Here is a 57,671-nt window from a genome sequence, read left to right as displayed (position 1 = left end):
CACGGTGGAAACCTCAAGGTTGCGTCCAGTTAATTGGGTAGTGTTTGGGCAGTAAACTGCGCCAATGTCAGGTGCAAAGGAGAAATATTGTTTCCTTGTGCAACAAATGCTGTTGTATTTTCAGGGAGTTGTCTTAATATGGTTTCCGCTTCATGTTGAGTATCAAACTCAGCAAAAACGCAAGATCCTGTCCCCGTCAATCTTGACGGCGCGTATTGTAACAGCCATGAAAGTTGCTTATCAACCTCTGGGTACAGTAAACGCACTATTTTTTCGCAATCGTTTTCGTAAGGACTGCTATCTAGTTCATTCCAGCCACGTTTTTTGGTGTCTCGCGTTAAATCTGGATGAGTAAAAATATCTACCGTGGCGATGCTCACGTCCGGTCTTACCACTAAATACCACTTTTCAGCAGGGGTCACAGGGGTCAAATTCTCCCCGACACCCTCTGCAAAGGCGGCGAAGCCTTGCACAAATACAGGAACATCAGCCCCTAAGCTTAATCCAATATCTGCTAATTGTGGCAGAGGAACGTTCAGATCCCATAGAAAGTTAAGAGCAACTAAAGTCGTTGCCGCATTCGAAGAGCCGCCACCGATGCCGCCTCCCATAGGAAGGACTTTCTTTATATGAATATCAGCGCCGAATTTGCATTGCGCGTGCGCTTGTAAGGCGGTCGCGGCTTTCCAGATAAGATTTTGCTCAAGTGGCACACCCGTAAGCTCAGGGGTAACGGTAATCTTTCCGCTATTGTTAGCGGTAATGGTGAGTTCATCGCCAAAGTTAATGAACTGGAACAAGGTTTGCAGTTCGTGGTAGCCATTTGCACGACGACCCGTAATGTAGAGAAAAAGATTAAGTTTGGCAGGAGAAGGCCAAGTAGTAGCTGTGGTTATCATTGGATCTCCCACTTGCTAACAGCAATGTTTAACTTAATTGGCTCGCGAGAGAGGGTCATTCTATTAGGAAGAATAACATCTTCGTTTTCTTGATAGCCTTTGTAGTCCATCAACCAAGTTTGCTCACCACGAGTTTGCTGAAGCGAAAGCAATGTACCGTTGCCGGCCACCTGGAAGTTATCAGCCGCAGTAGGCTGCCCTTTAATCCAGTCTTGCATATAAACGATAGGTAGGCGCATGCCTGTCAATTGATAGAAAAGCAGGTCGGCATCTTTATCAAAGTAGCGATTGCCATCAATGTCGGTCACCTTTGCCCCTTCATCATCAATCACAAGGTTCAATACCGTCTTACCTAAAAAGGTAGATAGGCGCAGTTCACTCTTTTCAGGAGATTGTTTCCAGTGAAAATTTAGGCTTTGGCGCTGGGTTGGATCTATATAGCCAAGCTTTCCAGTGATGCGAAAGTGAGTCAGAGCGGACAGTTTTTGCTGGTGATCTTGATACTCGACACTGTGCGTAGGCATGTGCTGTGTGGTTTCACAGCCAAACAGAAGCAAGACCAAAACAATTGGCGTAAACCTAACCAACCATTTAGAAAAAAGGGATATTTGAGTCATTTGCATGGCAAGAATGAGAGTTCTGATTCAAGGTTTGTGCCAATGATACAATAAAGCCTCTTTTATTGCTGTAGTGGTTCAAGTAAAATTGCGGTTTTGTTTTGTCCATGTCTAAGTAGTCCATGTCTCTATTGACCATAGGAATCAATCACAATACCGCCTCGGTGGAACTGAGAGAAAAAGTCGCGTTTTCTCCAGATAAGATGAGCGATGCCTTGCAGCAGTTGCAATCAATGCCTGTGGTCAGCGGCAGTGTGATCTTATCTACGTGTAACCGCACAGAGCTCTATGTGGATGTTGATGCGCAAGCAAGCAGCGATATTGTTGATTGGTTGATTGACTTCCATCAGGTTGATGATGGTGATTTAAAGCCAAGCCTCTACACGCATAGGGATGAACAGGCTATCCAGCATTTAATGCGAGTTTCGTGTGGACTGGACTCTCTCGTTTTGGGCGAGCCTCAAATCTTGGGGCAAGTAAAGCAAGCCTACGCTGATGCGAAAGAGCACGAAGCGGTGCAGGGTAACCTTGATAAGCTATTTCAAAAGGCTTTCTCTGTTGCTAAACGCGTTCGCACAGAAACTGACATTGGTGGTAATGCCGTATCCGTCGCCTATGCCGCGTGTACTCTAGCAAAGCACATCTTTGAGTCCTTAGACCGCTCGCGTGTGCTGCTCGTGGGCGCCGGTGAAACTATTGAATTAGTTGCCAAGCATCTATCTGATAATGGATGCACGCAAATGACGGTAGCCAATCGAACCAAGGAGCGAGCAGCAGGCTTAGCATCTCAGTTCGATGCGCAAGTCGTGAGCTTAAGTGAGATTCCAACTGCGCTGGCACAAGCCGATATCGTGATCAGCTCAACAGCAAGTCCTCTGCCCATTATTGGTAAGGGAATGGTAGAAAGCGCGCTTAAGTCTCGCAGGCATAAGCCGATATTGTTTATCGATATTGCTGTCCCTCGTGATATTGAATCTGAGGTATCAGAGTTAAGCGATGCGTATCTGTATACTGTCGATGACCTGCAGTCCATCATTGACCAGAATATTGAACAGCGCAGAGCAGAAGCGGTTCAGGCAGAAAAAATCATTGGCATTGAGAGCAAAGAGTTTCAAAGCTGGTTGCGCTCTCGAAAAGCCGTAGAAAGTATTAGAGATTACCGTCGTGCATCCCACACGATAAGACAAGATTTGCTCGCTAAGAGCTTGCAAGCTTTGAGCACTGGTGGTGATCCAGAAAAAGTATTACTAGAGTTAAGCAACAAATTAACCAATAAGCTTATCCATGCCCCAACTAAGGCGCTTCAAGAGGCGGCTGAGAAGGGAGAGTTGGATGATTTGGCTGTATTGAGAAAAAGCCTAGGTCTCGAAGACCTTTAACTAATTTAAGAAGAATATGAAAGCATCGATTTTAGTGAAGTTAGAAACGCTGGTTGAGCGTTACGAAGAAGTGCAGCACCTGCTTGGTGATCCCGATGTTATTGGCGATCAAAACAAGTTCCGCGCGCTATCAAAAGAGTATTCTCAGCTAGAGGAAGTCACTAAGTGCTTCCAAGCCTATCAGCAAGCTCAAGAAGACCTTGAAGCGGCGCAAGAGATGGCTAACGAAGATGATCCTGAGATGAAAGAAATGGCTCAGGAAGAAATCAAAGATGCAAAAGCAAACATCGAGTCTTTGACCGATGAGCTACAAATCTTACTTCTACCTAAAGATCCAAACGATGAGCGTAACTGTTTCCTTGAGATCCGCGCGGGTGCTGGTGGTGATGAAGCGGGTATTTTCGCAGGTAACCTTTTCCGCATGTACTCTAAGTTTGCAGAGAAGAAAGGCTGGCGCGTTGAAGTCATGAGCGCTAACGAGTCAGAGCAAGGCGGTTATAAAGAAGTGATCGCTAAGGTTTCTGGTGACGGCGTTTACGGCACCATGAAGTTTGAATCTGGTGGCCACCGTGTACAGCGTGTGCCAGAGACTGAATCTCAAGGCCGTGTTCATACATCAGCATGTACTGTTGCGATCATGCCTGAGATCCCTGAAGCGGATCTGCCAGAGATTAAAGCAAACGATCTTAAAATTGATACCTTCCGTGCATCTGGCGCGGGTGGTCAGCACGTTAACACCACTGACTCTGCTATTCGTATTACTCACTTGCCAACAGGTACAGTAGTAGAATGTCAGGACGAGCGTTCACAGCATAAGAACAAAGCGAAGGCGATGTCTGTGCTAGCGGCTCGCATTATTCAAGCCGAAGAAGCTAAGCGCGCGGCTGCGGTTTCTGATACTCGCCGTAACCTATTGGGTTCTGGTGACCGTAGTGACCGTATTCGTACCTACAACTATCCACAAGGCCGAGTGTCTGATCACCGTATCAACCTAACTCTGTACCGTCTAAACGAGGTATTGGAAGGCGATATGCACGCGCTTATCGATCCTGTGATGACTGAACACCAAGCTGATCAGCTAGCAGCGCTTTCTGAGCACGGCTAATTCGTGTCTTTGCCTAGTATTCAAGAGTCGCTCGTTGCAGCGACTCTCTTGTTGACGGAGTCTGGCGCTGATTCAGCCAAGCTGGATGCCTCTGTGTTGCTTTGCCATGTGTTGCAAAAGCCGCGCAGCTACCTGCTCACTTGGCCAGAAAAAGCCCTCACCGAAGAGCAGAACCAAGATTTTAACGCCTTGATAGTGCGCCGTGTTAGTGGCGAGCCTGTTGCTTATATCACAGGTGAGCGCGAGTTTTGGTCACTGCCACTAAAGGTTTCCCCAACTACCTTGATTCCGCGTCCAGACACCGAGCGTTTGGTCGAACTGGCACTTGAGAAAATTGGCTCAGAGCTAGGTAAAGGATTAGATCTTGGCACGGGCACTGGCGCGATAGCGTTAGCCTTGGCATCAGAATGTCCGCACTTTGAATTTATTGGTGTTGATATTCAGGCGGATGCTCAGGTTTTGGCGACAGACAATGCACGTCAATTGGACATCCGTAATGCTCGCTTTTTACAAGGCAGCTGGTTTGAACCTGTTGTTAATGAAGGGCCATTCCAGATCATTGTATCCAACCCTCCTTATATTGATGAGCAAGACCCACATTTAGCGGTGGGAGACGTTCGATTTGAACCTGATTCTGCACTAGTGGCTAAGGAGAATGGTTTAGCGGATCTTCGGCACATTGCATTGCATGCTACAGAATACCTTGCCGAGAATGGCTGGCTACTCATGGAGCACGGTTATGATCAAGGGGAAGCAACACGACAAATTCTTACAGAGATGGGCTATGACTCCGTCTCTACTGAACAAGACTATGCCGGTCAAGATAGAGTGACCTTAGGCCAATTTAAAGGAAGAAGTTAATGTACGTTGCATTAAAGCACACCCATCTAATGTTGATTGCATTGAGCGCAGGATTATTTCTGACTCAGTATATCTTGATGGTGACTAAGTCACCGCTGCAAAACAAGACATTCATTAAAGTGGCACCACATGCCGTCAATGGCTTGCTGATCTTATCTGGCGTCATGTTGCTGTTTGTGACGGGTTGGGTTCCGTTTGCGCCTGGCTCTGAATGGTTATCTGAGAAATTTACCGCATTACTAGCCTACATTGCGCTTGGTGTGTTTGCACTACGCATGGGTAAAAACCAATTGTTACGTGGCTTTGCGTTCTTAGGTGCCATGGGTTGGTTATTGATGGCATTCAAAATTGGCATGACGAAAATGCCAATGTTTATGGGGTAAACAATGTCAGATCTGTGGTTTAACGGTCTTGATGATTTAGAATTGGTCGAAGGCGCATTGCGTCTTTGCTCCCAGGTCGACCCTAGCATTAATGCTACTTGGGTTGAACTGCAATTAGAAAAGATGCTTGATGAAGCTGAACAGGTTTTATCGAGAGAAACGAACGAGAAGGCACGCTTTGATGCCTTAATACGCATGTTCTATCAGGAGTGGGGCTTTCAGGGTGACTATGAAAGCTACTTTTCTTCTGAGAACGCCTTTGTCGAAAAGGTTCTGCAACGTAAGAAGGGCATCCCTGTCAGCCTTGGTTCACTGCTGTTGTATTTAGGTCGTAAACTTGGTTTTCCTATAGAGGGTGTCAGTTTTCCCACTCAGTTCCTGCTAGTGATTAAATGGCCAGATATGAAGCCTGATTATGTGAACCCGTTTAATGGCGAGTATGTGGCTAAGCACACGTTGCAGTCTTGGCTTAAAGGCGCCGAGGGTAATGCAGCTATGCTTAAGCCAGAGCATTTGTCGATTGCCGATACCTCTACCATTATCGGACGCTGGCTAGGCGTGCTGAAGGGCGCTCTTATGCGCGAAGAGCGCTATACTCAAGCCTTGGCGTGTAGCAATCTTGCGTTGAGCCTAGTGCCTGAAGACCCATATGAGATTCGCGACAGGGGCTTCATCTATCAGCAGCTAAATTGCTTCCAGGTTGCACGTAAAGATTATGAGTTTTTCATTGAAAAATGCCCTCATGATCCCGCGGCAGACATGCTCAAGTTGCAATTAAAATCAATTAACGACGAGCCAGTGGTCTTACACTAGCTTCAATAAAAAGAGAGATACACATGGAACAAAAAGTAGTTCAGGTTGGTGATATTTCAGTCGCCAATGATAAGCCTTTCACTCTATTTGGTGGGATTAATGTTCTTGAATCACGCGATCTCGCAATGCGTGCATGTGAACACTACGTTGAAGTGACGGATCGCCTAGGCATTCCTTACGTGTTTAAAGCCTCGTTTGATAAAGCAAACCGCAGCTCAGTTCACTCTTACCGTGGTCCTGGCCTTGAAGAAGGAATGAAGATCTTTGAAGAGCTGAAATCTACGTTTGGCGTAAAAATCATTACTGATGTGCACACTGAAGCGCAAGCTCAGCCTGTTTCAGAAGTGGTTGATGTTATTCAGCTTCCTGCTTTCTTGGCTCGTCAAACTGACCTTGTTGAGGCAATGGCAAAAACGGGCGCTGTGATCAATGTGAAGAAGCCTCAGTTCATGAGTCCAAATCAGGTAGGTAACATCGTTGATAAGTTTGCTGAGTGTGGCAACGATAAGATTATCTTGTGTGAGCGCGGCGCATGCATGGGCTACGACAATCTAGTTGTAGATATGCTGGGCTTTGGCGTAATGAAAAAGGTGTCAAACGGCAGTCCTATCATCTTTGATGTGACTCACTCACTACAGATGCGCGATCCAAGTGGTGCAGCATCTGGTGGTCGCCGTGAGCAGACAGTAGAACTGGCGAAAGCAGGTCTTGCTACAGGTATCGCAGGCTTGTTTATTGAAGCGCATCCAGACCCAGAGAAAGCGCGCTGTGATGGCCCTTCAGCTCTGCCTTTGGACAAGCTAGAACCATTCTTGGCACAAATGAAATCACTGGATGATTTGATTAAGAGCTTTGCTCAAATCGATATCAAATAGGGTTTAACACTCTAACTCTGTGATAGTAATAGTAAAAACGGGCATTGCATTCGCATGCCCGTTTTTTTGTTGCTATTTTTTGTGCGAATACATTTCATTGGAAAGAAATACATGGAACGGTTAAAAATGAAATCACTGGTCTTGGCTGTAGCGTTTGGCACGCTCGCGGTAGGCTGTGCATCGGATAATGTTGTTGAAACCAACGGCGTTCAAAAGCTGACAATCTTACATACCAACGACCATCACGGTCGCTTCTGGCCAAATAAATATGGCGAGTTAGGTATGGCGGCGAGAAAGACGCTCATCGATCAAATTAGAGAGGAAGTTGAGTCTGAAGGTGGCGCCGTATTGCTGCTTTCCGGTGGTGACATTAATACCGGTGTTCCTGAATCCGATCTTCTCGATGCAGAACCTGACTTCAAAGGCATGACGCTACTCGGCTATGACGCAATGGCACTGGGTAACCACGAATTTGATAATCCATTATCGGTTCTCGAAAAGCAGCAAGAGTGGGCTGAGTTCCCTATGTTGTCTGCCAATATCTATGACAAAGAGAGCCAAACACGTAAATTTCAGCCTTATCAGATGTTTGAAAAAGAAGGTCTGAAGATAGCGGTCATCGGCTTAACCACAGAAGACACAGCAAAGATTGGTAACCCTGAATTTATTCAATCTCTCGATTTCAGAGATCCAAAGCCAGAAGCGAAGCAGTTGCTCGCAGAGATTGAGCAATCCGAACAGCCAGATATCACTATTGCTGTGACTCACATGGGTCACTACCAAGATGGCAATAACGGTGGTAATGCTCCAGGTGACGTGGCGTTAGCTCGTTATCTTCCTGCAGGCGCTTTAGATATGGTGATTGGTGGTCACTCACAAGAGCCTGTTTGTATGGAAGGGCCTAATCTGGTGAAGAAACAGTTCAAGCCTGGTGATGAGTGTCAACCTGACCAACAAAACGGCACTTGGATCATGCAAGCCTTTGAGTGGGGCAAATACGTTGGTCGTGCGGATTACGAATATGAAAACGGTGAATTAAACCTTGTTCATTACGAACTTGTGCCTATCAACCTAACCAAAAAGGTAGAGGTTGATGGTAAGAAAGAGCGCGTCATCGTGGGTGAAGAAATTGAGCAAGATTCAGATGTCGAAGATTTCTTAGCGCCGTATCAAGAGCAAGGCCAAGAAAAATTGAATGTGAAGATCGCAGAGTCTAATGGCAAGCTGGAAGGCGATCGTAATAAAGTTAGATTTGAACAAACCAATCTAGGACGCTTGATTGCTACCGCGCACATGACTCGTGCAAAAGCTGACTTTGGCGTAATGAACTCAGGTGGCGTGCGTGATTCTATTGCACAGGGTAATATCACCTATAAAGATGTGTTAACGGTTCAACCGTTTGGCAATATCGTTACCTATGTGGACATGACGGGCGTTGAGGTATTGGATTACCTGAATGTTGTTGCATTGAAACCAACGGACTCGGGCGCTTATGCTCAGTTTGCGGGTATTTCTATGACAGTGACGAGCAAGGGTGTTACTGATGTGATGATTGGCGGCAAAGCGATTGATCCAAACGGTAAGTATCGCTTTAGTATCCCTAGCTTCAATGCCGCGGGTGGTGATGGTTATCCTGCGATTACCGCTCATCCTGGTTATGTGGATACTGGTTTCGTTGATGCTGAGGTTCTGAAAGAGTATCTTGAGAGCCATAGTCCACTAGACGTAACTCTATACGCGCCAAATGGCGAAGTTCGTTACCCGTAAAATAAGAGAGAACCATGACACCTGCTGTACGTTTATTGAAAAAGAACAAGGTACCCTTTGAACTTCATCAATATAAGCATGACCCAAACCATGAAAGCTTCGGTTTAGAAGCTGTTGAGGCGACGGGCCAACCTGCGGAGCAGGTGTTTAAAACTCTACTTTTCTCAGTGGACGGCAGTGCTCAAGGTCTAGGAGTTGCTGTTGTCCCTGTTAACAAAAAATTGAATCTTAAGCTTGCCGCTAAGGCGAACAAGCTTAAAAAGGCCACTATGGCCGACCCTGCATTGGCACAAAAAATCACAGGCTATTTGCTTGGAGGGATAAGCCCTTTAGCTCAGAAAAAACGCCTGCCAACCTTCATTGATCAAAGTGCTGAGCATCAAGCTACCATCTGTATTAGTGGTGGAAAGCGAGGGCTGGAAATTGAAATCAACCCACAGTTGCTGGTTGAGCAAGTACAGGGCTGCTTTGCTCCTCTAAGTGAGTAAAACTAAAGCATTGCAACAGCCGATAACAGCAATAGAGAAGCCATCCCTACATTGAAGCTTTTGATTCGAATGGAGGTAGTGAGCCAGCGCTGCAGTTGCGTGCCTGCTAATGTCCACAGTGTGACCGATGGTATATTGGCTAAGGTAAAAATCCCTGAAATCACCAGCAAATCCCACCACGAACCGGTTGCGCTAAACAAAGCGATAGCGGTTAAAGCCATCGACCACCCCTTTGGATTGACCCATTGAAAGCTTGCCGCACCTAAAAAGCTCATTGGTGTGAATGAGCCTTTCTCCTTCACCTTACCGCTGGTGGCAATCTTAACGGCCAAGTAGAGCAAATACCCAAGGCTTACATACTTAAGTATGGTGTGACTTTGAGGATAAGCATTAAACACGCCAATCAACCCAACTCCTACCAAGATCAGCATTACGGCAAAACCTATCGTAATCCCCAGCATGTGAGGGATGGTTTTCCTAAAACCTACATTAGCACCCGAGCTCATCAACATTATATTGTTTGGTCCCGGAGTCGCTGTGGAGACAAAAGCAAACAAGAGTAACGCGCCTAAATGATGCAGTTCCATGACTAAAACCTTCTATCGTAAATGGATAGAACAATTTTAATTGGAGCACTGAGCAATTATTTGCTTATATTGATAGTAATAGACCCAATTGAACAATCTGAGTGCGCTATGGATAAGTTTGACGAAAGAATATTGCAAGAATTAAAGCGAAGCGGAAAAATAGCCAATGTTGAACTGGCAGAGAAGGTAGGTTTGTCGGCTTCGGCGACATTGCGGAGAGTGCAGGATCTCGAGCGTAAAGGCGTCATTAAGGGTTATCGGGTACTTCTTGATAGTGTGCAGCTTGGCGTGGGTTTCGTGGCTTATGTGTCGATAGGGCTCTCGTCGCACAGCAAGAAGGCCCAACATGCCTTTGAAGAGCATGTTCGCTTTGTCGATGAGGTGGTGGAGTGCCACAACATTACTGGCGCTAATGAGTACTTGTTGCGAATTGAGACTCAAGACCTGGCCTCGTATAAGCGTATTCATGCCGATGTGCTGGGAGAGTGTGAGTACGTCAAATCGATTACAACTATGGTGGTGATGGATTCGCCTAAGGATGAAAGGCTTTGATCAGCTGCAAGCTTTAAGCTGTCAGCTTTCAGATTAGAACCTGATTAAATCACCGTCATTAAGACATGGTGAAATCACCGTCATTCCCGCATGTTGTTAGCGGGAATCTGATTGCGTGAGGAAATAGATCCTCGATAAAAGCACTCGAGGATGACCAGTATCAAGAAAGTGCTTTTGGCTGAAGGCTTTTAGAAGTCAGCTTTCAGGGCACATTCAACCATGACAACAACTGCGTCATTCCCGCATGTTGTTAGCGGGAATCTGATTGTGTGAGGGAATAGATCCCCGATAGAAGCGCTCGGGGATGACCAGTTTCAAGAAAGTGCTTTTGGCTGAAGGCTTATAGCTGTCAGCTGACAGCTACAAATAAGTCTTACTTCTTCAGGCTGAGCTTGCCTTTCACTCGAGGCTTGTTGGCTTCGCTTGGTTTTGTAGGGTTGGCTTTTGGTTTAGCGTAACTCTTATTGCCAGATGGCTTTCCAGTTGACGAATTGCCCTTTGGTCTGTGTCTGCTAGGGGTAAACTTGCCATCAAATACCTGCTTTTGCTCATCGCGGTTGCGACGGGCTCTAGAGGCTTGGTTTTCTTCACGGCTATCGTAAAGCTTAGCGTCAGTGGCTTTTCTTATACGTCGGCCTTGAGCATCCTTTACGGAGGCTTCTTCTGTTCCTACAGAATCGCCGCTGATTTCAAGCAAGGTTTTTACCTCATCATCACTTAAGTAGCGCCATTTACCGTTGGGAATGCCATCGATAGTGATATTCATAATACGCACTCGGCGCAGTTTGAATACACGGTAATCTAACGCTTCACACATGCGTCGAATCTGACGGTTCAACCCTTGGGTTAAGACGATGCGAAAACTGTACTCGGACTCTTTAGTGATCTCGCATGGCAAGGTTACCGTGTCCAGAATTGGCACACCGCTGGCCATCTTCTTCAAAAACTCTGGTGTGATAGGTCTATCAACACGAACCACATACTCTTTTTCGTGGTTGTTCCCAGCGCGAAGGATCTTATTGACGATATCACCATCGTTGGTCAAAAAGATTAGGCCATCTGATGGCTTATCTAATCTACCAATCGGGAAAATACGTTCTTTGTGTCCAATAAAGTCGACAATGTTTCCAGGGATATCGCGCTCTGTGGTACAGGTGACCCCTGTAGGCTTGTTCAGTGCTATGTAGAGGGCTTTGCGCTTTTCTCTTAGCGGTTTGCCATCAACAAGAACCTCGTCCTCTGAAGAGACCTTAGTGCCCATCTCTGGGATTTTACCATTAATGGTCACTCGGCCTTGTTCGATCAGTCTGTCCGCCTCTCTGCGAGAGCAGAAGCCAGTTTCACTGATGAATTTATTTAGTCGCTTTGCGTTATCAGACATAGTTCTCTCTGTTTTGAGTTAACCTTGACGTTTTTGGTGACGTTCTCGGTTCTCTAGTTTCTTCTCTTCGTTCTTCTTCAGCATTACATAGATTGCGCCACTTCCACCGTGAAAGGCTTGAGCTGAATGAACACAAAGTACTTCATTAATTTGTTGTAGCCAAAAAGCAACGTAGCTTTTCATTAGCGCAGGTGGGTTTGAGTTATGACCCTTACCATGCACGATAATGATAGTTCTTGCTTCGAGCCTTAAGCATTGCTTAAGAAAGTGTACTACTTCATCTCGCGCTTGCGTTAGGGTTCTGCGATGCAGATCTAACTTGGCCTGAATTGGGTACTTGCCCAGCCTTAGCTTTCGGTAAACGCCATTTTGTACACCGCTACGTTTAAACTCGATAATATCGTCAGGCTTTAGCATGGGCGCATTATCAAGCGTTAAATATTCAGGTAGTTCTTCTTCAATACTTACCGCCGCTAGTTGTCTCAGTAGATGGTTATCATCGGTGGTATGAGACTTCTTATGGACGGCAGTGTCTTGATGGAGAGGTTTAACATCTCCCATCATCTCATGAAAGGAAAAATCATTTTCAAATTCTTCAGACATAAAAATCAAGAAATAGGTTGGAATAGGGAGATTATAATTGGAAATCGACGAACGTCACTTAAAAAAGAAAAACCGAGGCAATTCAGATTGCCTCGGCGCAACAATTGGCTGCTAACTGATCTAGTGAGGAGATTCATCACCCATTACTGAATGATGTAACCATAGTAATTTGTGACTTGAAAGTAGAGATGATCTGGATCAATTGTTGCCCGTATGTAACTTTAAGTTTGCTATTAATGGCTGGTGGCTCTCATTTTTGGTGAGGTAGTGTGATTTGTCGCCACATAGATAGTTCAAACGCATTTTTATAGAGATAGGTATTGCGCAGTGAGAAAAAATCCGTAATATACGCGGTCTCAGCAGGAAATACTCCTCGTTGAGAGCTCGGTGAATAGCGCAGCTTGGTAGCGCATCTGGTTTGGGACCAGAGGGTCGGGGGTTCGAATCCCTCTTCACCGACCACATTAAGAAAGCCCGTCAGAAATGACGGGCTTTTTGCGTTTCAGAAGATTCAATTTGTATTGAGAGCCTAGTCGGGTGCGGAAGCCCGCCGCGCCGGAAGCCCGGTCGCATCAAGTCCCTCTTCACCGACCATATTAAGAAAGCCCGTCAGAAATGACGGGCTTTTTGCGTTTCAGAAGATTCAATTTGTATTGAGAGCCTGGTCGGGTGCGGAAGCCCGCCCCGCCGGAAGCCCGGTCGCATCAAATCCCTCTTCATCGACCATATATAAAAACCCCGCACAATGTGCGGGGTTTCGTCGTTTTAGAGACAGACAAATCAGTCGGGTACGGAGCCCGCCGCGCAGGAACGCAGTCCGCAGGAAGCCCGGTTGCACGCAATTCCGCAATATGATTTTAGAACACAAGTCACAACTGGTAATACTTTGTGTTTTCCTTATGGACTTTTGTTCTCTTGAGAGATTAATGGGTTAGGTTTTTGGAGGTTGTTTTTTGAACTAAATATTTGCGATATGCGCAAAATTGTCTAAAAATTAAACACTCCAAATACGAAGGATCTCGTGATGTTGGACAAATCGATTGTCTGGTGTGGCACCGTTTTATTGTGCATGAGCCAAGGTATCCATGCAGAAGAAAATAACGATGTCACTCTTACAGTGGGTGACGTTATTGATAAACCTGGTGTTCTATCCCCCAAAGGAACTTGGTCCTTAGAAGGATCCCTTAGTTTCACTCAAAACTCTTCAAATCGTGTGTCTGTGGTTGGTTATACAGTGCTTCCTACGCTCATTATTGGGCGGATTGAGGTTAGTGATGCCGATTTTGTAACGACCACTTTCGGGCTTACAGCGCGTTTGGGATTAACCAATGCGACCGAGTTTGAGTTGAGACTGCCTTATGTTTACCGTAATGACCAAATAACAGTGAGACCAATACAAGATGGTTCGCCCGACGTGATTAATCGTTCTAATAGCGGTGGGGCTATGGGGGATCTAGAAATTGGTCTACGTCATCAGTTTAATTTTGATAGCACACCATACTGGATAGGGGGGCTTAGATTAAAAACCAGAACGGGCCGCTCTCCTTATGAAATCGATATTGATGAAAGTACCAATACTTTGGAAGATGTCTCTACAGGTTCAGGATTTTGGAGTATTGAACCTAGCTTGACCATGCTCTACCCCACAGATCCCGCAGTGTTGTACGCTAATATAGGCTACATATACAATATTGAAGACAAAGTCGAAGTGGGTAGTGATAGTCAAAAGATAGACTTAGGAGATACGATATCAATTGGCGGAGGCATGGGGTTTGCTGTAAATCCAGATCTATCCTTTTCACTAGGCGTGACCCATAGAACTATTCTAAAAAGTAAGATTAATGGACAAGAGCCCGATGATGCAAAGTTACTGCATCTGGATTCTTTAACTGCTGGTATAAACCTAAGAATGAATCCGCGTTCGTCACTCAATATAAGCGCCCAAGCCGGTCTTACTGAGGATACTCCTGACTTCCAATTGTCGGTTAGAGTTCCATACTACTTTTAGTCGCTTTAGCACCTATGTGGCTAGTACTTATGCGGCTAATATCTGTGTTGTAGTAGAGATTCTTTTAGTCGAAGATCGTCTCGAATTTGCTTGTTGACGCTTTCGACGCGAGCATCCACATCCACGACGGTATTTAGGCCGAGCACACTGTCATCGAGAGTGTTTTGTATAATATTGACAATGCTAGGACCAGTCACAATATCAGGTTTTGTTGGCTCCGACGGGCTAGATTGGTCACTGGTACTTTCGATGATATTACCTTCACCTACTTGGACTACACTCACTAGGTTGGGAGTTTCTGGAAGGTTATTGTCGCCACTTGGAACAGACTCCGCGGTTAGAGTGCCGTTTCTAAACACTAAGTTGGCTATAGTGTTTTGATAGATGTTTTTGCCATTCACAGCAGCTGTGATGCTGATGCCTATATCAATGACATAATCATTGCTTAGCTTAAATCCACCTCGCAAAGTTGATAGGGTGTGGCTATCAGCAATTCTGATATTGGACACGTCAATTTCTTCTGCATAAGACACACTGGCAGGTAAAAAAAATAACCCAAATGCAACTACCAATTTATTACCTATCATAGTTACTCCTAATAGTCGCCTGGGCTAGGTAACGTAATGCTAAATACACCTAGTGACTCTCTAGAGACGCCACTCTCGAGAGGGGATGTATTGTAAATAGAAAAATTGTCATCCTTAATAAAGCCGGCTCTACCTATTTTTGCTTCATTGCGTACTAATAACGTTAGCCCTTGGTAGTAATGATTGAACTCATCTATTTGCATCACCATTGTTCCACGAGAAGGGTCACCCAGTACTACATTTTTTTCGCTTATGCCTCGAATGACTACAAAATGCATATAGCCATCAAAATTAACCAAGGTTATTCCTGGCACACCGATCTTACGGAGCTTTTCTAAACTTATGTGGAACCCATCAGCTTTCAAACCAACCGACTTCAAGTAAGATTTCATATCAAGCAAAGAAAACCCCTGCTCACTTATAATATCTTTGTCTCCTTGTTCGTACATAGCATCAAAGATCTCTTGCTCTTGTGCTGGTTTCTGGTAGTGAAATTGAAGCAAGGAGGCTAGTGCAGCAGACCCACAACTAAAATCATATTGCTGTCGGTAAACATCACCGAAAACCAGTTCTTTATAGCTTTTTACTGGCACAGAGTAGTTTGCTCTGTGTGGCAAAAACTCAATAGCGAAGGTTGATGCTGACATTGTCAGCATCAACCATCCTAGGGGACTTATTACCCTCTTCATATTGCTATTCGATACTCAGGTTGACGACGGTAGAATTCTGTATCAGAACATTATTACCAGTATTCTGGATAACGCTTGAAATGCCAGAGCTATCTGACAAAGCCCCTGATTGCAGAATATTATTACCGCTTACTGTGTGGCTTGCCGTATTACCTTTACTTATACCTTTAATGTCAGAGGCCAAACTGGTGAGCTCAAGCTCTACGTCCACAGATTGTTTACCTCTAGATTGCTCCATTACATCGTTGGTAACGGCAGTATCCGGCAATACAAGTTCCTCAGCGTGCACAGAGAAGGTCAACATCAAACTGATAGTGCACAGTGTCAAACGCATCATTATCTCCTAGCTTTTCCGCTTAATCTGATGTTAAAACGCTAGCATTGGTTGTCACGTTTTGTTGAACTAACGAATTTGCACCCGCGTTCTGTGTTACCGTCGTGATACCAGCAGCTCCACCAAAACCACCAAGGTTATTGGTATTGTTCATTGCTGCAGCTCCGCCACCACGTCTGCTTGGGTGTCCGCCACCATTAACGTTGTTGCCGGATACACTACCCATTTGATTGGAGTTGGCGATCACTACATCAGCATCCATTTCGATGTTGTATTCTTCACTGCTGCTAGAGTCATTAAAGCTGTTCGCATAACTAGTGCTAGAATCTGAGTTATCTGAGTTGTCAGAATTGTCGCTATTATCTGAGTTATCACTATTGTCCGAGTTGTCATTGTTACTGTTAGCTACGCTGTTATCTGAGTTGTCAGAATTGTCGGAGTTATCACTGTTATCTGAGTTGTCAGAATTATCAGAGTTATCGCTGTTATCCGAATTGTCGTTGTAACTATTAGCTAAGCTAGAATCGGAATTGTCACTATTATCTGAGTTGTCCGAATTGTCGGAGTTGTTACTGCTATCCGAGTTATCAGAACTATCAGAGTTATCGCTGTTATCCGAATTGTCGTTGTAGCTATTAGCTAAGCTAGAATCGGAGCTGTCACTATTATCAGAGTTATCCGAATTGTCGGAGTTGTTATTGTAACTACTAGATAAGCTAGAATCAGAGTTGTCGCTATTATCTGAATTGTCAGAGCCGTCAGAGTTATCCGAATTGTCGGAGTTGTTATTGTAACTACTAGATAAGCTTGAATCAGAATTATCGCTATTGTCAGTATTGTCGCTGTTATCTGAGTTATCCGAGCTATCTGAATTATCACTCCTATCAGAGTTGTCATTTTGACTGCGGGTTAGGCTAGAGTCAGATCGATCATTGTAACTACCATCAGTGTTCGCGCTATCAGACCATTGTTTGTTGCCACCACCGCCATCTACAAAGTTTTCAATCTCTATTTCATCTGATGGGTTGGAACCATGTTTGTTCCCATGACCTCGATCAGCTAAGGCCCCACCACTCAACATTGCTGCCGCCAGTGCGATAGCTAATCCTGTTTTATTCAGGTTCATAATAAGTACCCCATTATCCTTGTTCGTCCAATTTGAGGGTTTGCATAAAATACACCGTTACTCTCACTTCTCCTCGAGAGCAATGAGATTATAGGTAAGCAAAAGTAGAGTGATAGGGAGGCTAAAGGGGTACTGGAAGTAAGTGCAATGATTTTGATGAAAAATTCAATATAAACAACAGGTTACCGATGCTTGCTGAAGGGTTGCTTAGAGTATGAAAACGAGTGTTAAAAAAGGCTGAATTAGTTTGAATTTTAGCTTTAGCATTGTCTAAATTAAGGGACATCTAAATTAAAGTATGAGTCGAAGTATTAGTATAAAAAACAGAAACTTGAAATTTATGAGGCTTATAAATAGATGAAGAAACGTGCCAGTTAGTAGTAAGTTTGATGAATCATGTAATGGAAACTTCATCTAACTCTCAGCCTTTCTTCTTTCTGTTGGAGGTTGTTTAAACTATATTTACTGTACAAATAATAACCGGAATCGCGAGGCTGTGGCATCTTCAAGTTGTAGTGTGAGCCACTAATAACACTAATCATGAACACTCGAACTTTGTTGATCCTTGCGGAGAAAAATCTGCAAACTAGTCTTCTAGAAAAGCAGCTTTCTACAAATCCAAACCTTCATGTGCATACGTGCCTGCCTGAAGAAGCGATTACTAACAGTCAAACTCTTGTAACTGACTTAGTTTTGATTGAGCACAGTTACTTGCGTGCTATCGACAACAAACAACTTTTACCCGACTTTGACATGTTAAGTTGGCCTCTTATGGTGCACAACGTGCCCGCAGCACCGCTTGATGAAGATCTTCTACGTTGGAAGTTATTAAAAGGAGTGCTTCTTAATAATGCGATGGTAGAGCATATAAATGAAAGTATTGAATACATCTTCAATGGGGGGCTTTGGTTGCCTCGGCCGTATATGGAGAGGTTGGTATCGAGCTATCGTTGCTCTGATCTATCTTCCGATCCACACGATTCGGGTTTAACCTCTAGAGAAAAGCAAATATTAGAGCTATTGGCTTATGGCATCTCGAACCAGCAAATAGCGACGCGATTGTTTCTCTCGGAGAGTACAGTAAAAAGTCACATCTACAAGCTGTATAAAAAGTTAAATGTTCATTCGCGCCATGATGCAATTAAGTATGCACGTATGAATGATTACTCGCTGACGAAATAGCCACAACCCCGTTCTCATTAAGCTAGATAATATCCTTTAATTTCATCTGCTTATTTTATTTAGGTATATGGTCATCTGTTGCATTAGGGCGGTCACACTTTTCAATTAATCTCTCCATATTAGCTACATTTACTATCGTGTTTCTCTATTTCATCACAATCAAGGTCTAGTATTAAGTATCAGTATTACGAATACTTTTTGAGCTTGTAAGGACATTAGCGAATGATCAAAAACGCTCTGACAATCCCGCTACTAATCGCGGTTTCGTTTCCTTCATTGGCCGCGGAGTCTGACAATATTACGTTTTCTCATTTTTATGGTGGGATCAAACTGGGGTCAGCGAACTATGGTGACTTGGGTTCGGGTGTAACAAGCGTAAGCGAAGTGGATGATTCCCCATTTGCTTGGGGGGCCTTTTTTGGTGTTCAGGCTTTGCCATGGCTAGCTTTTGAATTGGGGTACCATGACTTAGGCGAAGCTGATCTCAAGGATATACCAGGTAGCTACGATGCTAAAACCCTTGATCTAACGGCAAAAGGCTCTTACGAAATGGTTGACCGCCTTTCTATATTTGGCAAGATAGGTTTTCAGGCCTATGAGTGGAGTGCGAATGGTGAGAATGTTTTTGAAGACGATCAAGGCTGGACTCCGCACTTAGGTGTTGGGCTTGAGTATCAATTTCATAAAAACTGGTCTGGCGCTGTTGAGTACACATGGTATAACGATATTGGTGGTCCAGATATTAACTACTATGGTATTTCAGCCGCTTACCACTGGTTCTAACAATGCCCCAAATTGCGGTGTAATTCGAGAAATGGAATGACGAGTGATACTTAAACAACGACTACTTATTTGGTGGGATAAATACCTTTCGAGATACGCGTTGGTGTTAGCTAGAACCAACGCATTGTTTTTGGTATTTGCATACTCAACTTTAGTTTATTTGGGCTATCGAGTGCTTGGAGAGCATGCACTTACCGATCAGCTTGTTGATTTTATTTACTTCCTTGCCGTCACTGGTTCAACCGTTGGATATGGTGACATGTCACCTTCTACGCCCAATGGCCGCCTATTTACTGCTTTTTTTGTTATACCTCTATCGTTAGGTTTATTTGGTGTCATTATCGGCAAGGTCATCAGTGCGTTTTCGACGTTCTGGTTTCGTCAATTTAAGGGAAAGCACAACGTGAATTTTACTAACCATATTGTGATTATTGGCTACAATCGCGACAGAACGCCACATTTAGTGCAAATGCTGAAGCGAGAAGAAAGGCAGCGTAAAATTGTTCTTATCAGTGTCCAAGAGCAACAAAACCCACTCGGCGATGATGTTGAATTTATCAATGCACATAGTTTTACTGAAGAAGATGATCTAAAGCGAGCGAGCATAGATAAAGCGTCGTGTTTGGTTGTCGATACAGATACTGATGAAATGACATTAACCATTTCTTTATTTGTAGCTAGGCTGAACCCGAATGCACATCTCGTTGCTCACTTTGTGGATGATGTGAAATGTCAGATCCTTTCAGCGCATTATCCCAATGCTGAATGCATATCGAACCTTTCAACTGAATTGCTGGCCAAGTCGGTAATAGATTTTGGTAGTAGCTTTATACACAGTGAATTGGTCTCCGCCCACAAGGGACAGACCCAATACAGTATTGTGGTGCCTCAAGAGGTGCCTGATTTTGAACTGGAAAAAGTGTTCTTAGATTTCAAACAGAACTTCGAAGCAACGATTATTGGCAGTCGTAATTCGGCAGGAGAGGTCAATATCAATCAAAAGCTCAGTACTGTGATTAAAAGCGGTGAGATTTTATTCTATATCGCAGATGAAAGAGTCGAGTTTTCAAGTTGGCCTAAGTAAAGAATGACTAAGGCCATTGCATTGCGGCAACTTGGACTACTCGTTTATTATGCTCTCTTTCCAATAGGCATAAAGGCCTTCAATATTAGAGGAGCAAAGTAATTTCATAGCTTCTTTGATATGCAAATCGCTCCATTCCCACCATTTCATCTCGATAAGTTGAGTGCGCTGATGTTCGTTAAAGCGATAACGGATATGTTTTGCCGGGTTCGAACCTACGATGGAATAGGGCTCAACATCTTTGGTTACCACGGCTCGACTCGCAATAATGGCACCATCACCAACTCTGACACCATTCATGATCATCGCTTCAGTACCAATCCAGACATCATTGCCAATGACAGTATCACCTGAGCGCTCAAAGCCATCTTTGGCATCCATAAAGTGTTCATTATCTTGATAAAAAAAGGGAAATGTACTGGCCCACTGATTCTGATGACCTTGATTACCGGCCATCATAAACACAGCTCCTGAACCGATCGAGCAATAGCTGCCGATGATCAATTTGTCCACGTCATCTCTATCAGGAAGTAAGTAACGAGCGCAGTCATCAAAGCTGTGTTTATGGTAATAGCCAGAGTAATAACTGTGTTTACCGACAATGATATTGGGGTTAGTAACTTGCTCTTTGAGCGTTTTCCCTATGAATGGGCTTTCAAAATAATTGGTCATCTAGTCGTTCTCGTAAGCTGATTGATTAAAAGTACTGTGTAAAATCAGAACTTTCAACATCTTAAAGATGGCATCATAGATACACCGATGGTGATAACGTTTACACTTTACTTATCCCTTATTTATCCTGTGAGTTAATCTTTATAGGTATGTACTGCTTCTTTTTTGTGGAAACGTTTACACTGTTTGAGTTTGATCACGGATCGATCCTGTAATTGATTGCTAAACTGATTGGCAGTTGATCAATTTAATGTACAGAGAGGTTATTGTGAAAGTACTCGTTACAGGTGGTTTGGGATATATAGGAAGTCATACTTGCGTGCAAATGCTAGAGGCAGGTATGGAACCTATCATCGTAGATAACCTTTGCAATGCAAAAGAAGAGGTTCTGCAGCGCATTGAGGCTTTGACTGGGATATCACCAAGATTTCATCTTGGTGATATCCGAGACGAAGCCTTCTTAGATAGCGTGTTTTCACAACATGACATCGCAGCGGTTATTCATTTTGCTGGCTTAAAGGCAGTGGGTGAATCAGTGGCAAAACCTCTTGAGTATTACGATAACAACGTTAATGGCTCGTTGGTGCTGTGTCGCTGCATGAGGAAAGCAGGAGTGAAGAGCATAGTGTTTAGTTCTTCAGCCACGGTATATGGCGACCCTGAGATCGTACCCATCACCGAAGACTCTCCAACGGGTGCAACGACCAACCCGTACGGCCGCAGTAAATACATGGTAGAGCAGTGTTTATCGGATCTGTTTGATGCAGAGAATGACTGGAGCATTACCTTGTTGCGCTACTTCAATCCTGTTGGTGCTCATCCAACGGGAAGTATGGGTGAAGATCCGCAAGGGATCCCGAATAACTTGATGCCGTTTATTGCTCAGGTAGCGGTTGGACGTCGAGACAAATTAGCGGTATTTGGTGATGATTACCCAACCCCAGATGGCACAGGTGTTCGTGACTATATCCACGTTATGGATCTTGCAGATGGACATATAGCCGCATTAAAAGCAGTGGGCAAAGAAGCCGGGCTGCATATCTATAACTTAGGTACCGGCAAGGGTTCAAGCGTGTTGGAAATGGTTGAAGCCTTTGCTAAAGCGAGCGGCAAGCCTGTGCCTTATGAGATCTGTCCTCGTCGGCAGGGAGATATTGCAGAGTGTTGGGCAAGCACACAAAAGGCACAGCAAGAGTTGGGTTGGAAGGCAAGTCGCAGTGTTGAAGCCATGACCGCTGATACCTGGAACTGGCAATCACGCAATCCTCAAGGTTACGAATAAAGAGAACAATTATGTCAAACATCGAATTTAACCCAGTAGATCACCCACATCGTCGCTATAACCCATTAACTGGGCAGTGGATACTAGTTTCACCACACAGAGCAAAGCGCCCTTGGAGTGGTCAGGATGAGAAACCATCGACACAAGAGTTGCCTAGCTACGATAAAGAGTGCTTTTTGTGTCCAACCAATGCTCGTATCTCTGGTGATGAAAACCCTGATTATGATGGTACTTATGTATTTAGTAATGATTTTGCGGCCTTAATGCCTGACTCCCCTGATGCACCGCAATCGGATAACCCCTTGTTCAAGACTCAAGGGGTGCGAGGCTTGAGCCGAGTGATTTGTTTCTCACCAGACCACAGTATGACGCTACCTGAGTTACCTGTGAACAAAATCAGGGGCGTAATTGATACCTGGAATGAGCAAATTGAAGAGCTGGGCAAAGAGTATTTATGGGTGCAGGCCTTTGAGAATAAGGGTGAAACAATGGGCTGCTCACAGCCACACCCACACGGTCAGATTTGGGCGAACAGCTTCTTGCCCAATGAGATTGAGCGTAAAGAAAAGCACTTGAAAGAGTATTACCAACAACAGGGCTCAAACCTGCTGGTGGATTACGTTGAAGCTGAAATAAAAGATGGGTCTCGTACTGTCGTTGAGACTGAACATTGGATTGCTGTAGTGCCTTACTGGGCGGCGTGGCCTTTTGAAACCATGCTATTACCGAAAACACATATTCGCCGAATGAGCGAGCTAACCGACGAGCAGCGTGATGATCTTGCTGTAGCGATCAAGAAGCTCACAAGCCGTTACGATAATTTGTTTCAGTGTTCATTCCCTTATTCTATGGGCTGGCATTATGCCCCCTTCTTTGAAGAGGGAACGGACATAGAACATTGGCAGTTACATGCTTTGTTTTATCCGCCGTTACTGCGCAGTGCCACCGTCCGTAAGTTTATGGTGGGTTATGAGATGCTTGCGGAAAGCCAGCGCGATCTCACCGCAGAGCAGGCTGCACAGCGTCTTCGTGACCTCAGTGATGTGCATTACAAAGAACAATAATAACCCTAGAAAAAGCGACTGATCCAAACGGGTTTAGAGCAGTTGCTTTCAACAATAAAAATTAGAGAAAAATCCTATGTCTGAACTTATTCAAAACGTGAAAGCCTCTTTCGAACAGGTACTTAACTACAAACCAACTCATATTATTCAAGCTCCGGGTCGCGTGAACTTGATTGGTGAACATACTGATTACAATGACGGTTTTGTTCTTCCTTGCGCTATCAACTACCAAACCATGGTTGCTGCAGCCAAACGTGATGACAATATCGTTCGTGTGATATCCGTTGATTATGACAATGCTGTAGATGAATTTGATTTCACCCAAGAGATTGTATTCCAACAAGACAAAATGTGGGCCAACTATATCCGAGGCGTGGTGAAGTGTTTATTGGGCCGAGGTTTTAAGTTCAAAGGCGCCGATATTTCAGTAACGGGTAATGTGCCACAAGGAGCTGGCCTGAGTTCATCGGCAGCATTGGAAGTGGTTATAGGTCAAACCTTTAAGGTGCTTTACCAACTAGAGATCAGTCAAGCTGAGATCGCTCTCAATGGTCAGCAGGCTGAGAATGAATTCGTAGGCTGTAACTGCGGCATTATGGATCAAATGATCTCAGCAGAAGGCCGTGAAAACCACGCAATGTTGTTAGATTGCCGCAGTCTGGAAACGAAAAGTGTATCAATGCCTGAAGACATGTCGGTGGTGATTATCAACTCTAATAAGAAGCGAGGGCTTGTTGATAGTGAGTACAATACTCGCCGTGAACAGTGTGAAGAGGCGGCTCGTATTTTCGCAGTTAAGGCTTTACGTGACGTAACGATCGAGCAACTTGAAGGTAAAGCCTCAGAGCTCGACGAAGTCGTATTTAAACGTGCTCGCCACGTTATTACCGAAAACAACCGCACACTAGAGGCCACTGACGCACTTATTGCGGGTGATATGAAGCGCATGGGGGAGCTAATGGCTGAGTCGCATGCGTCTATGCGAGATGATTTTGAAATCACGGTGAGCGAAGTCGATACCTTAGTGGAGATTGTTAAAAATGTCGTGGGCAGTGCTGGTGGTGTTCGTATGACAGGTGGTGGCTTTGGTGGCTGCATCGTCGCATTAGTGCCCCCAAGCCTAGTAGAGGAAATAAAGTCTTCCGTTGAGCAACAATATGAAGCGGCAACAGGCCTTAAAGAGTCAATCTACGTCTGCCAAGCCAAGCAAGGTGCTGGTTTAGTCGAGTTGATAGACTAACAATCTCTTGATTCTTAGCTCTAAACACTCTAGCTGCTAATTTGTTGAAAACATTTTCTTGAAAGAAAGGTGGGGCAGGTAGAGTGTTTATTGTTATAATGAAATATTATCATTTAAATAAATTTTAATAATTTTTATTGATGAGCAGTTCTCCATATACTCTCTCCATCGACGCAAAACACGAAACAAATTACTAAGAGATTGGAGCAGATTATGAAAATGAATCACGTAGGTATCATGGTTGGCGATATGGGCAAAGCGGTTGAGTTTTATACTAAAGCGCTGGGTCTTAAAATCGTAATGAACAACACTAAGGTTATCGAAGAGCGCGAAACCGCTATTGGCCGTATGTGTATCGCAGTATTCGGCGAGGGCTTTAAAGGCTTCAACATTGCACACCTTGTCACTTCAGACGGCATCGGTGTTGAGATGTTCGAAATGAAAGAGCGCCAAGAGCGTCACGAAGTTGACTTCTCTCGCCTAGGTATCTTCCACTTCTGCTTGCAAACTGACGACTTTGAAGGTGCTATCGCTCGCACAGAACAATACGGCGGTAAGGTTCGCATGGACATTATGCGCTATCACCCAGAAGACGACAGCAAACAAGCAAAAATGGTCTACCTAGAAGACCCGTTTGGTAACTTGTTCGAGCTTTACTCGCACACTTACGAAGAAACGTACGCTTCTGATTACTCTTAATCGAGACAGTAAGTGAAATGAGAAAGGATTGGCTATTGCCAATCCTTTTTTGGTTTTGAAGATTCAATGACATTAGTTCAGAATTAGAAAATACCCAGCAGTGAGGTGTCTTCTATTTCAGTACCTTCTTCTCTCTGACTAGTACGCGCACTCCGGCGTGTAAATAAGCGTTCAGTGCGATTATCTTACTGATCCGGTAGCAGCGCCTCAACTTGGCGAAGTAGATCCTGTATCTGTTGCTTTTGATAGTGAGCTTCTATTTTTGGTTTACTGCTCTCACGCTTTATGAGCTCGACAGGAATACGCACTTGTTTCTGTGGGGGCTCAATGAGAGGGTCGTGATTTTTTAATTCGATGGCGAGAATCACGGCTTGTTGTCCTATTTCAGTAAAGTCTTGCTTCACTGTGGTGAGGGGCGGGTTGAAGTAAGCACTGTCTGCTATACCATCAAATCCAACGACAGCCACTTGCTGGGGAACCTCGATGTTCATTTCGTTTAGGGCTCGCAGTGCTCCCAAGGCCATCTGGTCACTAGCAACCAATATGGCATCAAAGCTCTTTTGTTTTGCTATTGCTTCTCGAACGGCAAGGTACCCACTTTGAGCTTGCCAGTCTCCTTGATATTGAAAAACCGCCGACTTGTTTACGTCACTTAGCGTACTGAGCCAACTTTCCAGTCGAATCTTAGAGGCACTGGATTTGCTCGGTCCGGTGATTAGTACGAATTGCTCTCTATTACCTTCCAATAGATGGTGTACGGACTGTGCCGCACCGTCCGCATGTTCGCCATGAACAAAATGCACACCAGTACCATCAGGTACATCAATAAAGATAAGATGAAGGCTTTGAAACTGCTCTACTAAATGAGTTGCGTCCTCAGAAGTCAGTGGCACATTTAGGATCACACACTCCACTTGCTGTGCAATAAGCTCGCGAATGGACTGTTGGATATTGCTAAGGGTGGGGTCTGAAACCACAGAAAAAGCAGTACCAAAATGCAACTCATGCGCTTTCATACGCACGCCGTTGGCTATCAGTGCCGCACCATGTAGTGCCATATCAAGAGTGATTAAGCCTATGCTGGTGGAACGGGCACGGCTAAGCATTTGCGCGCCCTTATTTGGAACATAGCCTAGTTGTTTAATTGCTTTGTTAACTTTGTTCCGTGTTTTCTCCGCGACATTTTCGGATCCATTCGTCACTCGTGAAACGGTTTGTGTCGAAACACCAGCCAGTTTTGCGACGTCTTTGAAGGTGACACTCACTGTTATTTCCTCAACTTTGTTTCCCGACTGGGTCAATACTACAAAAATTATCACAATATAACCTTGACCAACTTCAATAATGTCGTAAAAAACATGTAATTATGTTCTCGAAAACAACTAGATCTAGATCGAATTATGTACCTAGCGTGCCTTGTTTGGATCACATTTAACCGCCTTGTGTCTACAAAGTTTAGCGTTTTGTATCAGTATTAATCGTAATTAATGTTTACGAAAACAATGTTGGTTTGCCATGAACGAATTTATCCATCTACAAAGTAAAAATCACAGCTTGATCATCAAGACTGCTCGAGTTCCTGAAGTGTTGCATTGGGGCGCAAAGATCGCTCAGATCGATGAGGATCTGTTGTTGTCTACCGAGCGTCCCATTTCTCAAGCGCGCTTGGATGTTGATGTGCCACTATCCCTGTGTCCTGAGTTGGGTAGTGGTCATTTTAATGCACCTGGCATTGAAGGGCACCGCGATGGACTGGACTGGGCACCAGTATTTAATTTGGTTGCGACCAAGCAAACTACAGATGCTGTTGAGTTCACGCTACGTGATGATGTGGCAAAGCTGGAGCTTACCATTGAGCTAGAGCTGGATTTTGACACAGATGTACTTAAAAAACGCACCTCGGTGAAGAACTTGGGAGACAGTCGTTACTACTTGGGTAAGCTTTCATCAACGCTTCCATTGCCAAACCATGCTAACGAACTAATGACTTTTCATGGTCGCTGGTGTCATGAGTTCCAAACTCAGCGTCAACGTTTTGAACATGGCGGATTTATGCAAGAGAACCGTCGTGGCCGTACTTCACATGAGAATTTCCCAGGACTGTTTGTGGGGAGCAATGGTTTTAGCGAACAAAACGGTCAGGTGTGGGGTTTCCATTTAGGTTGGAGTGGTAACCATCAGATGCGTGCAGACGTTCGTAGTGATGGTCGTCGATTTGTTCAGGCTGGAGAGTTGCTTCTAGCGGGTGAGTCGATCTTGGATGCGGACGAATGCTATCAAAGCCCTTGGCTTTATGGCTGCTACAGCAATTCTGGTCTCAATGGTATTTCACAGCGTTTTCAACAGTTTGTGCGCCAGAACATCGTTAAGTTTCCAGTAGATAAGCCTCGTCCTGTGCACCTTAATACCTGGGAAGGCATCTACTTTGACCACAAGCCTGAATACATCATGCAGATGGCAAGTGAAGCCGCAGAAATGGGAGTGGAACGCTTTATCATTGATGATGGCTGGTTTATTGGCCGTGATGGTGAGCGCGCCGCTCTTGGTGACTGGTACCTAGATGAAGTGAAATACCCAAATGGTCTAGAGCCAGTGATTGAGCATGTGAATGAAAAGGGTATGGAGTTTGGTCTTTGGGTTGAGCCTGAAATGGTGAGCCAAGATTCTAACCTGTACCGTAATCATCCGGAATGGGTGCTAGGTCTGCAAGGGTATCATCAGCCATCAGGTCGCTGGCAGTACGTTCTGGACCTGCAAAATGAAGGTTGTTTTAACTATTTGTTTGAGCGCCTTAATGATCTACTGACTCGTTATAACATCACTTACCTTAAGTGGGATATGAACCGCGAACTTGTTCAGCCTGGCCATCAAGGTCGTCCAGCGGTTCACGGCCAAACAATGGCACTGTATCGCTTAGTTGATGAGTTAAACAAAGCGCATCCTGAGGTTGAAATAGAGTCTTGCTCGTCAGGTGGCGGTCGAATTGATTTTGAGATCCTAAAGCGTACGCAAAGATTTTGGGCATCTGATTGTAACGATGCATTAGAGCGCCAGGCGATCCAAAAGGGTATGAGCTACTTTTTTCCACCTGAAGTAATGGGCGCTCATATCGGTCCTGATGAGTGTCACTCAACTAATCGACGTCATCATATTAATATGCGCGGCGTAACTGCTCTTGGTGGTCATATGGGGGTTGAGCTTGACCCTGTAAAAGAGCCTCAAGAAGAAAAAGAAGCCTTCTCTCGCTACATTGCTCTGCATAAGCAATATCGTCACTTGCTGCACAGCGGTCGCAGTTTCCGTATCGACCCTGCGGACAAAAACCAGAATATCTACGGTGTTGAAAGCGATGATGAAATGTTGATAACGGTTTGTCAGTTAGCAATGCCAGATCATGCGCTTCCATCTCCTCTTCGCATTAGCTGCACTGATTCTGACGCCAAATACCAAGTGAAATTGGTAGAGATGCCACAGACCAGTTTTCAGTTGATGAAGCAACGTCCTAAATGGCTAGATAAAACACTGACTCTAAGCGGCGACAATCTGAAAGAAATAGGGATAACACTGCCTATTCTCGACCCAGAATCCGCTCTGATTGTGCACCTACAAAAAGTCTAATAACGAAAAAACCTCTGTAAAACACTACCGGCAGCGAGGTATTGCTGCCGAATAAAATATAACAAATAAAGGAAAATAAAATGTCTATAACGGTATTGCTATCGTTCTTTCTGTTTACTGGGTTTGTGGTGGCTTACACCTATAACAAAGTAAAGAATGACAAGAACACCTCACAAGACGGCTTCTTTCTTGGCGGAAGAAGCCTAACTGGTGGCTTGATTGCGAGCTCACTTATTTTGACTAACCTTAGTGCAACGAGTTTCGTTGGTATGAGCGCACAAGCTTACACCCACAACATGAGTGTTATGGGATGGGAAGTGGCCTCTGGTGTGACGCTCGTTATCATCGCTTTGATGCTCGTGCCACGCTATTTGAAGCAAGGTATTACCACCATTCCTGATTTTCTGGAAAGTCGCTACGACCTTTCTGTGAAGAAGTTTGTTACGCTACTTTTCCTTTGTCAGTACGTGATCAACATTTTGCCGACAACTCTTTATGCAGGTGCTGTGGTACTGGGTGAAATCTTTGATGTTCAGGCTCTATTGGGCATCTCTGAATTCAGTTCTATCGCTCTGATTGCGGCCACCATAGGGCTACTGGGTTTCTTCTATGCTATCTATGGTGGTTTAAAGGCGGTGGTTATCGCTGATACTATTAATGGTGTTGGCCTGATTATTGGCGGCCTAATGATCCCTGTATTTGGACTTATGGTATTAGGTGGCGGTAGCTTCGGTGCAGGATTGGATACTTTGCTAACAGCCGCTCCTGAGAAGCTTCAATCTGTGGGTACTTCAACGGATCCACTGCCGTTCTCTACACTATTTACTGGTTTGTTGCTGGTGAACCTTTACTACTGGGGTACAGATCAGTCTATTATCCAACGTGCTCTTGGCGCAAAGAATTTAAAAGAAGGTCAGAAAGGCGTTATCCTTGCGGGTGCGATTAAGGTTATTTCTCCTCTATTTCTTATCATCCCTGGAATTATCGCATTCCATATCTTTGGAGCGGATGCGGGTAACCCAGATACCATGTACACGCGTTTGGTTAATGAGGTTCTGCCTAAACCACTGGTCGGCTTCTTTGTTGCAGTGATGTTTGGTGCCATTCTAAGTACCTTCAATGGTGTATTGAACAGCTCAACGACCTTATTTGCTCTTAATGTGTATAAGCCTTTATTTGGTAAAGGAAAGAGTGATGAAGAGTTGGTGAGTAAGGGTCGCATCTTTGGTGTTATTATTGCGATAATCTCTGTATGTATTGCACCTTTCATCATGTATGCACCAGAAGGCTTGTTTCAATATCTACAAATGGTTGCGGGATTCTTTAGTGTGCCTATCTTTACCATTGTGTTTGTGGGATACATCTCTAAGCGTGTACCCGCTATTGCAGCCAAGGTTGCTTTGACAGTATTCGTATTGTCTTACGCGGCAATGCAGCTAGTGTTTGATACGCCGATTCACTTCCTACACCAATTGGCTATCTTGTTTGTAGTGTGTACGGCTCTGATGTTCATCATTGGTCACTTTATGCCTCGTGAGACCGAGTATGTGATGCCAATAAATGAGAATATTGATGTAACACCATGGGCATTCCGCTTTGAGGCGTCAGCCATTATCTTGTACATGGTTCTAGGTGCTTATGTGATGTTCTCTGATGTCGGCTTTGTTTCTAATGACCCAACAGTAATGCAAGTCTATGGATTCTGTGGATTGATTATGCTTGCAGGAATCGCCTTCCGCTTACTAAGACGTAAGGCAAAAAACAAAGCAGTGGCATGTGCCTAGCTGAGTAAAGTACAACCACATAGATACGTTCTAAAAGCCCTTGCTTTAACCTTCATTACTCAATGGATGGATTAAGCAGGGGCTTTTTGCTTTGCGCTTTAAATGCTTTAACTATCAAGTATGTTATTTTTAGTTGGAAAATTAGTTGCTGATCACATTACTGTCTTCTGGAGTAAGGTGCATGCCATTTTTGTGGCTGAATAATACAGCTATCAGCGTAATACTTATAAAGTGAGTTCTTCTTTCTTTCCACTAATCCCACCTTAATCCCTTGCTATGATTAGCTTTTGGCTTCAACTTCCTCAATCTAAGCTGGTTGTTTCACTCGCTGAGCAGAAAAACAACAATCGTCGTTAAGATCTAAAAAAACACCATTTTGACGTTTTTGACGAGCAGTGGTGATAATCACACTTTCAATATAAAAATACCTCAACGCAGCCTAGGTATTGAGTGTTAATTAAAGTGCTTGTTGGTATTTAATCCATATAAAACAATTAGTTAAATTAATTCTCTTCCGTTTTCACTCCTATTTGACCTTGGTTTACTAAATTTGCAATGCGAATTAACGCGTTTTAGATTATATGCAGACCTACTCATTAGCTGATTTAGAAAAATTAAAAATACCAATAGGGACTTATCATGTTGAAAAAGAGTTTGATTGCTACCTCTGTAATAACCGTACTGGCTGGGTGTTCTTCAATGCAGAACTCACCACAGAATACCGTTGACCTACTTGCTAACAATCTAGACATCAAATATGAAGTGTTAACTAACCACGGCGCAGATGAAGGCTTGAAATGCCAAGACCTAGGTGCAGAGTGGGCTTCATGTAACCAAGTTAAAATGACGTTAACCAATGATGGTGAAGCGGTAGATTCAAAGGACTGGACTATCTATTTCCACAGCGTCCGTTTGATTCTAGATGTTGATAATGAACAGTTTAAGATTACACGTGTTACTGGTGACCTACATAAACTTGAACCAACAGATAAGTTTGAAGGATTTAAAGCGGGTGAGAGTGTTGATCTGACCTTTATTGGTGAATACTGGCAGTTGTTTGAGACTGACTTCTTTCCGGGTGCATTCGTTACTGCAGACGGTGCAGAGCCAAAACAAATCGTATCACTCAGCGATGTGGATATGACTGATTTCGTGAGCGGTTTAGAAGGGGATAACCTTAAGCGTACCGCTGGCGACAACAATATCATTGCCACAGCGGCATCACGCTTTGATAAAAACAGCGATGTAGCACTAGAAGACGTTACGACAGCCATTATTCCTGCACCGTCTTTCTCTCAAGCTAAAGAAGGTTCACTGGATATCTCTGGTGGTCTTAAGCTAGAAAATGCACCATTTGAAGACGCGCAAGTGCAGGCTCTTGAGAGCCGAGCTGAACTACTAGGTGTTAACTTAGCGGGTACGACACCCGTTCAGATCGCAATTACTCCTGAAGAGTTCAAAGCAGAACATGCTAAATCTGGTGCTTACTCTCTAAACATTGAACAAGATGGTATTGAGATTAAAGCCTTCGATAATGCGGGTGCGTTCTACGCGATGCAGTCTGTTTTCGCATTGGTAAACCTAGATGCACCCACTGAGCTACCTCAGGTTGAAATCAAAGATGCACCACGCTTTGACTACCGCGGTGTTATGGTCGATGTAGCGCGTAACTTCCATACTAAAGAAGCGATTCTATCGACCATCGACCAGCTGGCCGCTTACAAAATGAATAAACTTCACCTTCACTTAACTGATGATGAAGGTTGGCGTCTCGAGATCCCAGGATTACCAGAGCTTACAGAGATCGGTGCGAAGCGTTGTTTCGATTTGGATGAGAAATCGTGCTTACTGCCTCAGCTAGGTTCAGGTTCAACAACGGAAAACTTTGGTACAGGCCACTTTACTCGTGCTGATTACCTAGAAATCTTGAAGTACGCGAAAGCTCGCAACGTTGAAGTGATTCCAGAGATTGATATGCCAGCTCACGCAAGAGCAGCAGTAGTTTCAATGGAAGCTCGTTACGACCGTTTAATGGCTGAAGGCAATGAAGAAGCGGCTAATGAATATCGCCTAATGGATCCTCAAGATACGTCTAACGTTACTACGATACAGTTCTACGATAAGCAAAGCTTTATCAACCCATGTATCGATTCATCGAAGCGCTTTGTTGACAAGATCATTACTGAAGTTGCAGCCATGCACAATGAAGCAGGTATGCCTCTTACAACATGGCACTTTGGTGGTGATGAGGCGAAGAACATCAAGCTAGGCGCTGGTTTCCAAGACATTAATGCTGAAGAGAAAGTGGCTTGGAAAGGCAACATCGACCTATCTGAGCAAGACTTACCATTTGCTAAGTCTCCTCAATGTCAGGCACTAATTCAAAGTGGCGATGTTGAAGAGTTTGGTCACCTTCCAAGCTACTTTGCAGAAGAAGTTTCAAAAATCGTTGCACAGAAAGGCATTGCAAACTTCCAAGCATGGGAAGATGGCCTGAAATACAGCGAAGGCGCAGATTCATTTGCCACTGAAAACACACGTGTGAACTTCTGGGAAACTTTGTACTGGGGTGGCGCGGCAACTGTTTATGAGTGGGCGAACAAAGGCTACGACATAGTTGCATCAAATCCAGATTACGTTTACATGGATTTCCCATATGAAGTAGACCCGAAAGAGCGCGGCTACTACTGGGCAACTCGTGCAACAGATACACGTAAGATGTTTGCATTTGCTCCGGAAAACATGCCTCAGAACGCAGAAACTTCAGTAGACCGTGATGGAAATGGCTTTACAGCAGCAGGTACGGTTGAACAGGAACGCCCATTCTACGGTATGTCAGCTCAGCTTTGGTCTGAAACAGTACGTACTGATGAGCAGTTTGAGTACATGGTATTCCCTCGCGTTGTTGCAGCAGCAGAGCGTGCTTGGCATGCGGCTGAATGGGAAAACGAATATAAGGTTGGTGTTGAATACTCCCAAGATACAGACCTTGTGAACAAAGATGCACTTCTTGCTGATTGGACTCGTTTTGCCAACGTAATGGGTCAACGTGAACTGGCTAAGATTGAAAAAGCGGGCATTGATTACCGCCTACCAATCCCAGGAGCTGAAATTGTTGATGGCAAGCTTGCTATGAACGTTCAATTCCCAGGTGTAGAGCTTCAGTACTCTGTTGATGGTGAAAAGTGGGTGACATACCAAGATGAACAGCGTCCATCTGTTTCTGGTGATGTATGGATTAAATCAGTTTCCGCTAGCGGTGAAAGGGAGAGTCGAGTAACACAAGTTAAGTAAACTACGTAGGGTTTGTTTATTTCCTCTTGGCCAGCACTAGATGCTGGCCCTTTTTTTGCCTTGAATAAAGTACGCATATTTAAGGTTCAATAACATTAGTACTGCTCGCCATCAGTCGCCACTTGCAGTGTCTGTTGTTTTTAGTCTCTAGCGCCTTAAGGGTGTGACATCCTGCCTTAGCGCCGTTTACTCTTTCCTTTCTAAAAACTAACACGAGACACGTCGTTGTCGAAGTCTCTTATTGGCAATCTTAAGGGGTGTTTAGATCCCCGATAAGAGCACTCGGGGATGACAGAGTTTAACTAACGTATTGATATAAATGTGAAATCAACAGTTGGGGGCTCTAAGAGATGTGTGCTGACCCAAGTACAAAACTTACCGAAACCCCCTCATACTAGAGTGCTCCTATCGAGTATCTGCTGCGTTTGATATCCAGTAATGTCGCTCCGAGGTTTCCAATAGGGGCTCTAAGAGATGTGTGCTGACCCAAGTACAAAACTCACCGAAATCCGTCATACTCGAGTGCTCCTATCGAGTATCTTCCACTTTTGATATCCCGCAATTTCGCCCCGAGGCCTCCAATAGGGGCGCTAATAGATGTGTGCTGACCCAAGTACAAAACTCATCGAAACCCGTCATACTCGAGTGCTCCTATCGAGTATCTTCCACTTTTGATATCCCGTAATGTCGCTTCGAGATCTCCAATCGGGGCGCTAAGAGGTGTGTGCTGACCCAAGTACAAAACTCACCGAAATCCGTCATACTCGAGTGCTCTTATCGAGTATCTACTATTTTTAATACCCCGCAATGCAGCTCAAGCTCGTTTTCACTGGGGCTCACTACTTCAAAACAAAGCTGAACGAGAGTGTATCTGCTACAGTTCTTGGCCAAATCTTACAACCACTCTCTTTTACTCAGGTTTCTTGAGTAAAAATACACCTATTTTTACCTTCACATCCCTCCCAAGATACTCAACTTAATTCACATTCTTAATTTAGATTGTGTGATTTGCCGTTAAAAATGATTTAACGGAAGGTTTGGAATCTCTATATGCAGTCCTTTCAATTGCTTAGCTTAAACTTAGATCACATTTTCTATGATTATTTTGAACTTCTGTAATTTGAAATCTAAATCCAGTATGACCCACTTCAACTTTTTCTTGTGATTCAGAGTTGAAAGTCGTCTTATCATGAAGGTTTTTTTCGATGTAAATGGAATTTGACGATTTTGACGTATCGTAACTAGCTGAAATTATTGAATTAATTATCTTTAGGTTTTTTGATAGTGAACTTGTTCAAACAAATCCCCCTCACTTATTTCGTGTTTGAAAAAATCTGTAAGAATTATCCCAGTAAACAAAAACGGCACCGGAAGTGCTGATTACTCAAATAAAATAATTTATAAAATACAAGGGGTTCCTTCATGTCTCTGTTCAAAAAGTCTTTAGTAGCGGTCGCGTTATCCAGCGCTTCACTAAGTGGTGCAGCATTAGCTTCGGAAACTGGCCAAGTTGGTATTATTTCTGATTTCAATGTTCAAGCGTACGGTGTTGCAGCTATTTCAATAGTCAATTACAACACCGGTGACAATCGAGATGATAGTGTTGGTTATGCTGTAGAGAATGAATCCCGAATTGGATTCCGCGCTTCTAAACCAATGTTTGATGATTTTTTGATTACTATGCAGATAGAGTCGGGTTATGTTGATAGTACTGATTGGGGACATGGTGGCGTTGCTGGTGGTGTTTTAGGTTTCCGTGATACTTTCATTGGTGCATCTGGTGAATGGGGTAACTTGAGAGTCGGTCGTGTTCTAACCCCTTTGTATGAAATTGTTGATTGGCCTTTCTCTAATCCTGGTTTGGGTGCTACTTTCGATTGGGGCGGTATTAATGCAAACTACGATCGTCAATCTAACCAAGTACGTTTTGACTCGGCTAACTATGGTGGTTTGACATTTGCTGCATCGGTAGGTCGTGACCAAGATGAGAATGGTGGTGGTAACCCAACAAGAGATTCAAACTTTTATGGCGGTAACATCAAGTACAACTTTAGTACTGTAACATTGATGGCAGCCGGTGAGTCAGCAAATAACCTTCGTGGTGTAGATGGTGATGATTCATTTTCATATCTAGTCGGTTTTGAGGCTGGTCTTCCTGCTGGGTTTGGAATTGCAGCTGCCTATAAATATGATGAAATTGATGGAAACGTAGATGAGCTTACTCAAGACTCTATTTCTGTTATTGGTCAATGGTGGCACGGTGCCCTTGGTATCAAATTGGGTTACGCACAGAATTTCGATTCAGAAAAGAATAGCGTAACGCAGGATGACGGTAACAGTATTACTTCTGTGCAAGTTATGGGCGTAATCGATGGTTTTGTACCTTATGTTCGTGTTGCTGGTCGTACAGACTTCAACGGCAACAATGATACAGATATCGTTACTCGCTTTGGCTTAGAATATGGTTTCTAAGAATCTATTAATAGAGACTTATAGCTTCCAAATACCTAAATAAAGTAAGATTTAAGGCGCCAACATGATGTTGGCGTTTTGAATTAGCAATGGATAACATCTTATATGGTCTTAATAAAAAATAATAAATGGGTATTGGCGTCACTAGCAATGGCTCTTGGCGGTTGTTCCACATTGGATTCATCTAGTGATTTTTCGAATTCCGTCGCCAACGTAGATACTCGACTCACTCATATTCAAGTTACGGGTAGAGACTTTCAACCTGACTTCATTGCAAAAAGTGGATCTAATATTCTCAAGTCCTCTTTGAGTTTGACGGATAATTACCCTATAGATAAAACTTCAGCGCCTACTTCTTATATAGAAATGGAAGTGAGTTACTTTCAAAATTACGATGAGTACAAAACCTCTACGTACAATGGTTTAGTTCAAAATCTTACTCGTACAAAACCGTCATCTTCAAGTTGTAACGAGCATTGTACTGCCACTCAATATTTTAGATTTCCGATAGATCAAGAACAGATTGAGATTGCATCCTCGGAAGGGTTATCTTTTGAATTAACTTCTACAAATAAGGGAATGAGAACTCAATTTGATATTCCCGCTGCCTATATAGAAACGATACACAAAACAGCTGAGTTGAACGCAAGAGGTGTAGTTTCGTCTGTTGATAATCAAGCTGCGAATTCAAAACCAGAACCCAAAGCAAAATCAAATGAAATGCTTGAGTACTGGTACAATGAAGCGAATCCAGAAGATCAGAACGCATTTACTGATTGGGCTTTTAAAAATAGAACGGAGATCGGTGCCAAGCTAGACTTGAGTAATAAACCTGTTGAGATGATGACATACTGGTATGAGAAAGCATCGCTTGAAGAACGCAAAAAATTCCTAACATGGCTACTAGATCAGTAAGATTAAGAGCACGAAAAATTTAACATCCAAGTACAATTCTTGAATCAGTCTGCTTTAGACTTATGAACAACAGTTTTGGCCTAGCATCATTTTTCATGTTGATGATGCTGGGCTTTATTTTTGCCATGAAAATACTCGGTATTTCGCACCAAATCTTACCAATCTAACCCCCTATCAATTTTTATAAGCAGTAAAAGTACGGCTACTTTGCGTGACTCTCGTCACTTTTTTCTGTTTGCGTCCAGATTGTGGCTTCAATTTATCTAAATCTACTTTGATTTAGGTCCCACTCAACCTATCCATATTTGATTGATATCGTGATCATAGTCACCTTTTGTATTTGTTGTTGAATTCTCTATAAAATTTATATTTTTATTAACTTGTTGTTTTTAATGGTTTAATTAACTTTTATTTTTTTTATAAGACATGTTGATGTGATATATGTCGCACTGTCGATAGCTTTATTTTTCTTTGCGAATTAACTGGAGCAGGATGCATCCAAGTCATGGAGACATTGTAGCTACTGAAATCGAACTCGAATTCGAAAGTGCAGTACTACTGAAGCTGAAAAGGATTTGTTCTTGGTTCTAGAAGGGTTGCCAAGAAAATCATTAGAAGAGCTTGTGAATTGAAGCTCTCAATAAATTCTAGTTTGACAAATGTAGGTATAAACATGAAAAAAGTTATCGGGTTAAGTGCACTGGCATTAGCTGTTTCTTCTCCAGCATTCGCATCTTCTTACGTTACAGGTAATGTTCAGTTTCACGATGACGGTCGTATCCACGGCTCAAAATCAACTTCGACACTAGAAGCGGGGCATACTTTTGAAAACAGTTTAGGCGGCCTGACTCTTTACACTGAGTTTGACGGCATTCAGCTTGGTGAGATTGTTACTGAAAATGGTGGTGCAGGTAATACTACTCCAGCTATCACTGTTGGTGGTGAGCAATCATTTAACCTAACCGATCACCTATGGGTTGCTGCAGGTTACCAGCACTTGATTTCTGCGGGTGACTCTATCCAGTACCGCCCACTAGTTAAGATTGGCTACAACTTCGATAACGGCATTTCTATTAGCAACCGTACTCGTGCTCATATCGATGCAACAGATGCCGACGCTGATACAGATTACCGCATGGATAACCGCATTGCTTACGATTTTGCGGACATGGATCTTGCTCTAAGCTACAACAACGTTTACATGATTGAAGGCGAGACAATGGATCACGAGATCCGTGCTACTTGGACACGCAACGGCGTTCAGCCTTACTTCGAGTTCCGCAGCCAAGCGAATGGTCTTGAAAATGATGCGGGCAGTAGCCTAGTAAACAATGCCTTCGTATTCGGTGCCTCTTACGGCTTCTAAGGTTATTTCCTCGTAGGGCATTTACCTTTTTTGCCCAGTAAACACAAGGAAGGGTGTTAATTGTTTGATTTGCCGAGCTGGATTGTCAGCTCGGCTTTTTTGTTTTTAATACTCAGCGGTGATCTCGTAGGAAGTGAATTTACGTAGGTTAATCACACCGGTATCGAAGTATAAGTACTGACCCTTGATGCCGAGTAGAGTGCCACCTAAACGTGGCGTTTTATCAAAGTTTAAGGAGCTGATCTTGGTTGGGTATTCGGTCACTGGGTAGTCAATATCAACAACGTCAGCATCTAGACGTTCAATCGCATCTGCACCGAACCTAAGCTGAAGCTCTGATAGCTTTTCTTCTATCTGTGGAATCAGTTCTTGAGCTCGTTGCTTCAGGTCTATGTTGTCTGCTTTGCCTTTTAGCATGTTGCGCCAATTGGTTTTATCAGAAATAAACGCTTTTAATGCCGTTTCTACCAAACCCGATTGAAGACGAGAGCTGACCTTGAAGATCGGCAGGGCTTGGTTGGCTCCTTGGTCTATCCAGCGAGTAGGTATTTGTGTATGACGAGTAATACCGACCTTTATCGCGGTAGTATTGGCCAAATAAACGTAGTGGGGCACAAAGCAATTGTCCTCGCCCCATTGCGGTTCTCGACAGGTGCCTTCATCAAAATGGCAGGTTTCCGGTTTCATTATGCACATGTCGCATTTAGCAAGCTTGGTCATGCAAGGGTAGCAAAACCCTTGAGAATAACTTTTCTTGGTTTTCTTGCCGCACTCTTGGCAATGGATGTTGCCTGAATGTTCTAAAGTGAGCGGCTTACCAATCAAGGGCATAAGATCAAGCAACTGATCATCTAGTGGTAATTGATAGGTGACTTGTCCATCTTGTAGAGCGGAGGTCATCTTGCGGATATGGCCAGTTATTTGAGTCATGCTTTGCGTATTCCTTTGTATTTCGCAACCGTTCGTTCTCTATTTCTAGTATACCTAACAAAATTGTGACTGTGCTCATAATGTTGTTTATAGCGAACAGAGGTATTTTAGGTGCTGATTTGGTTACTCTTTATTACCAATTCTTACGTATTACAGTTGTAGCGCACTTGTTAACAATGTGAGCTGGGTCACTTTTAGTTCATTAATATTGCAATGTGTCATAATACTGCAACATTAATGTTGTTAGGGCGCGTTAGATGGCGCATATTGAAAGGGTGTTAAACATTATCAAGGAAAGCTTATGCATCACCCATCTATGATTGAACATTCTGAGTTTGGTCTTATCAGCCGTATCGCTCTATTTTCATTGGCCTCACTGATCTGCGTAGTAAGTTTCATATTATGAATACTCTAAGCTAGGGGAGTATCTGCAAAGCTACATCGGTTATACCAAATACTCCCCGCCCCCGCGTCATTTCACTATCTTAATTTTTACTCTGAATTGCCTTGCTTAAGGCTTACTCTGCCCCTCTTTAACTAGTTTCAGCTGGATCTCGTTGTACATTTGTACTTCGGTGCTAAAATAGCGACAAATTTTACGCTTATCCAAGCGACTGGACTGTTAAAGGTAAATTCAATGACGGTAAAAACTCGTTTTGCCCCAAGCCCAACTGGCTTCCTACACGTAGGCGGTGCACGTACTGCACTTTACTCTTGGCTTTATGCTAAAAACCAAGGTGGTGAATTTGTACTGCGTATCGAAGACACTGACCTAGAACGTAACTCTCAAGAAGCAGTAGACGCTATCCTTGAGGGGATGCAGTGGATGGGACTGGATTGGGATGAAGGTCCGTACTTCCAATCTAAACGATTTGACCGCTACAATGAGTGTATCGACCAACTGCTAGCAGAAGACAAAGCGTACAAATGCTATGCGTCTAAAGAGTTGCTTGAAGAGATCCGCGCTGAACAAGAAGCCAATAAAGAAGCGCCTCGCTACGATGCTAATCACCCTAAAGTTGTTGCAACAAATGCCCAAGCTAAAGAGGGTGACGATTACGTAGTACGCTTCCGCAACCCGAAAGAGGGTAGCGTGGTATTTGACGACCAGATTCGTGGTCGCATTAAGATTGGTAATGACCAGATGGATGACCTTATCATTCGTCGTACCGATGGCGCGCCAACATACAACTTCGTAGTTGTAGTGGATGACTGGGATATGGGTATCACTCACGTAGTTCGTGGTGAAGACCATATCAACAATACGCCTCGTCAGATCAACATCTACAAAGCATTAAATGCGCCAGTTCCTACCTTTGCACACTGTGCAATGATTCTAGGTGACGATGGTGCGAAACTGTCTAAGCGTCATGGTGCTGTATCAGTCATGCAATACCGCGATGAAGGTTACTTACCGAATGCACTAAACAACTACCTAGTTCGCCTAGGATGGTCTCACGGCGACCAAGAGATCTTTTCAAAAGAAGAGATGATTGAGTTCTTTAGCCTGAATGCTATCTCTAAATCAGCCTCTGCGTTCAATACAGACAAATTGTTGTGGCTAAACAACCACTACATCAAGACCTCAGAGCCTGAGTACGTTGCTAAGTACCTGCAATGGCATTTGGATCAGCAAAACCTAAACACTGACAATGGTCCTGCAATTACTGAAGTGATCACATTGGTTGGTGAGCGTTGCAACACGCTTGTTGAGCTAGCTGAGCAAGTTCGTTACTTCTATGAAGACTTTAGCGAGTTTGAAGCGGGCGCTGCTAAGAAGCATCTGCGCGGCGTAGCAAAAGGACCTCTAGAATTGGCACTGGCTAAAGCTGAAGCACTGACAGATTGGTCTACTGACGCGATCAAAGATGGCGTGATCAAAGCCGTTTGTGACGAGCTAGAGATCGGCATGGGCAAAATCGGCATGCCACTGCGTGTTGCTGTTACCGGTGGTGGTCAATCTCCATCTGTAGATGCAGTCATGGAATTGATTGGTAAAGAGCGTGTTATTGCTCGTATCAAGCTTGCACTTGAGTTCATCGCACAGCGCGAGGCAAATGCTTAATTAGCTGAGTTGCACGCTAAGTAAACTGATTTAATCAAACCGCTAACTTTCAGTAAGTTAGCGGTTTTTTTGTATTATAGTTATGGGACTGTCTTTGTCTCGCTATGGTGCCTTCTTGAAATCTCGTGCTATTCCTCTTTTTGATACCCTTAGGTTTTTAATACCGTTGCTGTTCGGCTTGCTGTTTTCAACGCTTGGTCTTGCTGATATCGAACTGACTGAAGAGGAGAAGGCTTGGCTTAGAGAGGGACAAAAAGTTCAGGTTGCGGTATTTGAAAGTCATCACCCTTTTATGTTTACGAATAATCGGGGCGAGTTTGCCGGTATAGTTAATGATTACCTTCAATACATAGAAAAAGAGACGGATATAGATTTTATAGAAGTCCCTATAGTTACCCTTGAAGAAGGCTACCAAGGCATAGAGGATGGTAGCTTAGACTTGTATCCGATGACCTTTGATTTTTCAGGGTCACAGATTGGTCTCAATTATTCAGTGCCATACCTCCCATATCATTATTTTGTCTTTACCAACATTAACGATACCTTTGAAGCAAAATTGACGCCCAATTCTGAAATACTGCCCAAACTTGCTGTCATTAAAGGAAGTGCTGTTGACCGATACCTCCATACTCAAGAGAGCGACTTAGAGGCAGTTTACTTTCAAAGTGATAGAGAAGCGCTTAAAGCATTAGATGCTGGTGTGGTTGATGCTTTTGTGGGTGAAAAAGTTTCCTCTCAAGGCCTGATTAAAGGACTCCACCTCAAAAACGTCAAAGAACTAAGACCGGTAAGAGCGCTTTATGGCTTGCGACTGCAAATGGCCACCAATCCCAAGGCGACTCAATTATTGTCGATTATAAATAAGACATTGAAGAGCATGCCCTATGATATTCAAAACGGCATTATGGCGCATTGGTATGATAATGAGCCGCATAAAAATCGACTTAATGGCTATACCTACTTCAATCGTGTCCCCTATATGTACACCTCGGACTCGGCCGTTGGACTAGAGTTTTCTATCTTGCAACACCTGTTTGAGTCAATGGGTTACGAGGCAGGTAATTTATTAGCTGGAAGCCAAGATTTTGATTATGCCAAAAAGTTGGTAGCCGACGACCTTGATTTTGTATCAACTCAAATTGTCGACAGTTGGATAGTGCAAAATCAAACGCAGGGAGACCTGTTTTACTCTGACCCTTATTTAGTTCAAGAGTACCGACTGGTTTCTCGTTTGGGTGAGCGTATAGCGTTAAATGGTCAAGTACCCAAGATAGTAGGGAGTATTGTAAGTAGAGATGATGTGGTCGTTGCCCATGCTATCAAAATGCTTGGAGAGCGGTTTGGCCGAGGGATCGATAAGGAGTTTATTGATTTAACTCGCGCTTTAGAGGCGCTTGATGAAGGAGAAGTGGATTATCTGCTACTCGATTCAAGGCAACTGTCCGTTCATTTTAGCCGTCTTAATCAAGAACTGAACGTCAATATTACTCATGATCAAAGCACTCGCTTTAGAGTTCCGCTGACGATTGCTTTTCGTGATCCAGTGCTTCGCGACAAATTTAATGCTGAGATCAGTGTTTTTGCCCGCAGTGCGAAGTACCGCCGCTTAGAAAAGCTGTACGAGAACGCATCATTTCGCTCTAAGGCTCAAAGTGGCGAATTGATGGTAGAAATCATTACTTACCTGATATCTGTAGACAGAGCTGAGCTCATTGATAAGGTGTTTGAGGCGTTTAATTTCTCTAGTGGCTTCGAAGCGATTAGCCTTCAAAGAGGCGACAACCCCAACAATGTGACCAATTACTCCACCAATAGAGGCCGGATGGTAAAGGTTGATGACTTTAGTCGCCAAGGGTTGATACATCTGACCAAGCCTCTGCTGCAAGAAGACGGCATAGAGCAGGTTATCCTTGGCGAGTTAACCATTTATTCAGAGCTGACAAATAGCACCTCATTTGACCAAAACTACACCCCGCCATTAAGTGTCTTTGAGGGGTTCAGCGCAGCCGATTATCAGAATATTCGTGAAATTTACCAGCGCTCTAACTTACAGATATCAACGTTAAATCTCTCTCAACAAGAGGTTGAGTGGATCAAAAAGAATCCAGTAATCTCGGTGGGTATCGACCCTGCTGCTTTGCCTTATGAGGGGGTGAAAAATGGTGAATATCGAGGGATTGTTGCCGATGTGCTGAAGGACATGAGCCGTAAAGTTGGCGTTCAATTTGAACCTTACTTGGTTGGCTCTTGGCAAGAAACTGTTGAGAAGGTGGAGAGACAAGAATTACCGATGGTTTCCGCCGCCATAGAAAACAAGAGCATGTCGTATGATTACGTGACGACTTTGCCATTGTTCACGGATCAACTTGCCGTGGCGTGTAGGACAGGGCTTGACTATGGTCATGGCTTAGAAAGCATGGATGGAAAACGGGTCGGAATTCAGCGCGGTGCCTCAAATACTCCAACGCTAATGGACAACTACCCAGAGATTGAGTGGGTGTTAGTGGATAGTTCTGCTATTGGCTTGGAACGATTAGCGAACGAACAGTTAGAAGGATATGTGGATACGACTTATGTTATTAACTTCATTTTTAATGAACACTCCTATCGTAATTTGTCCATTGTGGACCGCTTAGATTACACAGTAACCCCTACCTTTCACACATTAAAGAGCGAGCCGATACTCAGCTCTATTGTCACTAAAGCGGTACGTTCAATCAGCGCTAGCCGAAAACAGCAGATCATAAATAACTGGGCCTCAAGTCGAGTGATAGAGAAGATCGACTATCGAATGATATTGTTGATATCCGGTTTCTCGCTCCTTATCCTTGTGATTTTTTTCATTTCAAATAGAAGGCTAAAGAAGCAGGTGGAGGCGACGACTAAGGCAGAGCAGGAGGCCCTTGCCAGTCGAAATCAACTGTTCGATATCCTCAATACCTCGAGTATTGCGGCAATCATGGTACAAAATGATCGCATTGTTTACTCCAATACCCGTGCTTTGGAGCAGTTTAAACTAAACAGCAATGAATCTTATGGAACACTCATATCACGTGTTTATGCGGATGCGGAGGATAGAGAAAATGTCTATCAGGAGCTTCAAGACAAAGGCAAGATCGTTGATAGGGAAATGGTGTTTCAACGAGAGGACAACAGTCAGTTTACTGCTTTGTGTAGCTACTATGAGATAGATTATCTAGGTCAGCCGGCCGTGCTTTTCTGGAGCTATGATATTTCAGAGATCAAGGCGCTTAATAAAGAGCTTGCGAACGCTATTGTTGCAGCCAATATAGCCAATCAAACAAAAAGTGATTTCTTGGCTAACATGAGTCACGAGATCCGCACTCCAATGAATGCCATTATCGGTATGTCTTATCTCGCCCTTGAAGGTAACTTGAATAGCAAGGCGCGAAATTACATCAGTAAGGTCCATCAGTCTGCTCAATCTTTATTGTTGATAATCAATGATATATTGGATATTTCTAAGATTGAGTCGGGCAAGTTAGACCTAGAGCAACGCCCTTTTTCTTTAAAGGATACCCTAAGGGATATCGCTAATATTCTGAGCTTTAGAATTGCAGAAAAGAACGTAGATTTCATTTATAACATCGAGCGTTCTATTCCAAGAATGGTGATTGGTGATGAGCTTAGACTGTCACAGGTGTTGATAAACCTAGGTAATAACGCCACCAAATTCACCGATAAGGGTGAGATTCTTATCGGCCTTGAAGCTAAGCCTGTGGATAGCCCAGAAGATCTGTATCGTTATCACTTTTATGTGCAAGACACCGGAATTGGGATTGCAGAAGATAAACTCAACAGCTTATTTGAGTCATTCCAGCAGGCGGACGCATCAACAACACGGGAGTATGGCGGCACAGGGCTAGGTTTGAGTATTAGCCGTCAGATTATTGAGTTAATGGGCGGACGAATATGGGTAGAGAGTGAGCTAGGAATAGGGAGTACCTTTCACTTTGAGGTTGAGCTTAAGGTTGCCACAAACGCCAATAGGCTTAATCAAGAAAGATTGGATAATATCAGTGACTTGAGCGATAAGTCTTTGTGGGTATTAGAGTCTTCCGAAAAGGGGGAACTGGCGTTACGTAATGCCTTGCTTGGCACTGATTTAAACCCAAGGATTTATGATGACTTCTCGACATTATTAGAAGCGCTGAAAGAAGCTAATCAAGTTCAGTCCATTGTCTACGTTTGCGATGTCGGACTCTCAAAAGATGCCTCCATATTTCAATCACAGCTAAGGCAACTTAAAGAGAAAGGACGAGTGGTCTTAAGTAGTGCCAATGAAGATAGGACTACTCTCGCCAGAGAAAATGATATCGAAACCTTACCTCGCCCTTGGCTTCCCTTTGAGTTCCTCGCCCAAGTCAGTGGCTTAGAGTTTGATGATGCGAAGCAATCGACAGGTGAGGACATTGACCACGAGGCATTGTTACGCGGGACACGAGTGCTTCTTGTGGAAGATAACGAGCTCAATCAAGAACTGGTTCTCGGACTTCTTGAACCCTTTGACCTTGATATTGATGTGGTAGGGAATGGACAGTTGGCTGTAGAAAAGGCCAAGCTGCAACAGTATGCGATAATCCTGATGGATATTCAGATGCCAGTCCTAGGCGGCTATCAAGCCACTGAGCAAATTCGAGCGTTCGATAAGCAAACGCCTATCGTGGCAATGACGGCCAATGCGATGGTGGGTGATGAAGAAAAAGCTGCCGCAGTAGGGATGGACGATTACTTAGCGAAACCCATAGAAGTGGCGCGCTTGATGGAAGTATTGGTGCGTGCAGCTCAAAAGGAACAAGGGCTGAGTGATGTAACGCCACAAATAATACAGCCGCAAGTCGCAACGAAAGAATCTGAAGATGGCATCCTATTTTCTGCTGAGAAAGGGTTACAAACCTGCAATCAAAATAGAGCCTTGCTGTTAAACCTACTTCGCAAATATTTGACTAACTCTTCAGCGCGTATCGATAGCTTTGCTCAAGCGATAGAAGAGAAAAACTGGGAAACAGCAAAACGAGAAATCCATACCGTTAAAGGTACCTCAGCAAATATCGGTGCCATGGTGCTCACCAGCTTGTGCGTTCGTTATGAACAGCAGATGCATTCTAACTCTCCTGAGTTAACGCATTTGCAGATTGAGCGCCTTCGCTCGGTATTGATGGAGACAGAGGCTGCAATAGAAGAGTACCTGCATGATAGCCATGCTTTAGAGTTGTTGACCCAAGATGGCGAACAAGATGATATAACAGTCTCTGCGCAGAGTGTACGTTATGAAGAGTTGTATCCTCATATGAGCGAGCTTAAGGGGCTAGTGGAAAACTATGACCTTCAAGCGACGGATAAAGTACAAGCACTTAGAGAGCAGTATTCACAGATTGAGCTACTACAATTACTCGATGCCATAGAAGGCGCTTTGGCCAGCTATCAGTTTGATGGAGCGTTAAAGGTGCTAAATGATTGGTTCGAGAGTCACAAATCTTAGGGAAAGAGATGCCAGACGAAAAGACAATGCTACACCAGGATCAAGATAAGCCCTTGTTATTAATTGTGGATGACACCGCGGAAAACATTGATGTTTTAGCGGGGTTGTTAAAGCAAGACTATCGAATCCGAATTGCGACCAATGGTGAGTTGGCGCTGAAACTGGCTCAAGTCATACCACTTCCTGACCTTATCTTGCTGGATATCATGATGCCTGAGATTGATGGCTTTGAGGTGTGTCGCCAGTTAAAAATCCAAGATAATACTCAGCATATCCCTGTTATTTTTGTCACTGCAAAGATATCGCCAGAGGATGAGATCAAAGGCTTGCAACTTGGGGCGGTGGATTACATCGGAAAACCTATCGTTCCTCCCATCGCCAAGCAAAGAATTGAAACACACTTGGCATTGTCAGACCAAAATAAGCAGTTGTATCTAAAGGTAAAAGAACAAACAAAAGTCATAAAACAGACCAACGTTGAGCTGCTTAAAAGGCTGGGAAGGGCGGCGGAATACAAAGATAACGAAACTGGTATGCATGTTTTGCGTATGGCGAACTATGCCTATATTTTAGCGAAGTCGTGCGGTATGCGGGATGAGCATGCTGATCTATTGAGAGAAGCGGCACCCATGCACGATATAGGTAAGATTGGCATACCTGATGGCATCTTACTAAAGAAGGGGAAATTAGACCCTGAAGAGTGGAATGTGATGCGGAATCATGTACAAATCGGCGTGGATATCCTAGGGGACTGTGAAGGCTCTAAGCTCATGGAAATGGCTCGTATCGTAGCCTTAACTCACCACGAAAAATGGGACGGTACAGGTTACCCCAATGGCTTGGAAGGAGAGCATATTCCTTTAGTTGGACGCATCTGCGCTATTGCTGATGTATTCGACGCGTTAACGTCTGCTCGTCCATACAAACAGCCTTGGTCTGTTGAAGAGGCATTACAGTTTTTGGATGAACAAAAGAGTCATCACTTTGATGCTACGCTGGTGGAGCTGTTTTTAAGCCAAGAGCCTAAAATACGGGAGATCATGAAAAAATATGCTGAGCCTGATTAGTGGTTACTGTTTTTATCTAGCGCATTGATAGTCTCTATCTCTGCTCGACGAAGGCCCTTAAGTTGTCGCTTGAGGGCCTTGTTTTTATACATATTAATGTCAGCTTCAGACAGCAAGTGATCAAAAGTGATGTTCTTATTGTGGTACAAGCTATAACCAATGCTGACTTTGATATTGACGAAGGCACCTTGCACCAGATATTGGCCTTGCTCAACTCTAGATTGAATGGACTGTACTAATTGCGCTAACTCTTCCTCGTTCTTAATTCGAGAAACAATAATAAGGAATTCATCCCCGCCCACACGCGCAATCGTATCGTTGGCACGAACACTTTTTCGTAATCGCTTAGCCACTTGTTTCAATATGAGGTCGCCACTGGCATGACCGTAGTTATCATTTATCTGCTTAAAACCATCAAGGTCGATATTCAGTAAAGCAAATCGTGTCCCCGAATGCTTAGCGTTCCCTATGATGTTTTTGAGGGTGTAAATAAAGTAGCGACGGTTTGGGAGGCCTGTCAATTCATCTTGCATAGAGCGCTGCCTAGCTTGCAGATAAAGCATTGAGATGATGGCAAACATGGCGAGAATGATGGACAGTATTAAATAGCCGTACCATCTGACTGGGTTTATGAGATACCAAAAGGCTGGGTTGGCATCCGGCTTTTCAGCAATGAACACCTCCCAATCTCCGTAGTTAATTTCAATATCATTCACCAGCAGTGGCTTTTTCATCGCCTGTAGGTCGCCAAATACTTGCGTAGGGTCTTCTTTCTGCCTTACAGCAATAGAGTAAACGTTATCTAATAAGTGAGTGTCTTCTACGACTTTCTGTATGTTAACCAACAGAAGAATGTGTCCTTGGTAGGTGCGACTGCCGATATCTCCTGCAAAAATGGGACTGCGCAGTATGTACAACTCGGGTGCATCTTCAACCTTGTGTACCGTGCCTTGAGCTAAGGTCTGAGGGTTACTTTTAAGCTTTTGTATCTGAGTTCTAACCGCCGGAGATTCTGTTGTATCACGCCCAATAGCGGCGGCGTAGAGTAATTCAGGATAGACATACGTGATGACGTCATCGACAGCAACCCCAAGCCCCATAAGTTGGTTGTCGTGATTGAGTAGGCTTTGACTGATTTTTTGTAGCTGTTGATTGGTGATACCAGGCTGAGTGCTAATGATGTTGGCTAATGTATAGGCTGAGTAGATTTTTTTCTGCAAGGATAAAGACAGCTCAGCCGAAACCTCTGCCACTTTGTTTTGCGCATCAGAAAAGCGGATGGTTTTTAATTGATTTTGTTTAAGGGCGTACTGATTCTCTATGAAATAGGTTCCAACTATTCCACATAGCAGTATTGCAGATGTGATGAGGGCTTTTTCTAGCTTTGACGTTAGTTGCACATTTTCCCACCGATTCGCATTGCGAATGTATTTACAGATATTACTTTTGACTGAAGTATAAATAGCATAGTGAATTCTCAGCAGTAAGGTAGGACTATTCTGCCGTGTAACAATACGCTGATCTGTAAAGTAAGTGAAGTTTGAGGGAGATCTCGTTTTTTGTACTTATATGGCATTTTTTATTTTTGCCGTTGATTTTATCAAACCTGCCCCCATTGTATCTTTCAGTGAGATTTCTAAAATATCTCGCCATCAATATTGAAGAGTGTTTAGGGGCACGTCTCGACACAGCTGGTCTATGTCGGTAGAATGTCGCGTCAATTTATTACTCTGAGGTTAATTGGAGATGTCTTGGCTTAAGATATCGCTAATTGATTCGTTGTTGCTTTGATAGCAACGGCACTCTTTTTTGTATTTAGGTGTCTCTTTGAGGCGCACACTAGGATGTTGTCACTCTCTGTAAGAGCTGTGACGCCATGCTCAGGAAACTGAGCTTTTGTTGAGGTTTAAAAATAATGCAAGCTACTGTTGAAACTCTAGAAGGTCTTGAGCGCCGTCTAACTATCACTGTTCCTGCTGCTAACATTGAAGATGCAGTAACAGCTGAACTACGTAACATCGCTAAAAACCGTCGTTTTGACGGCTTCCGTAAAGGCAAAGTGCCTATGAAAATGGTAGCGAAAATGTACGGTAAAGCGGTACGTAACGACGTTATGGGTGAAGTGATGCAGCGTCACTACATCGAGTCTATCGTTAAAGAAAAGATCAACCCAGCAGGTGCTCCAACTTTCGCACCAGTAGAAACCGCTGAAGGTCAAGATCTTGTATTTACTGCAACTCTAGAAGTTTTCCCTGAGATCGAACTTAAAGGTCTTGAGAACATCGCTGTTGAGAAACCAGTAGTAGAAGTTAAAGATGCAGACGTAGACAACATGATTGAAACTCTACGTAAGCAACAAGCAACTTGGACTGAAGTTGATGCAGCTGCTGAAGAAGGCATGCGTGCAACTATCGATTTCTCTGGTTCTATCGACGGTGAAGAGTTTGAAGGCGGTAAAGCTGAGAACTTCCCACTAGAAATGGGCCAAGGTCGTATGATCCCTGGTTTTGAAGACGGTATCACAGGTAAGACTGCTGGTATGGAATTCGACATCGACGTAGCTTTCCCAGAAGACTACCACGCTGAAAACCTAAAGGGTAAAGAAGCTAAGTTCTCTATCAAAGTGAACAAAGTTGAAGCTCGTGAGCTTCCAGAGCTTACTGACGAGTTCGTTGCTAAGTTCGGCGTTGAAGAAGGCGGTGTTGACGCACTTAAAGCTGAAGTACGCAAGAACATGGAGCGTGAACTTAAGCAAGCTGTTAAGACTCGCATCAAAGATCAAGCAATCGACGGTCTTGCTAAAGAAAACGACATCACTGTTCCTTCTGCTCTTATCGAGCAAGAGATCGGTGTTCTTCGCCAGCAAGCTGCACAACGTTTCGGTGGCAACACTGACGCTGCTGACCAGCTTCCTCGTGAACTGTTCGAAGAGCAAGCTAAGAAGCGCGTAGTTGTTGGTCTTCTTCTAGGTGAAGTAATCAAAGCTGAAGAGCTAAAAGCAGATGATGAGAAAGTTAAAGCTCTTATCACTGAAATGGCGACAGCTTACGAAGACCCAACTGAAGTTATTGCTTACTACGAAAGCAACGAAGAAATGATGAACAATATGCGCAACGTTGCTCTAGAAGAGCAAGCGATTGACGCTATCATCGCTAAAGCACAAGTGACTGACAAAGAAGAGTCATTTGATGCAATTATGAACCAACAGCCTGCTTAATGGCGTTGTGTTCACGTAGAAGGTTGACTTTTAAATAACACTTCTACTAATAATGGTCCGTATGAGATAATCATTCGGGCCATTTATTTTAGGGATAGGGATATAACACTATGAGCTACCAAGAAAAAAATGTAATGTCGCCGATCGTCGATGCACTCGTACCTATGGTGGTAGAGCAGTCTTCGCGTGGCGAGCGTTCTTACGATATCTATTCTCGCTTGCTTAAAGAGCGAATCATTTTCTTGACTGGACAAGTCGAAGATCACATGGCCAATCTCGTAGTGGCCCAGCTGTTGTTCCTAGAATCAGAAAATCCAGAAAAAGATATTTTCCTATACATCAACTCTCCTGGTGGTAGTGTAACTGCTGGCATGTCTATTTATGACACTATGCAGTACATCAAGCCGAATGTGAGCACTGTATGTATGGGCCAAGCGTGCTCTATGGGCGCATTCCTGCTAGCAGGTGGTGCACCAGGTAAGCGTTTTGCTCTTCCTAACTCTCGTGTGATGATTCACCAACCGTTAGGTGGTTTCCAAGGCCAAGCGTCTGATATTCAAATTCACGCTCAAGAAATTTTGACTATCAAAAAGAAACTAAACACACTTCTTGCTGAACATACTGGTCAGCCAATGGAAGTAATCGAGCGCGATACCGATCGCGACAACTTTATGTCTGCAGACGAGTCAGTTGAATACGGCTTAGTAGACTCAGTGTTGTCTCGAGGCAAATAAGCCCGTCGGTTCAAGTTTTTTGATGTAAACTTTATTAGATTAAAGTTTAAAGCTAAGAGGTTAGCGAATGACAGATAAAAGCAAAGAGAGTGGCAAGCTTTTGTACTGCTCTTTCTGCGGTAAAAGTCAGCATGAAGTTCGCAAGTTGATCGCGGGCCCGTCCGTTTACATCTGTGACGAGTGCGTTGATCTTTGTAACGATATTATTCGTGAAGAGATCAAAGAGGCTCTGCCGAAGAAAGAGTCAGAGGCGTTGCCGACTCCACGAAATATTCGTGAACACCTTGACGATTATGTAATCGGTCAAGAGTATGCGAAAAAAGTGCTTTCAGTAGCTGTATACAACCACTACAAGCGCCTACGTAACGGTGATAAAACCGCTGACGGTGTTGAGCTAGGTAAGAGTAACATCTTGCTGATTGGCCCAACGGGTAGTGGTAAGACACTACTTGCAGAAACGCTAGCTCGTTTCCTAGACGTACCGTTTACTATGGCGGACGCTACAACACTAACTGAAGCAGGTTATGTGGGTGAAGATGTAGAAAACATCATCCAGAAATTGCTTCAAAAATGTGATTATGACGTAGCAAAAGCTGAGCGCGGCATCGTTTACATCGATGAGATTGATAAAATCTCTCGTAAGGCTGAAAACCCATCTATCACCCGTGATGTATCTGGTGAAGGTGTTCAGCAGGCACTGCTTAAACTGGTTGAAGGTACAATCGCTTCAGTTCCGCCTCAAGGTGGTCGTAAGCACCCTCAACAAGAGTTCTTGCAGGTTGATACCTCGAAGATTCTATTTATCTGTGGCGGAGCATTTGCCGGCCTAGATAAAGTGATTGAGCAACGAGTTGAAACGGGTTCTGGTATTGGCTTTGGCGCGGAAATCCACGCTAAAGACGAGAACAAGAGCATCAGCGACATGTTCAAGCAAGTAGAGCCTGAAGATTTGGTTAAATACGGCCTTATCCCTGAGTTTATCGGTCGTCTTCCGGTAACGACGACTCTTACTGAACTTGACGAAGCTGCCTTGATTCAGATTCTTAGCCAGCCTAAGAATGCACTGACGAAGCAGTATGCAGCCTTGTTTGACATCGAAGATGTAGAACTTGAATTCCGTGAAGATGCACTTAACGCAATTGCGAAGCGTGCAATGGAGCGTAAAACAGGTGCTCGTGGTCTTCGCTCAATTCTTGAGAACGTGCTACTTGATACCATGTACGAACTGCCTTCAATGACAGACGTAAGCAAAGTGGTTATCGACGAGTCTGTTATCAATGGTGAGTCTGAACCACTGATGATCTACAACGGCGGTGACAACCAAGCGGCGATTGCAGAATCGTAAGGTTGAGCCTTAGAAAATAAAAAGCGAGCAGTAGCTCGCTTTTTTTGTGTCTGTTGATCGCATACTTACGTATGAGATGACTTGTATTCCACTGTTTTGCATTCTATTTCAGTCAAAACAACGAAAAACGGGCACTATTTGAGTAAGTTAGCTGATTCTTATTGTTACAAGTATTGATTCTATTTAAAGTGACCTTATATAAAGACCATAAGCCGAAAACGGAAGAGAGAGAACTATGAACTTGGAGCGTTCCGAGCGTATTGAAATACCCGTTCTACCATTACGAGATGTGGTCGTTTACCCACATATGGTCATTCCTCTGTTTGTTGGTCGCGAAAAGTCGATCAACTGCCTTCAGTCTGCGATGGATAATGACAAGCAAGTACTGCTTGTCGCCCAAAAAGAAGCGGACACCGAAGAGCCGACCAAAGATGATTTATTCCAAGTAGGTACAGTCGCCACCATACTGCAGCTTCTCAAATTACCAGATGGTACAGTTAAAGTGCTGGTTGAAGGTCAGCAACGTGCGCAAATTCACTCTGTTCGTGAAGACGACTTCTTTATCGCGGATGCTGAGTTCCTAACCACGCCGGTGATGGATGATAAAGAAGAAGAGGTGGTTGTGCGCAGCGCTATCAACCAATTCGAAGGTTTTATTAAACTGAACAAGAAGATACCGCCAGAGGTATTAACCTCTTTGAATGGTATCGATGATGCCCCACGTCTTGCAGATTCAATTGCCGCTCATATGCCTTTGAAACTTGCTGAGAAGCAGCGAGTACTAGAGATCATCGACGTTAACGAGCGTCTTGAGTTCTTGATGGGTAGCATGGAGTCTGAGATTGACATCCTGCAGGTTGAAAAGCGCATCCGTGGTCGCGTCAAAAAACAAATGGAAAAATCCCAACGCGAGTACTATCTGAATGAGCAAATGAAAGCGATTCAGAAAGAACTTGGCGATATGGATGACGCGCCAGATGAGTTTGAAGCGCTCAAGGCAAAAATCGAAGAATCTAAAATGCCTACAGATGCTCGCGAGAAAACAGAGCAAGAGCTGCAGAAGTTGAAGATGATGTCACCTATGTCGGCAGAAGCGACAGTGGTGCGCAGCTACATCGACTGGATGGTGGGTGTACCGTGGGCTAAGCGCTCCAAGGTGAAGAAGAACCTAGCCAAAGCTGAAGAAGTACTCAATGCCGATCACTACGGCTTAGAACGCGTTAAAGAGCGTATTCTTGAGTATTTGGCGGTACAAAATCGTATCAACAAGCTGAAGGGACCTATCCTGTGTCTTGTTGGGCCTCCAGGTGTCGGTAAAACCTCTCTAGGTCAATCTATTGCAGCTGCAACAGGTCGTAAATACACACGCATGGCACTGGGTGGCGTACGTGATGAAGCAGAGATTCGTGGACATCGCCGTACTTACATTGGCTCTATGCCAGGTAAGCTTATCCAAAAGATGTCTAAAGTAGGGGTGAAGAACCCACTGTTCTTGCTCGATGAGATCGACAAGATGTCGTCTGACATGCGCGGTGACCCTTCATCAGCGTTGCTAGAAGTACTGGATCCAGAGCAAAACAACGCCTTTAACGATCACTATCTAGAGGTTGATTACGACCTGTCTGATGTGATGTTTGTGGCTACGTCGAACTCTATGAATATTCCAGGTCCACTGCTAGACCGTATGGAAGTGATTCGTCTATCTGGCTATACGGAAGATGAAAAGCTGAACATTGCCAAGAACCACTTGCTTGATAAGCAGATCAAGCGCAATGGTTTGAAGCCTCAAGAGATCGAAGTTGAAGACTCTGCCATTGTTGGCATTATCCGTTACTACACTCGTGAAGCTGGCGTTCGTAGCCTTGAGCGTGAGATTTCGAAAATCTGTCGTAAAGCGGTGAAGAACATCTTGCTGGATAGCGCTTTGAAGAAAGTCGTCGTCAACCAAGACAATCTGAAAGAGTACTTGGGCGTGCAGCGATTTGATTACGGTAAAGCTGATGACAGCAACCGTATTGGTCAGGTAACGGGTCTTGCGTGGACTGAAGTCGGCGGTGATCTACTGACCATCGAAACTGAGTCTATGGTAGGTAAAGGCAAGCTAACACAAACCGGTTCACTGGGTGATGTTATGCAAGAGTCTATCCAAGCTGCGATGACGGTAGTGAGAAGTCGTGCAGAAAAGCTGGGTATCAACCCAGATTTCTATGAAAAGCGCGATATTCACGTCCATGTTCCTGAAGGTGCAACACCGAAAGATGGTCCAAGTGCTGGTACCGCTATGTGTACGGCACTGGTTTCAAGCTTAACGGGTAATCCTGTAAGAGCGGATGTTGCGATGACAGGTGAAATCACTTTGCGCGGTGAAGTTCTGCCTATCGGTGGCCTAAAAGAGAAGCTGCTTGCGGCGCACCGTGGTGGCATCAAAACCGTACTGATCCCTAAAGATAACGAACGTGATCTGGAAGAAATCCCTGAAAACGTTAAGAAAGATTTAGTGGTAAAACCAGTACAATGGATTGATGAAGTATTGACCGTTGCACTACAGAATGACCCGAGCGGAGTGTCCGTAGAAGGGTAAAAGAGTGATAAGTCGCAAATATTAGTACGTAAATTAAGCTGATGAGTACAAAATACTTGTCAGCTTTTTTATTGGGCGCTACTTTAACTAATGAGGCTGTAGCCCTTTCCTAATAAGGGTTACAAGCTAGATTCATAAAAACAATGGAATTGACCTACCTAAACTTTCACTCAGGTAGTAATAGGGGAATATATAGTGAATAAAACTCAACTTATCGAAAAAATCGCGGATAACGCAGATCTTTCTAAAGCTTCTGCTGGTCGTGCTCTAGATGCAGTGGTTGAATCAATCAGCGACTCACTGCAAGGTGGCGATCAAGTGGCTCTAGTGGGCTTTGGTACTTTCAGCGTCCGCACTCGTGCTGCTCGCACCGGTCGTAATCCAAAAACTGGTGAAGAAATTCAAATTGCAGAAGCTAAAGTACCTGCATTCAAGCCAGGTAAAGCACTTAAAGACGCAGTTAACTAATAAATTGCTCTCAAGTCACATCAGATAACAAATTATCGTTATCAAACCTTGTATTTATGCGCATCCTACTGGTGCGCATTTCTTTTTCTGATATCATCGGGTGAATGATTTTTAGAGCCTGAGTTCAATACAGGCCGCACTTCGGAGTTTCACACTATTATGATGGAAAGATTACGCGAAGGCGTAAATAGCATCGCAGTTAAGATCATTCTAGGTCTGATTATTCTCTCTTTCGTTTTTACCGGCGTAAGTGGCTATTTAGGTGGCGGGAACAGTACTGCTGCTAAAGTGGGAAATGCTGAAGTTTCTCGCGCAGAATTTGAAATGGCTTACCAGAATGAGCGCAATCGTGCCCAGCAACAAATGGGCGATTATTTTACTAGCCAGCTAGGCGACCCTGCATTTGTGCAGTCGTTCCGTCAGCGTGTGTTGGATCAAATGGTTAATCAGGTGTTGCTTGAGCAGTACGCTGAATCAATGGGCCTTCGCATCAGCGACCAACAGATTCGTGAAGTGCTGCTAAGCATGCCTCAGTTCCAAAGCAATGGTCAGTTTGATCAAGAGGTTTACCAAGCGTCTTTACGTCGTGGCGGTTACAACGCAGAAAGCTTTGCCGAGTACCTTCGTAGCGACCTTGTTCGCCAGCAAATCCTAAGTGCTATTGAGCAGAGCGAATTCGTGCTTCCTCAAGAAGTTGCTCAAGCATCAATGCTACTGACGCAAAAGCGTGACATTCGCACCATCACTATTGACCCAAATGAAATGGCAAAGAGTGTTGAGCTAACGGATGAACAGCTTCAAGATTTCTACCAAAACAACCCTGAGCGTTTCACTCGTCCAGAGCAGTTCAAGGTGTCATACGTTGAGCTATCTGCTGAGAAAATGAATCAGAGCGATGCGGTTACTGACGAAGAAGCTAAAGATTTCTACGAGCAGAACATCGACCGTTACTCGACTCAAGAACAACGTAGCCTTAGCCACATCCTAGTTCAAGATGAAGCGAAAGCTGATGAACTATTGGCTGAACTAAAAGCAGGTGCTGATTTTGCTCAAGTAGCGAAAGACAGCTCAGAAGACTTTGGTTCTGCTGAAGAAGGTGGCGCACTAGGTTGGGTTGAAAAGGGCGTGATGGACCCAGCGTTTGAAGAAGCAGCATTTGCTCTACAAAACACGGGCGATTACACCGAAGTCGTTAAGTCTGATTTCGGCTACCACATCATCAAGCTAGACGACCTAAAAGCGGCGCAAGCCA

At 44.0% G+C, this 57,671-nt stretch carries 46 protein-coding genes and 1 tRNA gene (2 of these 47 cut by a window edge); 33 read left to right on the top strand and 14 right to left on the bottom strand.

The window, feature by feature from the left end:
- The 3 genes in view from OCU35_RS09860 to lolB are tightly spaced (at most 26 nt apart) and all read right to left on the bottom strand, a layout consistent with a single transcriptional unit that may run on beyond the window.
- On the bottom strand, positions 1–3 hold the 5' end (the start) of the coding sequence (locus tag OCU35_RS09860; protein WP_017027129.1) for a ribose-phosphate pyrophosphokinase. Its footprint begins 945 nt before the window's first position; 3 of the gene's 948 nt are visible here — the first part of the coding sequence; it begins with the start codon at positions 1–3; its stop codon lies beyond the left edge, outside the window.
- A 26-nt stretch (positions 4–29) separates the two neighbouring features.
- Positions 30–899, bottom strand: a complete 870-nt coding sequence (gene ispE, locus OCU35_RS09855; RefSeq protein ID WP_102329539.1) for a 4-(cytidine 5'-diphospho)-2-C-methyl-D-erythritol kinase — start codon at positions 897–899, stop codon at positions 30–32.
- Positions 896–1,516 (bottom strand): lipoprotein insertase outer membrane protein LolB, encoded by a 621-nt coding sequence (lolB, locus tag OCU35_RS09850; RefSeq protein WP_261825289.1) that lies wholly within the window; start codon positions 1,514–1,516, stop codon positions 896–898. The genes ispE and lolB overlap by 4 nt, the downstream gene beginning before the upstream one ends.
- 122 nt (positions 1,517–1,638) lie before the next feature.
- Between lolB and hemA the strand changes: the two genes are divergently transcribed.
- The 8 genes from hemA (at position 1,639) to ybaK (ending at position 9,187) form a co-directional block, all read left to right on the top strand.
- Positions 1,639–2,895 (top strand): glutamyl-tRNA reductase, encoded by a 1,257-nt coding sequence (hemA, locus tag OCU35_RS09845; RefSeq protein ID WP_017031144.1) that lies wholly within the window; start codon positions 1,639–1,641, stop codon positions 2,893–2,895.
- A gap of 16 nt (positions 2,896–2,911) precedes the next feature.
- The gene (prfA, locus tag OCU35_RS09840) at positions 2,912–4,000 is read left to right on the top strand and encodes a peptide chain release factor 1 (protein ID WP_017027125.1); all 1,089 of its coding nucleotides are present in this window, start codon (positions 2,912–2,914) and stop codon (positions 3,998–4,000) included.
- 3 nt (positions 4,001–4,003) lie between these two features.
- Positions 4,004–4,861 carry a peptide chain release factor N(5)-glutamine methyltransferase gene (gene prmC / locus OCU35_RS09835; protein ID WP_261825288.1) on the top strand — a complete coding sequence of 286 codons (858 nt, stop codon included), beginning with the start codon at positions 4,004–4,006 and terminating at the stop codon, positions 4,859–4,861.
- Entirely contained in the window at positions 4,861–5,244 is a 384-nt protein-coding gene (locus OCU35_RS09830) for a SirB2 family protein (protein WP_102360312.1), read from the top strand. The genes prmC and OCU35_RS09830 overlap by 1 nt, the downstream gene beginning before the upstream one ends.
- Positions 5,245–5,247: 3 nt before the next feature.
- On the top strand, positions 5,248–6,057 hold the full coding sequence (locus tag OCU35_RS09825) for a SirB1 family protein (protein ID WP_261825287.1): 810 nt from the start codon (positions 5,248–5,250) through the stop codon (positions 6,055–6,057).
- A gap of 23 nt (positions 6,058–6,080) precedes the next feature.
- The gene (kdsA, locus tag OCU35_RS09820) at positions 6,081–6,932 is read left to right on the top strand and encodes a 3-deoxy-8-phosphooctulonate synthase (protein ID WP_017027121.1); all 852 of its coding nucleotides are present in this window, start codon (positions 6,081–6,083) and stop codon (positions 6,930–6,932) included.
- Positions 6,933–7,058: 126 nt separating this feature from the next.
- Positions 7,059–8,699: a bifunctional UDP-sugar hydrolase/5'-nucleotidase UshA gene (ushA, locus tag OCU35_RS09815; RefSeq protein WP_017031139.1), complete on the top strand. Its 1,641-nt coding sequence runs from the start codon at positions 7,059–7,061 to the stop codon at positions 8,697–8,699.
- A 14-nt stretch (positions 8,700–8,713) separates the two neighbouring features.
- Positions 8,714–9,187 carry a Cys-tRNA(Pro) deacylase gene (ybaK, locus tag OCU35_RS09810; RefSeq protein WP_017027119.1) on the top strand — a complete coding sequence of 158 codons (474 nt, stop codon included), beginning with the start codon at positions 8,714–8,716 and terminating at the stop codon, positions 9,185–9,187.
- Positions 9,188–9,189: 2 nt separating this feature from the next.
- Here the strand turns inward: ybaK and OCU35_RS09805 are convergent, their stop codons facing one another.
- Positions 9,190–9,774 carry a LysE family translocator gene (locus OCU35_RS09805; protein ID WP_261825286.1) on the bottom strand — a complete coding sequence of 195 codons (585 nt, stop codon included), beginning with the start codon at positions 9,772–9,774 and terminating at the stop codon, positions 9,190–9,192.
- Positions 9,775–9,882: 108 nt separating this feature from the next.
- Between OCU35_RS09805 and OCU35_RS09800 the strand changes: the two genes are divergently transcribed.
- Entirely contained in the window at positions 9,883–10,326 is a 444-nt protein-coding gene (locus tag OCU35_RS09800) for an Lrp/AsnC family transcriptional regulator (protein ID WP_026026061.1), read from the top strand.
- 373 nt (positions 10,327–10,699) lie between these two features.
- Here the strand turns inward: OCU35_RS09800 and rluF are convergent, their stop codons facing one another.
- Both rluF and smrA read right to left on the bottom strand, forming a co-directional pair.
- Positions 10,700–11,707, bottom strand: coding sequence for a 23S rRNA pseudouridine(2604) synthase RluF (gene rluF, locus OCU35_RS09795; RefSeq protein ID WP_261825285.1), 1,008 nt, complete (start codon positions 11,705–11,707; stop codon positions 10,700–10,702).
- Positions 11,708–11,725: 18 nt separating this feature from the next.
- Positions 11,726–12,310: a DNA endonuclease SmrA gene (smrA, locus tag OCU35_RS09790; protein ID WP_065599376.1), complete on the bottom strand. Its 585-nt coding sequence runs from the start codon at positions 12,308–12,310 to the stop codon at positions 11,726–11,728.
- Positions 12,311–12,695: 385 nt separating this feature from the next.
- Between smrA and OCU35_RS09785 the strand changes: the two genes are divergently transcribed.
- Positions 12,696–12,772, top strand: a tRNA-Pro gene (locus OCU35_RS09785).
- Positions 12,773–13,334: 562 nt separating this feature from the next.
- Positions 13,335–14,318 carry a transporter gene (locus OCU35_RS09780; RefSeq protein WP_261825284.1) on the top strand — a complete coding sequence of 328 codons (984 nt, stop codon included), beginning with the start codon at positions 13,335–13,337 and terminating at the stop codon, positions 14,316–14,318.
- Positions 14,319–14,353: 35 nt separating this feature from the next.
- Here OCU35_RS09780 and OCU35_RS09775 read toward each other — a convergent pair whose 3' ends face one another.
- The 4 genes from OCU35_RS09775 to OCU35_RS09760 are packed head-to-tail and all read right to left on the bottom strand — an operon-like array spanning position 14,354 to position 17,054.
- On the bottom strand, positions 14,354–14,905 hold the full coding sequence (locus OCU35_RS09775) for a hypothetical protein (RefSeq protein ID WP_017027113.1): 552 nt from the start codon (positions 14,903–14,905) through the stop codon (positions 14,354–14,356).
- Between the two features lie 8 nt (positions 14,906–14,913).
- Complete coding sequence (locus OCU35_RS09770) at positions 14,914–15,552, bottom strand: C39 family peptidase (RefSeq protein ID WP_261825921.1); 639 nt, start codon at positions 15,550–15,552, stop codon at positions 14,914–14,916.
- A 46-nt stretch (positions 15,553–15,598) separates the two neighbouring features.
- On the bottom strand, positions 15,599–15,928 hold the full coding sequence (locus OCU35_RS09765; protein WP_017031131.1) for a hypothetical protein: 330 nt from the start codon (positions 15,926–15,928) through the stop codon (positions 15,599–15,601).
- A gap of 22 nt (positions 15,929–15,950) precedes the next feature.
- A complete protein-coding gene (locus tag OCU35_RS09760) occupies positions 15,951–17,054 on the bottom strand; it encodes a hypothetical protein (protein ID WP_102479943.1) in 1,104 nt (367 codons plus the stop codon).
- Positions 17,055–17,594: 540 nt separating this feature from the next.
- On the opposite strand from OCU35_RS09760, the gene OCU35_RS09755 reads away from it, so the two are divergent.
- The 3 genes from OCU35_RS09755 to OCU35_RS09745 all read left to right on the top strand — a co-directional run bounded on the left by OCU35_RS09755 (position 17,595) and on the right by OCU35_RS09745 (position 20,103).
- Entirely contained in the window at positions 17,595–18,236 is a 642-nt protein-coding gene (locus tag OCU35_RS09755; protein ID WP_261825283.1) for a helix-turn-helix transcriptional regulator, read from the top strand.
- A 222-nt stretch (positions 18,237–18,458) separates the two neighbouring features.
- Entirely contained in the window at positions 18,459–19,019 is a 561-nt protein-coding gene (locus tag OCU35_RS09750; RefSeq protein ID WP_017031128.1) for an outer membrane beta-barrel protein, read from the top strand.
- Between the two features lie 43 nt (positions 19,020–19,062).
- The gene (locus OCU35_RS09745; protein WP_017031127.1) at positions 19,063–20,103 is read left to right on the top strand and encodes an ion channel; all 1,041 of its coding nucleotides are present in this window, start codon (positions 19,063–19,065) and stop codon (positions 20,101–20,103) included.
- Between the two features lie 36 nt (positions 20,104–20,139).
- Here the strand turns inward: OCU35_RS09745 and catB are convergent, their stop codons facing one another.
- Positions 20,140–20,775: a type B chloramphenicol O-acetyltransferase gene (catB, locus tag OCU35_RS09740; RefSeq protein WP_065209589.1), complete on the bottom strand. Its 636-nt coding sequence runs from the start codon at positions 20,773–20,775 to the stop codon at positions 20,140–20,142.
- A gap of 268 nt (positions 20,776–21,043) precedes the next feature.
- Here catB and galE point away from each other — a divergent pair, with 268 nt between their 5' ends.
- The 4 genes from galE to OCU35_RS09720 all read left to right on the top strand — a co-directional run bounded on the left by galE (position 21,044) and on the right by OCU35_RS09720 (position 25,060).
- Positions 21,044–22,057, top strand: a complete 1,014-nt coding sequence (galE, locus tag OCU35_RS09735) for a UDP-glucose 4-epimerase GalE (RefSeq protein ID WP_026012711.1) — start codon at positions 21,044–21,046, stop codon at positions 22,055–22,057.
- 11 nt (positions 22,058–22,068) lie between these two features.
- On the top strand, positions 22,069–23,121 hold the full coding sequence (locus OCU35_RS09730; RefSeq protein ID WP_017031124.1) for a UDP-glucose--hexose-1-phosphate uridylyltransferase: 1,053 nt from the start codon (positions 22,069–22,071) through the stop codon (positions 23,119–23,121).
- Positions 23,122–23,197: 76 nt separating this feature from the next.
- Positions 23,198–24,361: a galactokinase gene (gene galK / locus OCU35_RS09725; RefSeq protein ID WP_261825282.1), complete on the top strand. Its 1,164-nt coding sequence runs from the start codon at positions 23,198–23,200 to the stop codon at positions 24,359–24,361.
- A 213-nt stretch (positions 24,362–24,574) separates the two neighbouring features.
- Positions 24,575–25,060, top strand: coding sequence for a VOC family protein (locus OCU35_RS09720; RefSeq protein ID WP_261825281.1), 486 nt, complete (start codon positions 24,575–24,577; stop codon positions 25,058–25,060).
- Positions 25,061–25,245: 185 nt separating this feature from the next.
- Here the strand turns inward: OCU35_RS09720 and OCU35_RS09715 are convergent, their stop codons facing one another.
- On the bottom strand, positions 25,246–26,325 hold the full coding sequence (locus tag OCU35_RS09715) for a LacI family DNA-binding transcriptional regulator (RefSeq protein WP_017031121.1): 1,080 nt from the start codon (positions 26,323–26,325) through the stop codon (positions 25,246–25,248).
- Between the two features lie 250 nt (positions 26,326–26,575).
- On the opposite strand from OCU35_RS09715, the gene OCU35_RS09710 reads away from it, so the two are divergent.
- From OCU35_RS09710 to OCU35_RS09685, 6 genes are all read left to right on the top strand, one after another.
- Positions 26,576–28,678 carry an alpha-galactosidase gene (locus OCU35_RS09710; RefSeq protein ID WP_102449111.1) on the top strand — a complete coding sequence of 701 codons (2,103 nt, stop codon included), beginning with the start codon at positions 26,576–26,578 and terminating at the stop codon, positions 28,676–28,678.
- An 80-nt stretch (positions 28,679–28,758) separates the two neighbouring features.
- Positions 28,759–30,462 carry a solute:sodium symporter family transporter gene (locus tag OCU35_RS09705; RefSeq protein ID WP_017031119.1) on the top strand — a complete coding sequence of 568 codons (1,704 nt, stop codon included), beginning with the start codon at positions 28,759–28,761 and terminating at the stop codon, positions 30,460–30,462.
- A 639-nt stretch (positions 30,463–31,101) separates the two neighbouring features.
- On the top strand, positions 31,102–33,756 hold the full coding sequence (locus OCU35_RS09700; protein WP_261825280.1) for a beta-N-acetylhexosaminidase: 2,655 nt from the start codon (positions 31,102–31,104) through the stop codon (positions 33,754–33,756).
- Positions 33,757–35,178: 1,422 nt separating this feature from the next.
- Positions 35,179–36,228 (top strand): porin, encoded by a 1,050-nt coding sequence (locus OCU35_RS09695; protein WP_261825279.1) that lies wholly within the window; start codon positions 35,179–35,181, stop codon positions 36,226–36,228.
- 105 nt (positions 36,229–36,333) lie between these two features.
- Positions 36,334–37,143 carry a DUF2057 family protein gene (locus tag OCU35_RS09690; RefSeq protein ID WP_261825278.1) on the top strand — a complete coding sequence of 270 codons (810 nt, stop codon included), beginning with the start codon at positions 36,334–36,336 and terminating at the stop codon, positions 37,141–37,143.
- Between the two features lie 673 nt (positions 37,144–37,816).
- Positions 37,817–38,509 carry an oligogalacturonate-specific porin KdgM family protein gene (locus tag OCU35_RS09685; RefSeq protein ID WP_065599589.1) on the top strand — a complete coding sequence of 231 codons (693 nt, stop codon included), beginning with the start codon at positions 37,817–37,819 and terminating at the stop codon, positions 38,507–38,509.
- 105 nt (positions 38,510–38,614) lie between these two features.
- On the opposite strand, the gene OCU35_RS09680 is transcribed toward OCU35_RS09685, so the two are convergent.
- Entirely contained in the window at positions 38,615–39,439 is an 825-nt protein-coding gene (locus tag OCU35_RS09680; protein ID WP_017243882.1) for a DUF2797 domain-containing protein, read from the bottom strand.
- Positions 39,440–40,076: 637 nt separating this feature from the next.
- Between OCU35_RS09680 and gltX the strand changes: the two genes are divergently transcribed.
- From gltX to OCU35_RS09665, 3 genes are all read left to right on the top strand, one after another.
- Entirely contained in the window at positions 40,077–41,504 is a 1,428-nt protein-coding gene (gltX, locus tag OCU35_RS09675) for a glutamate--tRNA ligase (protein ID WP_261825277.1), read from the top strand.
- Positions 41,505–41,586: 82 nt separating this feature from the next.
- Positions 41,587–47,007, top strand: a complete 5,421-nt coding sequence (locus OCU35_RS09670) for an ATP-binding protein (protein ID WP_261825276.1) — start codon at positions 41,587–41,589, stop codon at positions 47,005–47,007.
- An 8-nt stretch (positions 47,008–47,015) separates the two neighbouring features.
- A complete protein-coding gene (locus OCU35_RS09665) occupies positions 47,016–48,074 on the top strand; it encodes an HD-GYP domain-containing protein (RefSeq protein ID WP_261825275.1) in 1,059 nt (352 codons plus the stop codon).
- On the opposite strand, the gene OCU35_RS09660 is transcribed toward OCU35_RS09665, so the two are convergent.
- Entirely contained in the window at positions 48,071–49,474 is a 1,404-nt protein-coding gene (locus OCU35_RS09660; protein WP_261825274.1) for a sensor domain-containing diguanylate cyclase, read from the bottom strand. The two genes, OCU35_RS09665 and OCU35_RS09660, sit on opposite strands and share 4 nt — an antisense overlap.
- Before the next feature lie 515 nt (positions 49,475–49,989).
- Here OCU35_RS09660 and tig point away from each other — a divergent pair.
- The 6 genes from tig to ppiD all read left to right on the top strand — a co-directional run.
- Positions 49,990–51,291 carry a trigger factor gene (tig, locus tag OCU35_RS09655; RefSeq protein WP_102334464.1) on the top strand — a complete coding sequence of 434 codons (1,302 nt, stop codon included), beginning with the start codon at positions 49,990–49,992 and terminating at the stop codon, positions 51,289–51,291.
- Positions 51,292–51,401: 110 nt separating this feature from the next.
- Positions 51,402–52,025, top strand: a complete 624-nt coding sequence (gene clpP, locus OCU35_RS09650) for an ATP-dependent Clp endopeptidase proteolytic subunit ClpP (protein ID WP_017027461.1) — start codon at positions 51,402–51,404, stop codon at positions 52,023–52,025.
- Positions 52,026–52,092: 67 nt separating this feature from the next.
- Complete coding sequence (gene clpX, locus OCU35_RS09645) at positions 52,093–53,370, top strand: ATP-dependent protease ATP-binding subunit ClpX (RefSeq protein ID WP_017027462.1); 1,278 nt, start codon at positions 52,093–52,095, stop codon at positions 53,368–53,370.
- 235 nt (positions 53,371–53,605) lie between these two features.
- On the top strand, positions 53,606–55,951 hold the full coding sequence (gene lon, locus OCU35_RS09640) for an endopeptidase La (protein ID WP_017031111.1): 2,346 nt from the start codon (positions 53,606–53,608) through the stop codon (positions 55,949–55,951).
- Between the two features lie 195 nt (positions 55,952–56,146).
- Positions 56,147–56,419: an HU family DNA-binding protein gene (locus tag OCU35_RS09635; RefSeq protein ID WP_017027464.1), complete on the top strand. Its 273-nt coding sequence runs from the start codon at positions 56,147–56,149 to the stop codon at positions 56,417–56,419.
- Between the two features lie 159 nt (positions 56,420–56,578).
- On the top strand, positions 56,579–57,671 hold the 5' portion of the coding sequence (ppiD, locus tag OCU35_RS09630) for a peptidylprolyl isomerase (RefSeq protein WP_261825273.1). It continues 764 nt past the right edge of the window; only the first 1,093 of its 1,857 coding nucleotides appear in the window; the start codon lies at positions 56,579–56,581; its stop codon lies off the right edge, out of view.

Source organism: Vibrio breoganii (assembly GCF_024346795.1).
Lineage (GTDB): Bacteria > Pseudomonadota > Gammaproteobacteria > Enterobacterales > Vibrionaceae > Vibrio > Vibrio breoganii.
This window is presented reverse-complemented; position numbering and strand designations above follow the sequence as displayed.

Bases quoted from the DNA above. Each gene is read 5' to 3' on its own strand.
- OCU35_RS09750 (WP_017031128.1), top strand. From the start codon at position 18,459: ATGATCAAAAACGCTCTGACAATCCCGCTACTAATCGCGGTTTCGTTT.
- gltX (WP_261825277.1), top strand. From the start codon at position 40,077: ATGACGGTAAAAACTCGTTTTGCCCCAAGCCCAACTGGCTTCCTACAC.
- OCU35_RS09755 (WP_261825283.1), top strand. From the start codon at position 17,595: ATGAACACTCGAACTTTGTTGATCCTTGCGGAGAAAAATCTGCAAACT.
- kdsA (WP_017027121.1), top strand. From the start codon at position 6,081: ATGGAACAAAAAGTAGTTCAGGTTGGTGATATTTCAGTCGCCAATGAT.
- prfA (WP_017027125.1), top strand. From the start codon at position 2,912: ATGAAAGCATCGATTTTAGTGAAGTTAGAAACGCTGGTTGAGCGTTAC.
- OCU35_RS09830 (WP_102360312.1), top strand. From the start codon at position 4,861: ATGTACGTTGCATTAAAGCACACCCATCTAATGTTGATTGCATTGAGC.
- OCU35_RS09705 (WP_017031119.1), top strand. From the start codon at position 28,759: ATGTCTATAACGGTATTGCTATCGTTCTTTCTGTTTACTGGGTTTGTG.
- lolB (WP_261825289.1), bottom strand. From the start codon at position 1,516: ATGACTCAAATATCCCTTTTTTCTAAATGGTTGGTTAGGTTTACGCCA.
- tig (WP_102334464.1), top strand. From the start codon at position 49,990: ATGCAAGCTACTGTTGAAACTCTAGAAGGTCTTGAGCGCCGTCTAACT.
- OCU35_RS09775 (WP_017027113.1), bottom strand. From the start codon at position 14,905: ATGATAGGTAATAAATTGGTAGTTGCATTTGGGTTATTTTTTTTACCT.
- ispE (WP_102329539.1), bottom strand. From the start codon at position 899: ATGATAACCACAGCTACTACTTGGCCTTCTCCTGCCAAACTTAATCTT.
- OCU35_RS09710 (WP_102449111.1), top strand. From the start codon at position 26,576: ATGAACGAATTTATCCATCTACAAAGTAAAAATCACAGCTTGATCATC.
- OCU35_RS09720 (WP_261825281.1), top strand. From the start codon at position 24,575: ATGAAAATGAATCACGTAGGTATCATGGTTGGCGATATGGGCAAAGCG.
- OCU35_RS09690 (WP_261825278.1), top strand. From the start codon at position 36,334: ATGGTCTTAATAAAAAATAATAAATGGGTATTGGCGTCACTAGCAATG.
- clpX (WP_017027462.1), top strand. From the start codon at position 52,093: ATGACAGATAAAAGCAAAGAGAGTGGCAAGCTTTTGTACTGCTCTTTC.
- clpP (WP_017027461.1), top strand. From the start codon at position 51,402: ATGAGCTACCAAGAAAAAAATGTAATGTCGCCGATCGTCGATGCACTC.
- OCU35_RS09730 (WP_017031124.1), top strand. From the start codon at position 22,069: ATGTCAAACATCGAATTTAACCCAGTAGATCACCCACATCGTCGCTAT.
- OCU35_RS09680 (WP_017243882.1), bottom strand. From the start codon at position 39,439: ATGACTCAAATAACTGGCCATATCCGCAAGATGACCTCCGCTCTACAA.
- OCU35_RS09770 (WP_261825921.1), bottom strand. From the start codon at position 15,552: ATGTCAGCATCAACCTTCGCTATTGAGTTTTTGCCACACAGAGCAAAC.
- catB (WP_065209589.1), bottom strand. From the start codon at position 20,775: ATGACCAATTATTTTGAAAGCCCATTCATAGGGAAAACGCTCAAAGAG.
- OCU35_RS09825 (WP_261825287.1), top strand. From the start codon at position 5,248: ATGTCAGATCTGTGGTTTAACGGTCTTGATGATTTAGAATTGGTCGAA.
- OCU35_RS09760 (WP_102479943.1), bottom strand. From the start codon at position 17,054: ATGAACCTGAATAAAACAGGATTAGCTATCGCACTGGCGGCAGCAATG.
- smrA (WP_065599376.1), bottom strand. From the start codon at position 12,310: ATGTCTGAAGAATTTGAAAATGATTTTTCCTTTCATGAGATGATGGGA.
- ybaK (WP_017027119.1), top strand. From the start codon at position 8,714: ATGACACCTGCTGTACGTTTATTGAAAAAGAACAAGGTACCCTTTGAA.
- OCU35_RS09765 (WP_017031131.1), bottom strand. From the start codon at position 15,928: ATGCGTTTGACACTGTGCACTATCAGTTTGATGTTGACCTTCTCTGTG.
- OCU35_RS09700 (WP_261825280.1), top strand. From the start codon at position 31,102: ATGTTGAAAAAGAGTTTGATTGCTACCTCTGTAATAACCGTACTGGCT.
- ushA (WP_017031139.1), top strand. From the start codon at position 7,059: ATGAAATCACTGGTCTTGGCTGTAGCGTTTGGCACGCTCGCGGTAGGC.
- hemA (WP_017031144.1), top strand. From the start codon at position 1,639: ATGTCTCTATTGACCATAGGAATCAATCACAATACCGCCTCGGTGGAA.
- OCU35_RS09800 (WP_026026061.1), top strand. From the start codon at position 9,883: ATGGATAAGTTTGACGAAAGAATATTGCAAGAATTAAAGCGAAGCGGA.
- galK (WP_261825282.1), top strand. From the start codon at position 23,198: ATGTCTGAACTTATTCAAAACGTGAAAGCCTCTTTCGAACAGGTACTT.
- OCU35_RS09670 (WP_261825276.1), top strand. From the start codon at position 41,587: ATGGGACTGTCTTTGTCTCGCTATGGTGCCTTCTTGAAATCTCGTGCT.
- lon (WP_017031111.1), top strand. From the start codon at position 53,606: ATGAACTTGGAGCGTTCCGAGCGTATTGAAATACCCGTTCTACCATTA.
- OCU35_RS09805 (WP_261825286.1), bottom strand. From the start codon at position 9,774: ATGGAACTGCATCATTTAGGCGCGTTACTCTTGTTTGCTTTTGTCTCC.
- OCU35_RS09780 (WP_261825284.1), top strand. From the start codon at position 13,335: ATGTTGGACAAATCGATTGTCTGGTGTGGCACCGTTTTATTGTGCATG.
- OCU35_RS09665 (WP_261825275.1), top strand. From the start codon at position 47,016: ATGCCAGACGAAAAGACAATGCTACACCAGGATCAAGATAAGCCCTTG.
- OCU35_RS09695 (WP_261825279.1), top strand. From the start codon at position 35,179: ATGTCTCTGTTCAAAAAGTCTTTAGTAGCGGTCGCGTTATCCAGCGCT.
- OCU35_RS09685 (WP_065599589.1), top strand. From the start codon at position 37,817: ATGAAAAAAGTTATCGGGTTAAGTGCACTGGCATTAGCTGTTTCTTCT.
- rluF (WP_261825285.1), bottom strand. From the start codon at position 11,707: ATGTCTGATAACGCAAAGCGACTAAATAAATTCATCAGTGAAACTGGC.